This window comes from Acidisphaera sp. S103, assembly GCF_009765975.1.
Taxonomy (GTDB): domain Bacteria; phylum Pseudomonadota; class Alphaproteobacteria; order Acetobacterales; family Acetobacteraceae; genus Rhodopila.
The window spans coordinates 251,643-299,002 of record NZ_LMUJ01000060.1 but is presented as its reverse complement, the minus strand read 5'-3'; the positions used below and the strand labels follow the sequence as shown (position 1 = coordinate 299,002).

Here is a 47,360-nt window from a genome sequence, read left to right as displayed (position 1 = left end):
CCTGCCGGAGACGTTGCCGCCGGAGCGTCGCCCCCGCCTCAGCCTCGCCGGGCAAGCCTCCCGCTACGTCATGATCGTCCGGGAAAAGACGTTTCTCACCCACGCGATCATGGGCGGCTGCAGCACGTTCTGCATGTTCGCCTATCTGGCCGGCTGCTCGCCGGTGTTCGAGGACGGATTCGGCCTCAACCCGTCGGAGTTCGCGCTGATCTTCGGACTGTGTGCGATCAGCCTGGTGATAGGCTCACAGGTGAACGCACGGCTGCTGCCGCGCTTCGGCCTGTCGTTCATGCTGACGACGATCGCGCGGATTTCGTGCTGCGGCACCATCGTGCTGCTGGCCGTGGCATTCAGCGGGGTGCATGTGTTGTGGGCGGTCGTGGCACCGCTGGTCGTCGTGATCGGCTGCCAGGGGTTCAACAACGCCAACACCAACGCCGGGGCGCTGACCCGCCATGCCGGGCACGCCGGCAGCGCATCGGCATTGATGGGGACGTTCCAGTTCAGCCTCGGCGCCAGTTCCGGCGTGCTGGTCGGCCTGCTGACCGACGGCACGCCACGAGGCATGGCGGCGCTGATGTTTTGTGGCATGCTGGGCGCGGTCGTCGCCGACCGGTTCCGTGTCCGTCCCGAGAGTATCCGCCCATGATCGTTGGCGTCCCCGCCTGTGCGAAAACCCTGGCCGACATGCCGTTCCACCAGACCCCCGCGCGCTATGCCCAAGCCGTTCTGGGCGGCGCAGGCGCTCTGCCAGTCCTGATCCCCCCGCTGGGCGACCCGATGCTCGGGCTCCTCGACGACCTGAGCGGGCTGCTGATACCAGGCAGCCCTAGCAACGTGCATCCAAGCCTGTACGACGGCGGCGACAGCGAGACGCCGGATTTCCATGACCTGGAGCGCGACCACACCACCTTGCCGCTGATCCGAACCGCCATCGCCCGCGGCATTCCAGTGCTGGCGATTTGCCGAGGCATCCAGGAACTGAACGTCGCGCTGGGCGGCTCGTTGCATCAGCGCGTCCATACACTTTCCGACCGGCTGGACCATCGCGGCGGCCCCGGCCCGCATGAGACTCGCTACGGCCCGAAGCACCCGATCGAGGTGACCGGCAGCCTGGCCCGCATCGTCGGGGCGGACAGTATCACGGTGAACTCGTTACATGGCCAGGCGATCGATCGCCTCGGCAACGGTCTGGTCGCGGAGGCGCACGCGCCCGACGGCACCATAGAAGCCGTTGCGATGCCGTCCGCCCCCGGCTGGCTGCTGGGCGTGCAGTGGCATCCGGAATGGGGCTTTGCGACCAATCCCCACAGTGTTGCTATTTTCGCGGCTTTCGGCGATGCGTGCCGCGAGTGGAAGCGTACTCGCGCGTGGCCGACCCGGCGCAGCGCGTGAACGCCCCGAAGCAACAACGTCCCAATAGGAAGGCGGCATAACCATGGATCTGCAACTGACGGGCAAGACGGTCCTGATCACGGGCGGCTCGAAAGGCATCGGCAACGCGGCGGCCGAGGTGCTGGCCGAGGAAGGCTGCAACCTTATTCTGGTGGCGCGCGACGCGGCGCTGCTGAACGAAACTGCGGCCGAAATCCGCACCAAGCGGCAGGTGAACGTGCGGACCATCGCCGCCGACCTGTCCAACGACGCATCCGTGCGCAGGGTCGCGCTGGAAGCCGGAGAGATCGACATCCTGGTCAACAACGCCGGTGCGATCCCTCCCGGTGATGTGCTGTCGGTCGACGATGCCAAATGGCGTCAGGCGTGGGACCTGAAAGTGTTCGGCTACATTTCCTTCTGCCGCGTGATCTACGCCCAGATGAAGGCTCGGCGGGCCGGCGTGATCGTCAATGTCATCGGCGCGGCGGGGGAGAAATTCCCCACCGGCTATATCGCCGGTGCGGCCGGCAACGCGGCGCTGATGGCGTTCACCCGAGCGCTGGGCAAGGGCGCGCCGGCCGACGGCCTGCGAGTGGTGGCGATCAATCCCGGGCCGGTGGAAACCGATCGCCTGGTGATGCTGCGCAAGGCAGAAGCCAAGGAGAAATGGGGCGACGAGAACCGCTGGCGGGAACTTAGCGCCGGCATGGCGTTCGGACGTCCGGCCAGCCCGCGTGAGATCGGCAACGCCGTCGCCTTCCTCGCCAGTTCGGCGTCCGGCTATACGACAGGCACCGTGCTGACGATCGACGGCGGCGCCTGAGTCACGATTGGCTGTCGTTTGGTGCGTGGTCTCGATGGGCCCGCACCAACGGCATCACAACCCCGGCTTGACCGCGAGCCGAACCGACACGTCGATACGCGACAGAAAAAGCGGAATCTTGTTTTTTTCGATGTACTGGTCGGTCGCGATCTTCGCGCCCCGGAACGCGCCATAATCGTCGATTATCAGGATACCCCCCGTTGAGATCAGCGGGTAAAGATGAACCAGTTCGTGATACGTTGAACTATACAGGTCGGTATCCAGCCGCAGCAGGCTGATTCGCTCAGGCCGTACACCGGGTAATGTGTCCTCTACTCGTCCCTCGACGAACACGAACTTGTCCTCGGGATAACCCGACGAGCACACCACATCCCTGACGTGATCCTGTGCCCCGCCGAAGCACCAGCTTCGCCCATCTTGTTGAAAACGCTGCCAGGTCGGCAGCGCCGGCAGGCCGTCCCACCTCGCGTCGATCGCGTCCGGCCGGGGCATGCCCGCGAACGTGTCGTACAGGTAGATCCGCCGCGACGTATCGCCGAAATGCATCAACGCCAGCGCCGCCAGCAGCACCGATCCGCCGGACCAGACGCCGCATTCCACGATGTCACCCGGAATCCGATTACGCACGATATACTCGATCGAGCGGTACAGTGCCCATGGCGCCTCGGCACCGGCGCCGAACGTCAGCGTGTGCGGCCGCACTTTCTGGGCGATTTCGGTAAAGAACGGATCGGAGATGTCGGGATACGCCCGCTCGCCGTGTTCGGTCTCGACTACCAGCATGGCTCGCTCCTCGCGACGGCGGCTCATGCGATCATAGGATAACCAATGCTAATGAACCGTTAACGGATCATCCCGCCCATTTTCCGCTGTTGCCATTCCAGTTCGAACTGCAAGGTTTCCGTTGGTTCGATCGGCACTTCCAGCCCCAACGCAAGCGCCGCGATCGCCATGGAACTGGCCGTCAGCAGCGCGATATCGATGATCTGCCGTGGCGAGAAATGAACATGCACCTCCTCCGCCACGCGTTGCGGCACGCGGCGGCCGGCGGTGATCTCGAATGCATAATCGCAGAGCGCCCGCTCCGCCGCGGTCATGTCCTTGGGAACGCGGCCGTCTCGCAACAGCAATATCTGGGCGTCCGTCACGCCTACGGCCCGAGCCAGCGGCGCGTGATGGGTCCAGGCGTAATGGACGTCTCGCACCGCGACCAGGATCGCCAGTTGCCGCTGCAACTCGGTCAACCTGGATTCATAACGGGTGTAGCCATTCAGCGCCGCGAAGGTGGCAAGCCCCCGCGGTGCCAGCGCTAGGGTCTGCATCAGATTGGAAATATGCCCGTGGCTTTCTGCGATCGTCTGGATCGTTGCGTCAAGATCGGCCTCATCTTCGGCGGAAAGAAACGTGCTTTCGTTAATGGCTGGACGCTCCCGACAGGCGTCGATCAAAGCATGGTCATGGGGCGTGGTCCAGCACGTTTGGCTGTCAGACACGAAACAAGACAGGCAGGTGCATGACCTGCCCGCCCAGCCAATCCCCAGACGTCAGGCCGCGTCCCGCTGATGCGCCGGCACCGCCAGCCTGAAGAACCGCGCCGCATTGAGCCCCAGGATCTTGGCGCGCTGCGGTTCGGTGAGATTGGGCATCGTCCGCTCGATCGCCTCCGCCGAATGTGGCCACGTTCCCTCATGGTGCGGGTAATCGTTCGCCCAGGCGAAGTTATCGAGCAGGCCGAAAGGTTCCGCCAACGCGAGGCCCACCGGATCCTCCTGGAACGTCGCCAGGCCATGCGCCTTGAAGTAGTCGCTCGGCAGTCCCTGCAACTTCGGGCGGACCCACATGTGATGCTTGCGGTATGCCTCATCCATCGCCGTCAGCAGCCACGGCACCCAGCCGATACCGGCTTCGACCGTGGCGAAGCGCAGGCCCTTGAACCGCTCCAGCACGCCCGAGGCGCACAGATTCGCCACCGGTTCGATCGTCGGCGCCAATGAGTGCGTCACGTAGTTCACCACCGCCCCGCCATTGCCGCGCGCGGCCCGCGGGTCGCGGCCGGTGGAGACATGGAAGGTGATCGGCAGGTCGGCTTCCTCGATCAGCCGCCACATCGGATCGAAATGCGGCAGGTTGTAGTTGACATGGTCGACGTCATGCCCGCCCCAGATCGGCTTGCACGGCAACGACAGTGCCCTGAATCCGATTTTGGCGACCCGTTCGATCTCCTGCATCGCACCGTCCAGGTCGCCCGTGGCGATCGAGGCGACCGGCAGCATGGCGTCAGGGTGGGGGCCGAACTGCTCCCATGCCCAGTCGTTCCAGACGCGGCATTGCGCGTTGGCGAACACCGGGTCGGGCGTCGCCCACATCGCCAGACCCTTGTTCGGGAAGATGATCTCTACATCCACCCCATCGGCCCGGTTGTCGCGGATGCGGTCCTGCACGTCAGCGCCAGCGCGGGAGCGGACCCAGTCCTCGCCCTCGAAGCTCATCACCCGCACGCGGTCGGGGCGATAGCCCTCGCAATAGCGCCACTGCACGCCCTGGTCATCGGTGATGATACGCGGCACACGCTCCCGGTATTTCGGGTCGATCCGCTTTTCCCATAGGTCGGGCGGCTCGTTCGCATGGCTGTCGGTGGACACCATGAAATACTTCTTCGGATCGCCGGCCCGAGCCGTGCGGTCCCAGCCCGAGTGACCCGGCGTGTCCAACCGCCACAGGTTCGGGGCATTGGTCGGTATCTCGTTCATGGCCGCACTCCCACTGGTTGTTTTGTTTGGCATGGCAGCGGATCACGATGATCCGGGGAATGCAACCTCGGCTTGCCCCTGGTTCCCTGGTAAATGCTGGCGGCTGGATAGATGCGTGAGCCAGGCGCCGTCTTTTCTGGCCAGGCGGAAGTGGCGGGCGTGTTTCGCTGCCTGAAGCGGGCCGTTGCCACGGCGGGTGCAGAAGTGATCATGGCGCGGACCGCGTGCATAACGACGACCGAAATAATACGGCTGGACCACTTATGGTGCTTATGCCGGATAAAAGTACATTACGTCGAGAAATATAAATAAAGATACTCGTTAAGATAATTTTTGGTCTAAAGACAAGTTTTTGCCTTGCGATGGAGGCTAAATCTGATTACGATAATCAACAGATCATGAGGTCGGAGTCTTCCTTGACCATTGGCTGATATGAAGAGAGGACACCCACATGGCACAACACGTGTCCGGCTCACGGACCGCAGTGTCGAAGTATCGCGACCGTGTTTCCTCACGTGCATACGCCGCCCCAGCCACCACTTCCGATGCGGGGGTGCGGTCGGCACCGGCCTCGCAATTCGGTCCAACAAGATCATCGCCGACCTGTCGTAGCCGCGACTGATGTCGATGACCGTTGTGACCGCATGGTTGGGTGCGAAACGGCTGGCTTGTCGCCACGACGCCCTGCATTTGGTGACGGGCTTGCCAGCATTTGTCGTGTCCGTCATCGAATCAGTTGCCTCCTCTATGTCTCCCCCTGTGCCGCACGCATGCGGCCTGCTTGGGCGTGGCAGCGCGGGGTCAGTTCGAGTACCGGCGCGGCGTGAGGGCAAGCTGAACGCGAGAGGCCCGGGAGGCCCCAGTGACGGCCGAACGCGGTAGCCTGGCGCGGGCCGCGATGCCGCAGGAATCCGTCACATCACTCGACATTGGGCGCCGCGTCGTCGCGCTGGTGGATGACGACCTGACCGTCGCTGCCCTTCGCGTCGGCCTCGCGTCGCTCGGGGGCGATTTCGAGTTGGTGCGTGGCAATGTGCACGATGCGATCCGGATGTTCGAAAAGGAAATGCCGCCACAGGCCCTGATCGTCGATATCGCCGGCGTCGAGAACCCGCTGGCGGCACTGGACGACCTCGCGCGCGTGTGCCCACCTTATGTCCGGGTCTTCGTCATCGGAGAAACCGCGGACATCAGCTTCTATCGCCTTCTGGTGCGAGACATCGGTGTCAGCGAATACCTGGCCAAGCCGGTCACCCGCGACGCGGTATTCAGCGTGTTGCTGCCGCGCCTGGGGGGTGTGACGACGGAGCAGTCGGACCGGCGCGGCGGCCATCTTGTCGTCATCTGCGGTGCGCGTGGCGGCGTAGGAACCAGCAGCATCGCGCTGAATCTGGCCTATGAGATCATGACCTCGGTCAAGGGTCACGTCGCACTGCTGGACTTGCATGTGCAGGGGGGCGAAATCGCCCTGATGGCGGGCGCGCGACCGGGGCCGGGCCTGCGCACCGCACTGGAAGACGCGACCCGAGTGGACTCCTTGTTCCTGGAACGGGCCTCGATCGCGTTGGAACCGCGGCTGCGGCTCATCGCGTCGGAAGATGCGTTCGGCACCCGACCGACGATCACCGAAGCCGGCGTGACAGGTGTGATCGGCCTGTTGCAGGCCAAATTCAATTTCATCATCGCCGACATCCCCATGCCACCACCGCCGGCAATGATGCGGGCCGTGGCTCTGGCACGGCAGGTCGTCACCGTTCTGACCCCCGATGTCGCCAGCCTGCGCGACACGCAAAACATCCGTCAGGTGGTCGCCGACGTCGCCGGAGCCGACCGCATGATCAGTGTGCTCAATCGTGCCGACATGAAAGGCGGGATCGAGCGGACGCTGATCGACAAGGCCCTTGGCGGCGCGCCCGATGTCAGCATTCCAGAACTCGGCCGTGGCATGCTCGAGGCCATCAACCTGGGCATTCCCGCGATCAATCGGGTGCCGTCCCTGCGCCGGCATCTGGCCCCGCTGGTGCGGGAGATCGCGGGGATCAAACCACCCTCCGCTGATCCCTCCTGGTGGCGAAGGATGTTCGGCCGATGAAGGATTTCGGCCGGCGTGATGCGGACCGGGCAGAACAGGCGATCGTTTCCGCCATCGTGGCGGATACGTCGCCGCAATGGCAGATCTCACGGATGAATGTCGATCCGATGATCGACACCCTGCGCGCCCGCGTGCTGAGGCAGATCGATCCCGCTTCGGTGTCCGATCTGAAGCCGCCAGTACTGCATCGCCAGTTCGAACAGGTCATCCATGAGATCGCCGACGAGGAGCGATACGCGATCTCGGGTCGCGAGCAGAAGCGGCTGGCCGAGGAACTCACGCAGGACGTGACGGGCTACGGGCCGATCGAACCCCTGCTCCACGACGAAGACGTCACCGACATCTTGGTGAACGCGCCGGATGCAGTCTATGTCGAGCGACACGGCAAGCTCGAGCTGACCAGTATTCGGTTCCGCGACAACGATCACATCGCCGGCCTGGCCCAGAAGATCGCGTCGCGAGCCGGCCGGCACATCGATGAATCCAATCCGATGCTGGATACGCGGCTGCCCGACGGCAGCCGCGTGAATATTGTCTTCCCACCGCTGTCGCTGGACAGCCCATGCATCTCGGTCCGAAAGTTTACCCGCCGCCGGCTTGGCCTGGCGGACATGGTCGACAATGGCACCATGACCTCTGGCGTCGCGCGTTTGCTGGGCATCGCCGCGCGCGCCCGGCTGAACGTGCTGATCGCCGGCGGTACCGGGTCGGGCAAGACGATGCTGCTCAACGCCATGAGCAACATGATCGACAGCGGCGAACGTATCGTTTCGATCGAAGATGCCGCCGAACTGCGGTTGCAGCAGCGCCATGTGATCCGGCTGGAAACCCGTCCGCCCGACCTGAGCGGCAACGGCCAGGTGACACAGCGAGACCTGTTGCGCAACGCCCTGCGGATGCGCCCCGACCGCATCATCATCGGCGATGTGCGCGGGACTGAAGCCTTCGACATGCTGCAGGCGATGAACACGGGTCACAATGGGTCGATGTGTACGATCCATGCCAACAACGCGCGAGAAGCACTGGTCAGGGTCGAGAACATGGTGCAGATGGGTCAGTTTCAATTGCCCATGCGTGCCATCCGCCAGCAGATCCTTGGCGCGATCGACCTGATCGTGCATGTCGAACGGATGCATGACGGTGTGCGGCGGGTGACCCAGTTGACCGACGTCCGCGGCCTTGAAGGCGATACCATTGCCACCACGGATATCGCTGTATTCGACTTCGAGCGCGAGGACCCGCAAGGTCGTATCATCGGCCACTATCGTGCGCATCCTGCCCGTCCGAGCTTTCTGGCGCGACTGGATTATTACGATCTTGGGCGGGCCTGGGCGGCCGCGGAGCAGGCGGTCTGAGCATGAGCATGAGCATCGGTCTGCTGTTGCCGGTGCTTCTGCCGATCGGTGCCGTCATTGGCTGGGGACTGACGAGGATCCCAGCACGCCGTCGCGGTGTGTTGGAACGCAGGATCGATACGATGATGTCCAGCCGGCCGTTGTCGCCGGCGGCGAAACAGGACACCGGCGTTCGCATGTGGTGGCTGGAACGGCTCGCTCGCCTGCTCAAGATGCCTGTCGATTTGCCATTGGCGAACGTTGCCCCACCAATCCTGATATTCGGCGCCGGGACCGCGCTGGCCTGCGGCTCGAGCTGGTTCGGTCGCGGCATGACGCCCTGGCCGCTGAGTATCGCCGCGGGGCTGGTGGTCTGGGTCGTGCTGATCAGGGGTGTGTTTGCCTGGGAACGCGACCGCTATCAGACACGACTGAGGCACCAACTGCCGGACACGATCCGGCTGGCGGTCAGCACAATCCGCGCCGGATTGCCGGTAATCGAAGCATTCCGAGCGATCACGGAGGAAATGGCGTCGCCAACACGCGATGAATTCCTGCGGGTCGAGCGTGAAATGGCTTTGGGCAGTACCCCCGCCGACGCTCTGTTGGCGCTTAACGAGCGAACCAGCGTGTCGGAATACGCCATCTTCGCGGTATCGATCGGGGCGCAGGGGCGAAGCGGCGGCCATTTCACTGAAACGATGCAGACCCTGGCCGAAACGGTGCAGCAGCGCCTAGCCGTTGCCACGCGGGCGAAAGCGCTGGCGGTTCAGGTGAAACTGTCCGCGATCATCATGTGTGTCCTGGCGGTTGCCGCGGCTCTTGGATTGAGCACGATCCGTCCGCGATCCATTCACATTCCATTCCACGAGGCCGCCGAGGCTCGGGCATTCGTCTTCGCGATCCTCTTGTTGCTGCTCGGTGTCGCAATCATGCGGCAGATCATCAGGGCGGGGACCAGGGATTGATTGGCGACCAAGCCTTGCTGCTGGGTCTGCTGGCCGGCAGTGCCGTCGTGATCGCCGGGATTGCTCTGACGATGATGCTGCGCGGGCTTGAGGCACGCACCCTGGAGCAGCGGGTCGCGTCGCTCAGCAGATCATCCGACGGCCGTGGAGTGGTACGCGATGTCAGGGCCGCTGGCGCTGCCCGGCGCCTGTTGTCCTGGATCGGTAAAATGGTGCGCGAGCATGCGATGTTCTGCCCCGAACGGGATATCGCGGCGCTGGAAGACATGATCGCCAGCGCGGGCTTCCGGCCACGTCGCGTCCTGCCCGTCCTGTTAGGCATCAAGATCATGCTGGCGGTCGCCATTCCTGCCGCTGGGATACTGTATGCCGAGGCGATGGGCCTTCCGGCCAATGAGACGTACCTGGTGACAGTCATCGCGCTGCCACTCGGACTGCTGGGTCCAAACTGGATCATCACCCTGGTTCGATGGCCGTATGCGGCAGCGCTTCGCCGGGGCGTGCCCGATGCGCTGGATCTGCTGGCGGTGTGCAGCGAGGCCGGCATGGAGCTTGATAGCGCGCTGGAATATGTAGGCCTTGTAATCACACACGCCAATGCCGCGACGGCAGCGGCACTGCGGACGTTGCTGGACGACGTGCGCGTACTGCCAGACTGGCGTGACGCGTTTCGTAACTTCGCCGAACGCACCGAGGTCGAGAGTGCTCGCCGGATTTTCCTAATTGTAGCGATATCGGTTCGTTACGGCACGCCGTTGAGCCAGGGGTTGCGGGCACTCGCAATCGAAGTCAGGCAGGACCGGATGGCCGCCTTGGAGGCAAAGGCGGCGTGCGTGCCCGTACTGCTGATTCTTCCGTTGCTTCTGTTTATCGTGCCGGCGCTGGTCATCATCCTGACCGGTCCTGTCATGCCGCGACTTATGATGGCCCTGGAGTGCCGGGGGGCCGGTTGAACGCACGGCTTCAAACACAATGAAACAGGCCAGGTCCGTCGCGAACATGGCCTGTCTCGATCATCTCCTCAGGGGCGAACGCAGCCCTACGCCGTATGCCACCCGAATTGCTGTGGCTTGCGCCCGGCCTCCGGGTGCAGCCGCACATTCACCAGCGCCGGCCCTTTGAACGCCATAGCCTCATCCAGCGCACCGCGCAGATCCTTCGGATCCTCGATGAACCACCCCTTGCCGCCGAACGCCTCCATCATCTTGTCGTAACGCGCCCCGACGGTCAGCACCCGCGGCGGAGACTGACGCCGATCCGCCGGCAGTTCCGCGATCCCGCCGCCGATACCGCCATTGTTCAGTACCACGATCTTGACCGGCAACTGATAGCGGCACGCCGTCTCCATCTCCATGCCCGAGAACCCGATCGCCGAGTCCCCGGACACCGAAATGATCGGCCGATCCCGATGTACCACTGCCGCGGCGATGGCAAAACCCATCCCGATCCCCATCGTGCCATAGCTGCCTGCGTCCAGCCGCAACCGAGGCGAAACGTTCGGCAACTGCGTGCGACCGATATCCATCGTGTTGGCGCCCTCGCCAATGATCACCGCATTACTCGGCGTCCACGCGCTGATATCCTTCAGCGCTCGGTAATAGTTCGTCGGGGTCGAATTATCATCGATCATCGGCTTGATCTGCCTGGCATTCGCCGCAGACTTCTCCGCGATTGCCGCGTGCCAGGGCGTATCCTTCGGATAGAACCATTGACGGTTCTCCAACGCCTTGTTGAACTGCCCAACGATCGCTTTTCCGTCGCCGACCAGACCCACCTCGGCCGGGACGTTCTGCCCGATCGCTTCCGGCGAGATATCCAACTGCACGACCCGCACTTTCTTGTTGAACCGGGGCGGCAGCCCGAAATGCATGATCCAGTTCAAGCGGGCACCCAGCAGGAAGATCACGTCGGCTTCCTGCAGCGCGTGACTGCGCGCCGCGCCCACGGACAGCGGATGCGTGTCGTCCATCACACCCTTGCCCATCGGCGAGGCGAGGAACGGTACCCCCGTGCGTTCGACGAACGCCCGCACCTCGTCCTCGGCCCGCGACCAGGCCATGCCCTTGCCGACGATCACCAGCGGCCGTTCGGCGGATTCCAGGACATTCAGCGCCTTGTCGATATCCTGTTCCATTGCCTGCATGCGCGGCGGGTCACCCACTGTGCCGGCCTGATGCGCCTTCTCTTCCTCGACCTCACCCAGGATGATGTCGTCCGGCATATCCAGATAGGTCGCACCCGGCCGGCCATAGATCGAGTTCCGCACCGCCATTTCCACGTAGAACGGAATGCGATGCACATGTTCCACAGCATGCGCGAATTTGCAGAACGGGGAGGCGATTTGCACCTGCCGTTCCTCCTGGAACGCGCCCATGCCGTTCTGGTAGGTCGGCGACGCCCCGCCGATCAGGATCATCGGCCAGCAGTTCTGCTGCGCATTCGCCAGTCCGGCCAACCCATGCACCACGCCGGGGCCGGAGACGACCAGCGCCGCGCCCGGCCGCCCGGTCAGATAGCCGACGGCCTGGGCGGCGTAGGAGGCGGATTGTTCGTTCCGCATGCCGATATATTGGATTCCCACTTTCTGCGCGGCCACTGCGATGGGCCCCACCGGAAACCCGACGATCCCGAACATATACTCGACGCCTTGCTGCTTCAGGCTGCGTGCCATCAAGGTGGCACCGTCGACTTTGCTCATCTGTTATTTCCTCCCGTTCGATGCGACCGGGTCCCGGCAGTGTCCTTGTACCAGGGACCGCGACGCCCGATAGACTGAACGCTTATTCGGCGAGTGGGAAGAGCGCCGGGTTCGGCACCGAAAACGCGCCGCCCCTTAGGGCAATCCGGGGTCCGTTACGATCAGGCAGAAGGGCCTTGATTCACGCCGTCAGGCGGTACACGAAATCGTTCGTTACGCCTTAACCCAAACGAACGTTGGGTGGTTCGGTAACGCCCGTCGCACGCTGACGCCAGCCGGGCACTTCGGCGACCGGCGAATAAGACCGGGAAGGCACCATCGCCATAGCTCGCCAACCTGTAACGACCTGAGCGCCTGCGCGTTCAACACGCCACATATAGGCGTTGAGGCAAATACTCATCGAAATGAAATACCAGAACATCGGTTGAAAGGCGATGCCGACGAAGGCGCCGCTGGTCAGGAACACGGCCAGCCCGCTCTGCAAGGCATTGGACAGTTCGACCACCCATTTGAGTTCGGGATGTGGACGCGCCTTCTTGGCAAGCCGCCGCAGCATCAGGAACGTCGATCCCGCCAGCAGCAGGAACATGAACAGCCCAGGGTAGCCGTGCTCCCCGAGCACCTCGAAATAGATACTGTGAAACGCACGTCCGAATTCCGTGGCGCCTGGACCAGCACTTGATGCGGGCAGTTCGATATGATCAACGATATAGCTTGAGAATCCGCCCCCAAACGGGTGATTCGCGACAAATCCCAGTGTCCATTTCCAGACAAGAAGCCGCACATAGGCGGAGTTTTCATGCTCAAAATCAACAATCGTGTCCACGCGGGCGTTCCAGGCATGGGATGTCGCGAACATCACGATACAAGCCGTGATGATCACAACAACGCCGAAGCCGATCTTGTGTTTCGTCCGCGTCCACATGTAAAGGCCAAGCACAACTAGCCCGACCAGCGCACTGCGTTCATACGTGCCGAGTGCCGTCGCCAAGGCCAGTCCGGCGATCCCCCAATAGGCCAGCGGCAACAGCTTGAACTTCGGCAAAAGCTGGCTGTTCGAGGCCAAGAAAACCGCCAAGGGAATCGCCATGAGGCAAGATGTGGAGAGCAAGCCGCCCTCGCTGAGACCCGAATTACCCCCTTCAAGACCCAGATTCTGGCCATACCCGCCACCGGAAATGAGCACTTTCAGGCCAAACGGCACGAAATTCGCCGCGAGTGAGAAAACGTAGGTCTGCGCGAACGCTTCGATCTGCACGCGTGAGCGGATGACGAGTGGCATGAACGCCGCGAACGCGACCGTCTTGAACGCCCAATCCCATTTCTCCCACGCTGCGTCAGGTGCCTGCGCCCACACCAGCGTCGCTGTAACCCAGATCGCCATCATCACCTGAAGCACTGACTGCAACGTCAGCGGTGGTGGGGAACGGCGGTCGAGCAGTACGTATCCGCCGACCGCCGCAGCACCCATGATCATCGCGACAGGAAGCTGATTCAACAGGATGTACGACACCGCCTGCGGCTGGAATGTGTCCACCCAGACGTAACCAAGCGTCGCGACAAATGGCGCGCTGGCGCTCAGCCCCAGGAAGGAGACATAGGCGAACAGCAACCAGAGGCTTCGCAGCACGCTATAGTGTCCGTGTTACAGTGAGGTCTGCCGCTGCCAGACTTGCTTTTCAGAGGATACCGGCGCTTCTTTGCGGTTCACCTTCTGAAACCACGGCTGTGCCCGGTCCAGTTGAACCGCTCGGATGATCACCATCAGCATCATCACCGAACTGAACATAATCCCGAACAGGTCAAGCATGCATCACTCCCGGCCCTGGTGACCGCAACATGAAGATTCCACGCCCCGCTATACAGGTTCGCCCATCCGGGAGTCACGACTTCATGCGCCGCAGCCGACGGCGAGCAGAACTTTCGTGCCCATGCCGCGTCTTTATGCCGGCGTAGCAGAGGACTAAGGGATGATTAAATGGCGGACCGCGCTTGTTGCGTGGTGGCTGTCCGGTGCCGTCTGTGCGGCCTTCGCGGGGCCGCTTCCGGCTCAAGCGCCTCATGCGAACCAGGAAGCGGAGAAGCTCGACAGGCTGCCGCCGCTTCCGGCTGGACGGCCGGGGCATATCGACCAATCCGGTCGTAAGGAAAAGGGACGGGCATCGTACTACGCCAATTGCTTCGACGATCGGAAAATGGCGGATGGCCGCCGGTTGAACCCGGACATGAACATGGCGGCAAGCAAAACCCTGCCCTTGGGCAGCGTGGTGAAGGTCACGAATCTGGAAAACGGCCGAACCGCGATGGTGCAGATCGAGGATCGGGGGCCTTACGTGCGTGGAAGAGTGGTTGATCTGGCCCGGAGGGCAGCCAATCAGCTCGACATCGGGCGCCAGGGCGTCGTCCCGGTCGTGATAAGGCCCATCACGCTGCCGCGGCCGGACGGAAGCGTGGTCCTGGGTGCCGGCGCCGCCGAGGTGAGCCCACAAGAAGTGCGCCGGGCGGTCGAGGTTACCAAGGAACTGACGGCGCAAAAGGCCGCCTGATGGAATAAAGCCGCTTGCCAACGATGCGGTAAGCCGAAAAGCCGCTACAGCACCCGTCCGGCGACTGCGTCCAGCTTGCTGATCAGCGTCTTGTTACGCCGGTCCGGCGCCGTGATCACCGCATTGTCCAGCGCGCGATCGCAGCCACACGGACACAGCGCCCGTTCCCGCCCGACCTCCGGCACGATGGCGCGGACAAGGTCTCGCGCCTTCTCGGCATTGCCCAGCAGGATGCGAACGACCGCCTCGACGGTCACGTGATCATGGTCGGGATGCCAGCAGTCGAAATCCGTGACCATCGCCATCGTCGCATAGCAAAGTTCGGCCTCCCGGGCGAGCTTCGCCTCCGGCATGTTGGTCATGCCGATGACGCTGCAGCCCCAGGACCGATAAAGCTCGCTCTCCGCCTTGGTGGAGAACTGCGGCCCTTCCATCACCAGATAGGTGCCGCCATTTGTCACCGGCAGGGACAGCGAGGTAGCCGCCCCGTGCAAAGCGGCACCGAGGCGGGCACAGACCGGGTGCGCCATGGAGACATGGGCGACGACGCCATCGCCGAAGAAGCTCTTCTCCCGAGCGAAGCTGCGATCGATGAACTGGTCGACCACGACGAAGTGCCCTGGCGGCAACTCTTCCTTCAGGCTGCCCACCGCCGACAGCGACAGCACATCGGTCACGCCGGAGCGCTTCAGGGCATCGATATTGGCCCGATAATTCAGATGTGTCGGCGATGTCGGATGGCCCCGGCCATGCCGAGGCAGGAACACGCACTGAATACCTGCCAACCGCCCGAACAACAGTTGATCCGACGGGTCGCCCCAAGGGGTTTCGACCCGTCGCCAGGCTTTATCCTCCAGCCCGTCGATATCGTACAGGCCGGAGCCGCCGATAATGCCGATGACGGGCTGGATCATGATGTCAGTGGTGAACGTCGGACCACAGCTTGCGCTTCACGGCATAGGTGATGCCGGTCATGAACACCAGGAACAGGATCACGCGGACACCGATCTGCTTCCGCTCCACCATCTCCGGGTTCGCCGCCCAGGACAGGAACGTGACCACGTCGTGCGCTTCCTGATCCAGGTCGCTGTTGGTGCCGTCGGTGTAGGTCACCGTGCCGTCCTGCAACGGCTGCGGCATGTGGATCTGATGCCCCGGGAACATCTTGTTGTAGAAGAGCCCTTCCCCGACCTTGAACCCTGCGGGGGCCTGAGCGAAGCCGGTCAGGATACCGTAGACATAGTTCGGCCCACCCTCCCGAGCATTGACGATCAACGACAGGTCAGGGGGGGCGGCACCGTTGTTGGCGGCACGCGCCGCCGCTTCATTCGCGAACGGCGATTTGAACTGGCTGGCCGGCGTGGCCGGACCATCCTTCGGATTGCCCTGATCGTCCAGCCCGGACGGCACCGTGATGCTGGCGGCAACGCCCTTGATCTGGTCCTCGGTCAAGCCAATGCCGGTCAGGTCGCGATAGTGCAGGTACTGCATCGAGTGGCAGTTGGAGCACACGTTCAGGTACACCTGAAACCCGCGTTGCAGGGCAGCCTGGTCGAAGGTGCCGAACAGGCTTTCGAAGCTCCAGTACTCGTGCGGCAGCGGGCCTTCGTCCTGCGCCATGGCCGGCGAGGCGAGAAAGGTCATGGCGAGAAGGGCAGGGGCAATCGCCCCGGCGAGCAGGGAACGCAGCGGGCGCATCACGCTTTCTCCATCGGCTTGGCCGCGGCGCCGCCGGGCAGTGGTCCGCCGCCTCGTCCGGCCAGGACGGGCTGACTGATGCTCTCCGGCAGCGGCAACGGCCGCTCCAGCTTGCCGAGGATCGGCAGGATCACCAGGAAATGCAGGTAATAGTAGACGGTGCACAGCCGGCTCAGGATGACCCAGATGCCTTCCGGCTTATGCGCTCCGCAAATGCCCAGGCAGACCACGGCGGCGACCCAGACCCAGATCAGGATCCGGAACACCGGACGGAACCGCGCGCTGCGCACCCGGGAGGTGTCCAGCCAGGGCAGCACGAACAGCATCAACAGGGAGCCGAACATCATGCACACGCCCAGCAGCTTGTCCGGCACCGATCGCAGGATGGCGTAGTACGGTAGGAAGTACCACTCCGGCACGATGTCGGCGGGTGTTTGCAGCGGGTTGGCGGGGATGAAGTTGTTCGGATCGCCCAGCAGGTTCGGGAAGAAGAACACGAATGCCGCGAACACTGCCAGGAACGCGCAGACGCCGACGCTGTCCTTCACCGTATAGTACGGATGGAACGGCAGGGTGTCCTGCGGCGACTTCACGTCGATGCCCAGCGGGTTGTTCGATCCGGTGATGTGCAGCGCGGCGACGTGCAGGAAGATCACCCCGACCAGCACGAACGGCAGCAGGTAGTGCAGCGCGAAGAACCGGTTCAGCGTGGGATTGTCGACGCTGAAGCCGCCCCACAGCAGGGTGACGATATGCGGTCCGACCACCGGGAAGGCCGAGAACAGGTTGGTGATCACCGTCGCGCCCCAGTAGGACATCTGGCCCCACGGCAGCACATAGCCCATGAACGCGGTCGCCATCATCAGCAGCAGGATGACCACGCCCAGCATCCACAGCAGCTCACGAGGGGCCTTGTAGGACCCGTAGTACAAGCCGCGGAAGATGTGGATGTAGGTGACAATGAAGAACATCGACGCGCCGTTCTGGTGAACGTAGCGGATCAGCCAGCCGTAGTTCACGTCGCGCATGATGTGCTGGACCGAACCGAACGCGAGTTCCGTGTTCGGCTGATAGTTCATCGCCAGGAAGATCCCGGTGACGATCATGATCAGCAGGTTGACCACCGCCAACGCGCCGAAATTCCACAGGTAGTTGAAATTCTTCGGTGTCGGGAACACCCCGTACTCTTTCTGCATCATCGTGAAGATGGGCAGACGCGTGTCGATCCAGTTGATCACCGGATTGGCGAAATCGCTCTTATTCAGGCCGGCCATGGTTGATTCCCACTCGGGTTCAGGGGGGCTCGGGTCAAAGACTGAACGGATCAGCCGACCTTGATCTTGGTATCGGATTCGAAGGCATAGGGGGGCACCCACAGGTTCAGCGGCGCCGGCCCGTGGCGCACGCGCCCGGACGTGTCGTACTGGCTGCCGTGGCAGGGGCAGAACCAGCCGCCCCACTCACCACGCGGATCGGACGGCTTGTTGCCCAGCGGGATGCATCCCAGATGAGTGCAGATGCCGATCAGGACCAGCCATTGGTCGTGCCCAGCCTTTACCCGGGCCGCGTCGGTCTGCGGCTCGATCAGGTCGGTGAGCTTGACGTCCTGCGCTTCCTTGATCTCGGCGCCGGTACGGTGACGGACGAAAATCGGCTTGCCCTGCCAGGACACCACGATGCCCTGGCCTTCCACGATTGGCGCCAGATCGACATCGATCGCCGAAAGCGCCAGCACGTCCTTGGAGGGGTTCATCGAGTCGACCAGCGGCCAGGCTATCGCACCAGCTCCGACCGCAGCGCCGGCGACGGCGAGGAGTTGCAGGAAATCGCGCTTGGTCACGTCGCCGGAAGGAGCGTGATGGGTAGCGGCAGCGGAGTCAGCCATACTTTCCCTCGAGTTACCGTTTCAGCCAACCACCCCTGCCTCTACCCGGCAGACGCGTCTGACCGCGAGCCAACCCTGCGACCGGCTCGGAATTCCCTCTTGTCACCCGCCGGGTTGCCCCGGAAGTGGCGTTCGGCGCAGTCTAGGGACCGGCCTCGCCTGCTGCAACAAGCTGGCAGCAGGGGTTATCCCGACTGTCGCGCAGGAACAAGCCCCCGATGACCGAAAATCCATCAACCGTGGCGCACGAACCACTCAAACCCGCCGCCAAGGCGTGGTTTGAGCAATTGCGCGATCGCGTCTGCGCGGCATTCGAAGCGATCGAGGACGCCCACGACGGCCCTCTGGGCGACCACCCGGCCGGACGATTCGAGCGCACTGCCTGGCGCCGTCCCACTGAGGACGGCCAGGACGGTGGCGGCGGGGTCATCAGCCTCATGAAGGGCCGTGTGTTCGAAAAAGTGGGGGTGAACGTCTCCACTGTCTGGGGCGAATTCAGTCCGGATTTCCGAGCGCAGATCCCCGGGGCGGCCGAGGATCCGCGTTTCTGGGCCAGCGGCATCAGCCTGGTCGCGCACTTGCAAAGCCCGCTGGTGCCCGCCGTCCACTTCAACACCCGCATGCTGGTGACGACGAAAGGCTGGTTCGGCGGCGGCGGCGACCTGACCCCGATGCGGCTGGATACCGAACCGGCGCAACAGGACGCGGCTGACTTCCACGCCGCGTTCAAGGCGGCCTGCGACCGCCACGATCCGGGGTATTACGAAACCTTCAAGGCATGGTGCGACCGCTATTTCTACCTGCCGCACCGGCAGGAACCCCGCGGTGCCGGCGGCATCTTCTTCGACCACCACGCCACCGGAGACGTGGCGGCGGATTTCGCCTTCGCCCGCGACGTGGGGGAGGCTTTCCTGGACATCTACCCGCGGATCGTCCGCCGCCGGATGGGACAATCCTGGACCCCGGCCGACCGGGACCACCAACTGATCCGCCGCGGCCGCTATGTCGAGTTCAACCTGATCCACGATCGGGGCACGTTGTTCGGCCTGAAGACCGGCGGCAATGTGGAGGCAATCCTAATGAGTCTGCCGCCGGAGGTGCGGTGGCCATAATACCCACTTCATAAGACAAAGGCCCCGGATAGGGGCCTTGGCTTCAGCCTTTCTTATGGCCCCGGCTTACCGGAGGCTTCCTGTCGATCACGATCATATCTCACCCTCCGTTCGTATTGCGAGCCGCCCATTGGATGGCAACGCCCTGGTGCGGTAGCATCGCACTTTTCGGAATCCAATGGAAGGTGTTTCCATTCATCCCATGGCGTCCCCCTTGGGACCAACCGCCCTCCGCCATGATATAGGGACGCACGTCCAATTTGCATCCCATGACCACCACCTCCACCTCAAGGTTCTTCGTCGGCATCACCATCTCGAAGGAATCGCTGTCGGTCATCGTCTTGTACGCGGTGGAATAGCTCTCGACCTTCAGCGCCGAACCGTGCGGGATCTTCAGGTCCTTCTTGAAGATGGAATAGCCGCCGGTGCGCTCACCAACAAACGGCGCCGATGGCGTGCCCGCGTAGGTGGTGTCGCCGATGGTGACCTTGGTGATGCCCGATTTCGCCTCCATGAATGGAAGATCGTCGGTCGATTGGCTGATTTCAAACTCGTATTCCGTGATCGGCGATTGCAGCCCCCGTATCGCATATTCCTCATACCAATCGCAGCGCAGCACCGGCACCTCGACATCGCCGTGCTTGTGATGCTCCAGCGTCATGGTGATCCGCATCCGCATCGGGTCCCGGTAGACCGGACATTCGACGATGGTCTGCCTGAACAGCGAGAATATATCACGCTCGATGCCGACGCCGATGGCACCGAAAAAAACGTCTCGTTTCAATTCCGTGATGCTGGCATTGATGATCGTGGTGTGGCGGACGTGTTGATCCTGCACCTGCCGTTCGACCGCCTGTCCATGCCGGTCCACCGATTTCATCAGGATCTTATCGAGGAAATAGCCAACCACGACGCCAATGATCGCGGCCTCACCCAGTTTGGCAGCCCAATCGTACAGATATGACCACTCGAAGTGCCACTCCAGAAGGGCCTTTACCCACTGCGGCGAGGTAAAGAACACCACCCCAACGCACAAGATGACAATGTAATGCGACCGGAAGAAAGACACGTCTTCACGTTGCCCGCCGCCGCTCATGATTGCCTCGTTCCGAATTTACGGAACAATAACATAAACGGATGCACAATCAACGATCCCTGGGCATCGCCGTCTGCCCAAGCACCCAGCCTTCCCAGCGCCGGATCCACGGATCGTCCGGCGCGCTATCCGGTCGGTTGCCGGCCAGCACGTTCAACACGCATAGCACACCCAGAACACTGTCGAATCGGTCCTCGCCAGCCGCATCCGAACCGAAACCATCCCGCACCGCTCGGTGCATCGCATCGTCGGGTATCGCCGCCTGCTGCTCCATCGCGGTCACCAAAGCCGCGGCAGTGGCGCATCGGTCCGCATACCGCCGCTTGCTGCCGCGCAGCCGGATTCCCAGGTGACGCAGCGCCTCGGCCGGATACGTCTCCGCCAGCGCGATCGAACCAGGCGCCAGCAACGACCGGTACGCCCCCTCGAACGGCCACAGCCGCAGCGTCACCGAACCCATCAACGCCGGCAAGATCAGCCCCTGCCACGCCGCGATCGCCGCCTTGCCCGATTGGTTCGCCCCCAACGTCCAGAACAGCGGCGCCCCCGCCGGCCGCTCCGCCGTCGCCCGGTCGCACGCACGCGACAGACCCGTGGCATCGACCAGCCCAAGCGCGAGCGCATGCGACAGGCGCGTCATCCCGGCAATCCCCCGAGCGGGATAAAACGGCCGCTCGACACGAATGTCGTCCAGGCCGATACAAACCGAGAAGAAATCCGGCATCAGGTGAACGCCGCGCAGGAACGCGGGAAAATCCGCCTCGGTCCGGGTGGCGGCATAGGCCCGCGGCAACCCGATCGGCAGGTCGGCGCCCAGCGCCACCGCGCCGCCGCTGGCTTCCTCGATCAGCCGCGCCAGCAGCGTCGAGACATCGCCCACCAGCCGCGGCGCCGCCAGCGCCCAACCAGCCGAGGTTCGGCGGGCGACAGTAATCCACCGTTTGCGCGGATCGACACTCCAGTCCGCGTGTGCGGCGAGGTCAGCTTCCAAGCGGCCGATGGGCACGTTCCAACAGGCGGCCAAAGAAGCCCGGCGGCTTCGGTGGCTTCGCGGCCTCGGCGGCTTTCAGCTTCGCCTTCGCCTCGGCTTCCTGCTGCCGTTGCTTGCTGGTGAGCCACTTGTCGAGGCTCATGCCCGCCTTGGCGGCACGCTTGGCTTCGTAGGCCCGCTGGCCCTCGGTCAATGTCTTGCCGGCTTGCGTCTTGCCGGCGGATGGTTTGGGCGGCTGCACGTCGGTTCCCCAGGATTTTCCGCCGCCTTTTCGCAGGCAGCGGGGCGGGGATCAAGCACGAACAGCACCGGGCGGCACCAACCGATGCCGCCCGCCCCGGCCTACCGAACCGTCGATTTCGCCGTCGGCACGATCCGGGTCACCACGATGGCGGACCGGTCCAGATACTCCGGCACGCGCGGGGCGATCTGCGTCTTCCAGTAGTCGGATTCGTAAACCGCGGCATACTGCGCCACCCGCTGTTCCTCGCTCTCGAACCGGCGCATCCAGATATAAACGGAAGGATCGGTTTCACCGTGGAAACTGCCGTTGATCACCATGCCCTTGGAGACCTGGAACGGAATGATCTCCTCTTCCATGATCTTCACCCAGCCTTCCAGCTTGCCGGGCAGCACTTTGTATTGGCGCAGTTCGTAGAATGCCATTGGTCCCCTCCTGTGGTTGAACGGCGTCATCGCCGGATCGAGGCCAGCAAGCCATGTCCGAACCGGCGATGCAACTCAGTGGCGCACCATCCGGCTTTCCGACGCCCGATCCCGCCAGAACCGGCGTAGGCCCAGCACGCACACTGGCAGCACCTGCTCCACGTCCTGCATCAGCCCTTCCAGCGCCTCGTCCGTCATCGCCTGGCCGCCGCGCTCATCCTCCGGCAGCGTCATCCCCGCCAGGCTGGCGATCGGGATCAGCAGCATGGACGCATCCTCATCCGCCAGCGCCGGCTGCCAGGCCTTCGCGCGCAACGTCACGCCCTGCATGAACCCCGCCGCCCAATCTTCCGCCACGGTGGTGCCGGCCTCGTCCTGCCACAGGATCGCGGTATACCCGAGTGGCGTGGCATCGAGGCCGGCTTCGATGGCTTCGTAACGGTCGAACAGCGCCTGCTCGATCGCCTCCTGCTCCGCTGCGTCGGCGTAATCGGGCTCTTCGTTGTCCCAGACCTCGGCCAGCCATTCGTCGCGCGGGACCATCTCCGGCCCGGCGACCAGCGCGGCCAGGAACCCGTCCAGTTCGGACAGGTCCATGCACCCCTGCGGCGCGCTGTCGGAGTTCAGGAAATGCGCGAGATCGTCGAGAGACACCGGGGCACCATCCGCTGCTGTATCATCCGCTTATAGAACCTTGATTCGCCCGGGTGGAACGGTCCATTGCGTGACATGGCGAACGGTCCTTTCCCGGGCGGCATCCGGCGGCGCCACAGTTGCGTAGCCGTCCCGCGGAGACAACCATGCCCGCCATTCGAACGGTTTGCGAGGGCGACCGCGTCGCCTGGATCCAGGGCGACCCGGAACTCGCCGTCGGATTCGCCTGCGGCAAGGTCAATCGCGACGTGGGAGCATCTGGCTACCCCGCTGCGCCGTCCCGGGCCCAAGGGCAGCGGCCGATCCACCACGATCACCTGGGACGAAGCATTGGACGAAACGTCACCCGCTGGAAAGCCATCATTGCTGAATCCGGCCCGTTCGCGTCGGCGGTGTGCCGATCCGGAATCAATCATCGAATCCGACCTGATTATCGGCTGGGGCACTGACCTGCATGCCACCAACGTGCATCTGTGAGCGAAGATCGCGTGTGATGTTCCCCTGATCGTGATTGCCCGCGGCGCACTCGTTCGGCATAGGCCGCCGATACGGATCGGCACTGACTCTGCCCTGGCGCTGGGGGGGGGCGACGTCGAGCGGCTGGCCGCGCTGCACGGTGCCGCGCACGCACCGTTCATCCGTGTCGGCTGCGGCATGACCCCGCCGCGGCTTCTGCGGGAATTGTTCCGCGACACCGGTACCGCACGGGTCCGGCCCACCTTGCTGGACGGCACGCCCGTTTCCATCGTAACGAAAGCCGGCAGACGCTTCTTCACCCCGTCGGGCGAAAACGATACGCTTCGGCACGACATCCAACGTCGAGTGATCCTACTACCCGGTGAGCCAAAGCTGATTGGCACGTTCAATCAAAAGGCTCATGGTCAGGCCCAGGAAAATAACCCGGTATGGTCACAACCATGCTGAAGCCCGGATCCAGCGACAATGAGTTCAAGCGAACGACCCACTTGTAGCGCCCACCACAGAATGGGATGTGCCGGCGAGGGCCGAATCCGAGTGGATGGGTTCTTCTCCCGAGGCGCAGTCGTGGCTCCTTGTTATCGGTGGCCCCGAGGTCTGACCTTTGGGGAGGCGCTGTACTGCCGAATCGCTTGACAAACCCATAGCGTAACCAATTTCGAGCCGAAGTAGAGCAGTTTCCCGACGCAGCAATCCGCATAAGGACCGGCCAGATGATTTCCGATGAAAAAAAGTGCAAACGCTCACTCTGTCGAAAAATTACCCTGTTTTCTATTGCCCTCGCAGTGGCGGTTGCAGCCACTGCTTGCGCGCCGATTCCATGTCAGAGTGGATACGCCGATCCCAATTGGTGTCATGACGAATATATCCCCCTGGGTGGCTAGCTGGGGTCCCGTGTCCTGTGGTGCGGATTAATTTCACAACCCTCGATTACTCGAACGGGCCGAACGACGACGATACCGAGTTTCCGGCCCGAAAAATCGATGTATCCGACGAACACCCCGGGTGCCATGGGCACGATCTCTCCCTCGGGACGCATCGGATTCTCCGCCGAGGCCTCACGCGGCCAGGCGAGGCACGCGGGGTATGCGAACAGCAATATCTCGCCGGGATCGTGCGCCTTCGCCATCAGGCAACACTGCCTCGGCCTCGAGGATTCGCCCTTGCTGTTCGCGTGCGCCGACGATTTCGATGTAAACTCACCATGGCGGGTTTATGAACGCCAGCGCGGCCGTCAATGCATCTCGGCCGGCGGGCCAATTGCCCTGGCGCGGGGCCAGAACGCTTGGGGAGCGGTCCGTGGTCCGGTTGAACAAACCGTCGGGACAGGCGTAGCCTGAATTCTGGAGGAAATAAATGTCCCAAAAGATGACGCGCCGGCATGCCGCGGCCGGGCTGGCGGCCCTTGTCGTGACTCCGAAACCTGGCGAGGCGGCGGCCGATAACACAGCGTTGGAGGCGATGGCTCGGGGCGACGGCACGGTGACCTGGTATATCGCCCAGGTGGACGCGCAGACGGCGGAAAACCTGGGCCGTTCGTTCAGCCAGAGATATCCGGGGGTCAATGTCGGGGTGATCCGGACCACCGGGCAGGTGGCGTATCAGCGGCTGCTGATGGACATCAAGAACCACGTGCCACAGTGTGACGTGTTCAGCACCACCGATATCTCCCACATGCCGATCCTGAAGGAACGGCATGAGCTGGCCGAATACACCGTGGCCAACGCCGACGCCCTGCTGCCGGCGTTCAAGGCGCTGTCGGACCCCGGATATTCCTACATCACCAACGCGGCGCGCTATTTCCTGATCTACAACAAGGACAGGGTGAAGCCCGAGGACGTGCCGCGTGCGTGGACCGATTTGCTGGACCCGAAATGGAAAGGCCGTGTGGCGACCGGGCATCCGGCGTTCTCCGGCTGCACCGGTACCTGGGCGCTGGGCGTGAAGAAAGTTCATGGCTGGGACTTCTTCGAGAAACTGGCAAAGAACAATCCGCGGATCGGACGATCCGCGGTCGATCCGATGACCTTGATCACCGCCGGGGAATGCCTGGTCGGCGTTGGGTCCGCGAACAATGCCTATGCCTCGATCGACAAGGGCAATCCGATCGGCGTCGTGCACCCGTCGGATGGCCTGGTGCTGTGCGTGACACCATCGGCGATCCCGGCGAACGCACCGCATCCGCACGCCGGCCGCCTGTTCATGGAGTGGCTGCTGAGTCCGGAGTACGCGCGCCTGATCGCAGCCGATGGCAGCGAGCCGATTTTGGTCGGTGTTCCGCCACGGTCCGGCATGCCGCCACTGGCTGACCAGAAGATCATTTCGCTGACGGTGGACGAAATCCGTACCGGCGTGCCCCGGGTGATCGAGCAGTGGCGGGATACATTTGGAAGTTGAGCTTCGGTACGCGGTTATGGCGGTTCGTCGGCCGGATGGCCCCCTGGTCAGCGGTCACCTGGCCGTCTAACGTCGGGACAGAGGAAGCCATGACACAAAAATCGTCACCCATGCCTGACGCTCGGCCGTCCCCTTGAGCGCAAGCCTGCCCAAGATCCGCCGTCGTGCCCTTCCCTTTGATCCGCTGATCATCCTGTGGATCGCGCTGGCCGCCGCATTGGTCCTGTTGGTGGTCAACCCGTTGTTCCGCCTGGTGCAGACCAGTCTGCAGGACACCGACACCGGTGCGTTCACCTGGATGAACTACGTCACGGCGTACTCCCGGCCGCGCTATCTGACCGCGATGCTGAATTCGTTGCGGCTGGGTGCGGGCGTCACGGTGCTGTGTCTGCTGTTTGCGGTGCCGATGGCCTGGGCGGTGTCGCGCACCGACATGCCGGGCAAGGGGTTTGTCCGATTCCTGGTCCTGGGAGCCTTCGTCACCCCGCCCTACCTTGGCGCCATCGCGTGGATTCTGCTCGCCGGGCCGAATTCCGGCTGGCTCAACCGGGTTTGGATGGCGGTGACCGGCGCGCATGACGGCCCGTTCAACATCTATACGTTCAATGGCCTGACGTTCAACATTGCGATCTACTCATTCCCCTACCTGTTTATTTTCACCACTGCCGCATTGGACCTGGTTTCGTCCGAGATGGAGGATGCCGCCAACATCCTGGGCGCCGGCATCCTGCGCACCACGCTGCGGATCACACTGCCGATGGTATTGCCCGCGATCCTGGGCGGCGCGATCGTAACGTTCCTGGAGGCGATCGCGTTGTTCGGCTCCCCGGCGCTGATCGCCATTCCGGCGCGGTTTACCGTCGTGACCACGCAGTTGCTGGAGTTTTTCGGCGAGCCGGTGCGGGCCGAGGTCGCCGCCGCCTATGCGGTGCCCCTGTTGCTGATCACCGTCGTGCTGTTCGGGCTACAACGACGGCTGATCAGCCGGCGCGGCTTCGTCGCGCTGACAGGAAAAGGCGGCGAACGGCGGGTCATGCAGATCGGGCCCTGGCGTTGGGTCATGCTGGGGTATTCGCTGTTCATTCTGTCTCTGTCAGTGCTGCTTCCTTATATAGTGTTGGGACAGGCGGCGCTGTCGAAGGCCTGGGGCCGCGGGTTCAGCCTGGACAACCTGACCCTGCACAATTTCACCTATCTGCTGTTCGAGCACGAGACCGCCGGCCGATCCGTCATGAACAGCTTCACCTATGCCGCCGCCGCGGCCTGCATCGCCATCACGCTGGGCCTGTCCATCGCCTATATCGCCAGCCGCCGGTTGCTGCCGTTCTCCGGCGTGCTGAGTTTTCTGTGCATGGCGCCGTTCGTCGTGCCGGGGATCGTGCTGGCCATCGCATTCTATGCCGCGTATGCCCCGCCGCCGTTCGCGTTGTACGGCACGGCCACCATCCTGATCCTGGCGTTCGCGACGCGCTTCCTGCCGATCGGTTTCGCCAATGCCGATGCGGCGATCCGAACGATCAATCCGGAAATGGAGGAGGCGGTTAGGATCCTGGGGGGCGGGCGGCTGACCGCGATCCGGCACGTGCTGGCACCGCTGATGAAGCGCAATCTGATCGGTGCTTGGCTGCTGGTGTTCATCCCGGCGACACGGGAACTGTCTAGCGCCATGTTCCTGTACGGCCCGAAGACCCGCACCATGTCGGTGATGCTGATGGACATGAGCGAGGAGGGTAATTTCGAGAGCCTCGCGGCTTTGGGCTTCATGTTGTTGATTTCCACCCTGGTTATCGTCGGCATCGCCACGGCGCTGTTGGGCCGGGATTTCATGCTGCGCCGGGAGAGGCAATGACCGACAGCAAGCTGGCTCTGATTGGCCTGGGCAAGAGCTTCGGCTCGACGCCGGCCGTGGTCGATGTTTCGTTGAGTTTACGGCCGGGCGAGTTCGTGTCTCTGCTGGGTCCTTCCGGATGCGGCAAGACGACGACGCTGCGGATGATCGCCGGGTTCATGAAGCCGACCGCCGGGCGGATCGAGGTGAACGGGCAGACGGTATCCACGCCCGGCAGCGTGGTCGCGCCGGAGCGGCGGGGCATGTCGATGATCTTCCAGAGCTACGCGATCTGGCCGAATATGACGGTGGGGCAGAATGTCGCATTCGGGCTGAAGCTGCGGAAGATCTCGGGCGCCGAGGTGACGGAACGGGTCAATCGCATTCTGGACACGGTCCAGCTTCGCCATCTGAAGGATCGTTATCCGGCGGAGCTGTCAGGCGGCCAGCAGCAGCGGGTCGCATTGGCACGCGCCATTGTGATTGAGCCGGAAGTGCTGCTGCTGGACGAGCCGCTGTCCAATTTGGATGCCAATTTGCGGGAAGAAATGCGCAGTGAAATCCGCCGCCTACACGACGCCTTCCAGATCACGACCGTCTATGTAACACATGACCAATCGGAGGCGATGGTCACCAGCGACCGCATTGTGGTGATGAATCGGGGAAGAATCGAGCAAGTCGACGACCCGGTGTCGCTGTACCAGCGCCCGAAGACCCGTTTTGTGGCCGGATTCATCGGCCGGACCAACCTTTTGGACGGCAGGCACGATGGAAATCGGATTGTATTTCCTGGGTTCGATGTACCCGCAGGTTGTATAACCCGCGGGGAGGCAAGTTTTTCAGTCCGCCCGCAGACCATTGCCTTGCACGATTCGGTTCCGGCTGATCGGGGGGCCTCTTGGTGGGTCGCCGGGACGATCGTCGAACGGGCTTATTTGGGCGAGTACTGGGAATATGTTGTTCGCCCCACCAATTCGGACCTGCGGCTGCGGGTCAGCACGCCGCCGACCGACGTGCATGCGGTCGACCGAGCGGTGTGGATGGAGATCGATCCTGGGCGCATCGCGCCAATCCCGCCGCCGGTCCCCGAGGTAGATAGAAACGTATCATGAACATTCCGCTTCCTACCGAGAACATGCTGGCCGCAATCGATGGCCCGATCGGCTGGATGACGTTTAACAAGCCGGCCCGCCGCAACGCGGTGTCGCTGGACATGTGGGACGCGATCCCGGTGATCCTGGACTATTTCGAGCAGGATCCGGCGGTTCGGGTGATCGTGCTGAAGGGCGCCGGCGAGCAGGCTTTCGTCTCCGGCGCCGATATTTCGCAGTTCGAGGCGATGCGGTCGTCCCGGGAGAGCAACGCAGCGTATGACCGGGCCAGCGAGGAGGCCAGCCGGCGGTTGGCCGGTTGTTCCAAGCCAACGATCGCCATGATCCGCGGGTTCTGCATCGGCGGAGGGGTGGCGATCGCCATCGGCTGCGACATCCGCATCGCCGGTGAAGGTGCCCGCTTCGGCATCCCGGCGGCTCGGTTGGGGCTGGGGTACGGCGCGCCGGGCGTGAAAAAGCTGATGGAATTGGTCGGGCCGTCGTTCACAAAGGAGATTTTCTTCACCGCGCGGCACTTTTCGGCCGTGGAAGCCCGGGAGATGGGCTTGGTCAACCGTGTTGTGGCGGATGATGCCTTGGAGGACTACACACGCCAGTATTGCGCGACGATCGGCGACAACGCACCGATGACGCTCCACGCGCTGAAACACACGGTGGGCGAGCTGCTGCGCGGCGAAAAGGCCGATCTGGCGGCGTCCGAGGCCCTGGTGCAGGCTTGTTTCGACAGCCAGGACTATATCGAGGGGCGAAGGGCCTTCATGGAGAAGCGACGGCCGGTGTTCGGCGGGCACTGACGGCCTGTTGTCCTCGATTGCGCATACTATAGTATTTTAATTTTCTAAAAGTCAAATATTACAGCAATAATATCGGTAAGTCAGTGTTGATTCTTTTGACCGGAATGTCGGCGGTGATCACTGGGGGGAGAACAGAGGATCCGCGGATATGATTACTGTGCGTTGATGGCTCGGATAGGGTCACTCGTCTTATAGGTTGCGGACTGAAACGTTTTGCAAGTCGGATTGTCTGTTGGACCATCTGAAATGGGGCCGTTCACAGCCCGAGCCGAGGGCGAGGGATGCCGATTTTGGCTATTATTCTGGGTTTTTATTGATCGTCACCGGCAACAACATTCAATCGCGGTTTATTGATTGGGCATGCCGCCGATAAGGGTTGATCAACCCAAAGTTGTTGAATGTGAGATGTTAGCAACCAGTCGCTCACGACAGTCATGCAATTATCATCTAACATGCAATGGTATCTGCGAAATGTCAATTGTATCTGCGTGATAGCTGGTTCGGCTGTCTTTCCCGCGAAAGGCGTTGGTTGGAATATTTCGGCCCGGTTCCATGCATTTTTGGCTTGCCAGACGCGTTGGAGCGTATATGCTGCATATGCTCACCGCGCTGAGTTCACTAGATATTGAACCTTAGGGGCCGATGAGAAAAGGATTGCGTCAGACGATTGGTTGACTGTAGACCACATCATCGATCCGGGAGCCATCGGCCCTTGATCAAATAATTAGACGGAGAATAAAATGTCGGGTTCGTCAAGCGTAACAGTTCCGGGAAGTTCGGGCTCGACAGTGACGGTGGCGCCAGGAACCGGCGACGTCCTACTTCTCGCGAGGCAAATTGGTGCCTTGCTCAACGCGAGTTCCACGGCTGGTGGACTTAACATCGTCACGGACAGCGTTCCCGGCGCGATACCGGCTCCGACTCTGACGGGGTCACAGTCTGTCAGCGAACTTATCCTCTCAGGTGCCGGGCCGTTCAATACCTCGATCCCTGGTGGTTACCAGTATGTCGTCAATACGGCCACGTCACCGTCGACGTTGACTGGGTCCAACGTCGACATCGTCGGTGGGACGATCGGCTCGTCTTACAATGTCAGCGGCAACAGCACGGTCGCCGCGACAGGTGGCAACAATACGGTCTCGGCTTCTGGGACTTATCTGCTGTCCTTTGGCACTGGCAACAACGTCGTCCTCGCCAACGGATCGGGAACGGTCGCGACCGACGCCGGATCAAGCACGGTCATCGCGTCCAACTTCAGCGGACCGGGCAACTTGATCGAGTCCAACGGTAGCGACTACATTGTTGCCACCCTTGGCAGCAACACGGTCGTCGCGACTGGAAACGGCACCGATGTCGTGGGTGGCGCTGGCCCGCTGACGGTGACGATGAGTGGCTCAGGTGGGACTGTCCAGGGTGGCAGCGGAACCTCCAGCATCAATGCGTCAGGCTCCAACAACGAAATCATCCTCGGGTCGAACTCTTCCAACGTGTCTGTCTCGGGCGTGGGGAACACGGTTTCGGCTGGCAGCGGACCGGAGACCATTACCGCGTCGTCGAACCCCATCGTATTCGGTGGTCCAAGTCTCCTCACATTCGTTGGTGGCGCCGGAACGCCCACGATCGTCGGTGGTACCGGTGGAACTGATAACATCACAGCCGGAGCGGGCGGCGTTGTGTTCTCGGTTGGGGACATGAATAACGGAACAGTGACGGGCGGCACGGGTCATTCCACGCTGTTTGGTGGTGCCAATAGCGACCTGACGTTTAACTCCAGCCTTGGCGGCGCGGTGTTGGTTGGGAGCGGCGGTAGTGAGACGCTGAACGCTGCCGGTTCATCCGCGGGTAACTTCTTCTCTGGTGGAGAAATCCCGGGCAGCGGAGTCGATATGATCGGCGGCTCTGGCAATGACTCAATGGTGAGCGGTATCGGAAATGATACGCTGACTGGCAACGGTGGTGATAATAGCTTTGTATTCTTCTCGGATGTTACCGGGGGTGGCAAAGATTTTATTACTGACTTCAACTCCAATGACTCGCTGTTCCTTATAGGGTATGACTCCACCAAGTCGGTTTTCTCGAATGCATCTAACGGTGCGTTGACGTTGACACTTTCCGACTCGACGCAAATTACCTTCTCAAACCTCACGTCGACTTCGTCTTTGAACGGCCATATGCTTTACGCCTCGAACACCCCCACCTAAAAATTGGGTCCAGGTTGGATAGATGCTTGATGAAGGAGGCACCGAGAGGTGCCTCCTTTGGTTATTTGAGCTGGTTGTTGACTGTTCATAGCGTGGGACGATGGCCGTTCCCTATGCGTAAAATACGGCACGACAGGCTTGGTCGTGTTTCTCGGCCTAGGAATGCCCTAGAACTTGCGAAGGCGGCGGATCACCTGATCGCGCGAGATTTTAATGCAATGTCTTGAGCGTCCGCATAACGACCCGCGACTCGCCGACAAGCTGATCGATATTGGTGGGCGTTACGTCAATCCATCAGAGCGCGCCGATCGGCGAAAAGAGCCAAATTCAGGCACTCGACCGGATCCAACTGGGCCTGCCCATGACCGAAGGCCGTTGCGGAACCATGGCGCACGACTACAAGCGGAACAGCACTGCCGCGTTGTTCGCGGCCGTGAATGCGCTGGATGACACGGTGATCGGACGCCGCACGCAGCGTCACCGACCTCAAGAGTTCGTCCGCTTCGCATGCGGGGCTTTCATCGGCTTTGGGGTGCAGGAAAAGCGACACGCTCACGTTAGGATTGCTGCGGGCCGATCCGGCGTTCCGTTGACACGGCCAAAAGCTACTCACTTCGCTTGGGGGCGTCGTGAACAAACGGAAGATCCAAAGATGATTGGGCCGTCAAAGCGACCGGTAGTCACTTTGCGCTATTCGTAACCAGCGGCACGAATTCAACGCCACTTTTACCGAAGAAGTTCATCAGTCCCGTCATCCACCATTCGGTCCCGGACGCACCAAGGACAAAATGCCCGGAAGGCCAAGGGATGAGTCCGTTTAACACGCGACCTTGGGGCGGAACAACATAGCGTAGCGTCGCCGTTGTCGGGTCCAGTCCATTTAACCAGGTTTGTGCTCGTGCTTCCCGAATCTTAGGCACCAGCCGATAATCGGCGATCAGCGCGGGCCCCCGCGTAATCATGCCCATACAGATCGCGCCGATCAGGGCGACCGGACCAACCACGCGCAGCAACCGCCATTGGCAAAATGGTGCGACAAGTCGCGCCACCGCAAGCAACGCAAGCACAATCAAGCACTGCCGAACGGTCTCCTGCGCTTCATGCACTTTGGCCCCGTATTCATAGTAGGACGCGAAGGTGACGATGGTGAAGCAGCCAACCAGACCAGAAAAAAGGGCAACCGTGTGGGGCCAGGGCGATCGCGCACCGAGGCCGGAGCGGCAAGCCCAGAGGAATCCCAGGAATAGTAGCGCCGCCACCAAGAATGAGGGGCCGCGAAATCCTGCGTTCGACCCGTCGCCGAGGGACAAAGCTGATTTCATATCCAGCAAGGTGGCAGTCAGGCTGGGCCAGAAGTGGTGGAAATACGGACTATCCTGGCCCATCCCCCGACCCGACACGGTCATGATGATGTACCCCACCAAACCGGCTACGGCGAGTGATATCGCCAATGGTACAAGGTACCATGTGCTGCTTGACAGGCCGCGAAACTGGCGCCGAGCCAACCCCGATAATTCCAACATCAACATCGCAATCGTGAAGGAGAGAGCGAAAAACAGACCAGTCTCCCAGGCGGTTGCAGCGACTGTAAGGCCCAGCCCGCAAACCAGCCGGGCACCAAGCCGCGAAGTGTTACCCACAATCACCTGAAACGACACGAGGGTAATGCCGATCACAGTGAGCAGGTAAGGCGCGGCACCCATGGGCCAGTAAAATACGTCGTTGATGTGGTGCCCCAGCAAGAACATTGTCAGGATCGTGAGAGCCAGGGTGAGGCGCGGCAGAAAGCCCGGTGTCCCGCGATGCCACGCGATGGCGACTGTGCCGCCAACCAGCATGACCCACAGCACCGTCAGGAACGGAGCGATCAGCGGCATCCGCCAATATCCGACAGCAAGCGAATACAAGTAGAGCATGACCTCTGATGATGGCCGCGGGCTCCAGTGCAGAAGGCGGGCGATAAACGAACTTAAGCCGTCATGTTGGAATCGCGCAAAATTGGAAAATTCATCGCCACCCCAGCCGCCGCCCAGCACAAGAACGAAGTGGGCCAGGATTACCACAGTGGAGAGAAGGATGGCCGCCCACGCAAGTCGTGTTTCCCACCGCCCGGGTAGGGCAAGATCGCCTGCTGGAGTGACCATCCTATTCGTCGCGGATGTCTTGCCGGACAATGTGGAGGTCTCGTCGAGATCGTGCATCAGCCTGAGGACCCTGTACCAAGCGGTTTCGCTATGCGCGGACACCAATATTTCATTCTGATAATATAACGCTAGCGCGCGGACCATAGAAGAACCCCCCACAACCGACAAGGTCGGGTTTGCCGACACAGCGGTTCATGATGCTACTTCCAGTGCACGGTACCGCCCGCGACGAATGTCAGCAGACCCGGCAATCATGGCGGTTCATATTACCTGCCTAAAATCCGGCGGTAGATCGAAGACAGAGCCGCTGTATGGCCCATGATGAACCGCGCCAGCGGCGGGATCCGTAGGGCTGGCAGGCCGACCACCTGAAGCGGGATCCGTTGTGTCGCCCGCAGATGGCGCGCGATGGACCGAAGGTCCGCCAGGGTCGATCGTTGCTGTTCCCGAGTCCCGTTTCGGGTCGCTCTTCGCAGTTCGATCGCGATGAGGCGGAAGAACCGCGGTGCGATCAAGTCGCGGATCAGATATCTTTCCATATTGGTATCGTCAGGAAACCGTTGCATCAGTTTCTGTGCGTAAACCAGCCGGCTGACGGCCATGCGGGGCGAATAGGAACAGCTGGTCCCCGAAATACGCCATTTTGATAACGAATCGGGCAGGAAGACGTTTTCGAATCCGGCCAGGAACAGACGCAGAAAAAGGTCATCGTCCTCGTAGCCCAAGAGCCGCTCGTCGAAACCGCCGATTTGCAGGAAGGCTCGGCGGGAGATCAGCGAAGCCGACGGCAAGATGAACATGTCGTGTCGCAGGCAACCAATCAGACTGCGCTTCGGATGCTCCGCTTGAGTTTCGACGGCGATGGCGCGGGCGATCAACTCGCCACCGTCATTAATTTCATCAAGGTCGCTGTAGGTCCAGCCGACTTCCACCATGCGCCGCTCAAGGAATGGCTTTACAAGTTCGGCAAGATGGTTCGGATACCAGGCGTCGTCCTGATCCAGAAAGGCGATCAGGTCGCCATGCGCGTGCTCGACACCCAAATTCCGCGCTGAGGACTGCCCGCCATTGGGTTTGTGAATCAGTTGAATCGGGTAGTGTAAGCTCATCTCCCGCACGATATCGGGTCCATCGTCGGTGGAATCGTCATCGACCACGATGACTTCATCAGGCAACAAGGTCTGATCGAAGATGCTGCTGATAGCCTCCCGAATGAAACGCCCGCCATTATAGAGCGGAATCACGGCGGTAATAAAAAGTTCATCCCGCAGCGGGTAAGGCTTCGGCACCGCGGAAATGTGGGACTCCAGAAAACTGATATCACGAAGACAGGCTTCGGCCTCCACGGCATTGCGTTGCTTAAGCGCAGTGCGCGTTTGACTTACGACATGGCGCAAAAAGCGCGGGGCGATAATATCCCGAGCGTAGAAGCGCGACAGGCCAGGGTCGTCGGGGAACAGGGCAAGCAATTTCCGCGCAAACTGCATGTGGCTTGGGGCCAGAGACGGTTCATGAGGCGAGTTGCCCGCATGCATCCGCCACTGGGTCAACGGCTGGTCGATAAAGACGTTGTGGTATCTTGCGAGAAACAGCCGGAGGAACAGATCGTCAACCTCATAACCGCACAGGTGCTCGTCGAACCCGCCGACCGCATCGAACGCCGATCGTGCGATCATCGATGCCGACGGCACGATCATCAGGTCGTCCGACAGGCATTTCTCCAATTGCCGTTTCGGATGTTCGCCTGGACGTCCCGACAACCCCGATCGGATACGCAGACTTCCATCGGCGGCGATTTCGTCCACATTGCTATAGGTCCAACCGACGATCGCTCCATCGGGCCCGGCGAACGGCAGGGACAGTTCACGAAGATGGTTCGGATGCCAGATATCATGCTGGTCCAGGAACGCTATCAGTTGACCGCTGGACTGGCTGACCCCGAAGTTACGGGCCGCGGCGCGGCCCGCATTGGAATTGCGCAGCAGAACAAGCGGTTTATTCTGGGCATATTGCGCAACGAAGGCCGGACCGTCGTCGGTGGAACCGTCATCGACGACGACGACCTCAAACGGGGCGACACTTTGCCCGAACACACTGTCCAGCGCCTGCGTGATATGCGCGGCACCGTTCGACAGCGGAATTATCACCGAAATTGTCAGGTCGGGCAGGCTCATGTTGCGCTGGTAACACAGACCAACCGTCCGCCCAACCGGCGATTTCGTAAACTGTTGGTGCCACGGGATCAAACAGTGAGTATTTTGGCGTCGGCTCTGCCGCGTCTCGGATGACTGAGGCGCTGATGGTTTGCCGGTCGTCCGCTGGGGGGGCATAATCGATCCGAACGGCAGGATGATTTTGCCTTCCGCTAAATAGTCGCTGGCCGATTCGGTGCAAGACAAGCGGTTCCTCAGGGCATCTGCCACCCGGACAACATTAAAATCGATCCATTAATCCATGGGTTTCGGAGGGCGTGACTCCATGCGGGCGGGATCGACCGTGCTCCGGTGGATTCCAAATGGTGCGCTGGGCGATGGGCTCAGGGCGATCAAGCGATCGTGACAAGACATTTCTTCCCGAATATGCAATCTTAGGTTGTATATGTGACATAGAATTTCGCGAGCGACGTTACATTTGTCCTTCCCGGCGACCGTGCATTGTGAAAGTACAAGTAACATTTCCGTAAGTGCGGCTTTTTTTTGCCCTCGACGCTGTCACCCAACTCGCATACGTTGGCCGAACAAATTGCGGTGTTCGAAACCGCATACAAAGAGTGTTACTGGGAGTCATACATGCCGTCCATCCAAAGTCCCAATTGGGGTCGCCGCACGCTATTGAAATCTGGCTTGGCCATCACGGCCCTCGGTGCCCCTCCGATCATCGCCGCCCGCGGCGAGGCCTCGGTGAAGATAGGGATGGTCGATCCGCTGACCGGTATTCTGTCCGCTCTTGCTGCCAGTGAGGTCGAGGGCGCCAAATACGCGGTGGCGGTCATCAACAAAAACAACGGCATTCTCGGCCGTCAGGTCGAGCTTCTGGTTGAAGATTCCGCCAATGACGTCGGCACCGGCGTGCAGAAGACGCGCAAGCTGATCGAGCGCGATAAGGTCGACGTCATTTTCGGCGACGTCAACTCCGGCATCGCCTATGCGATGTCGCAGGTGACCGGCGAACTGAAGGTCTTCCATATCGTGCCGGGTGGGCACACCGACCCGATTACCGGCAAGGACTGCAAGTGGAACGTGTTCCGCATCTGCAACACGACGTCGATGGATGCGGCTGCGGTGACCGGCGATCTGGTCAAGCGGTTCGGCAAGAAGTTCTTCTTCATCACGCCGGACTACGCTTATGGCCACACTCTGCAGGAAAGCTTCATCAAGGATCTACAGGCGCTGGGCGGCGAGTACCAGGCGGAAATGCTCCCGATCAATACGTCGGAGTTCTCGGCGACGCTGATCAAAGCGAAGGCATACAAGCCCAACGTATTACTGAACAACATGGGCGGGCTGGCGCAGATCAACTGCATGAAGCAGTTCACCCAGTTCGGCATGCAGAAGGAAATGCATCTGGGCGGCGCGCTGTTCGAGCTCGAGTCGGTCAGAGCAGTTCCTGCGGACGCGCAGGCCGGATCGTGGGACATGGAATGGTGGTGGAACCAGCCGGACGTCCCCGAGGTGGTGAAGTTCGTCGCCGATTTCCGCAAGGCCACAGGCAAGACACCCACCGCCCGGCATTGGTTCGGCTGGGTGGCGGTCCAATCGGTGAAGCTGGGTGCCGAGAAGGCGAAGTCGCTGGAAGGTCCCAAGCTGTCCCTGGCGATGGAAGGGTTGGTGCTGCCGCCGGATGTCGCGCTGCAGCCGGGGCAGATCTCCTATCGCGCGGGCGATCATCAGTTGATGTCGAATATCTTCGTCGGCGACGTGCATCCGCCGAAGGGGGGCAATCCGGACGACGTGTTCACCGTCAGCAGTATCGTGCCTGGGGAGAAGGCGGCTGGTCCGGTTTCGGAGACTGGCTGCAAGATGGTTCATCCCGCCTGACGCCTGCGTCCTGAACTCCGACCACCGAAAGGCGGCCGATGCTGCAACTGGTACTGTTCAACGTCACGAACGGTCTGATCATTGGTGCGTTCTACGTGCTGATGGCGTTGGGCCTGTCGTTGATCCTCAATCTGTCCAACGTCATCAACTTCGCCCATGGCAACTTCCTCGCCCTGGGCGGCTATATCGCCTACGTGCTGACGCCGTATATCGGGTTCTGGGGGGCGCTGGTGGTGTCCCCCATCCTGACGGCGATATTCGGCTTCGTCATCGAGCGGCTGATGATCCGCCGGTTGTATTCGCGTGATCCGGTTTACAGCCTGCTGCTGACGTTCGGGCTGGCGTTCATCATGCAGGACGCCTGTCGCTACATCTGGGGGCCGAACGGCCTGTCGACGACGATACCGGACGCCATGGCCGCGCCACTGTCGGCCGATCTGTTCTTCATCACCTGGTACCGGATTTTCATGGTGGCAATCGTGATTGCCGCGGTGGTGGGGCTGTTCGCCTTCCTGCGCTATACGCGTGTGGGCATCCGTATACGCGCAGGCACGCTGGACCTGGATACCGTCGCCGCGCTGGGGGTGAACGTCGGCATGCTGCGGACCTTCAACTTCGCGGCCGGATCGTTGTTGGCCGGTTTGGCGGGCGTGTTGGCCGCGGGTCAGCTTGGGCTGAACCCGAACATGGGCGACGACCTGCTGATGCCCAGCTTCATCGCCATCATTGTCGGCGGTGTCGGCAGCCTGACCGGCACGCTGGTGGGGGGTCTGCTGATCGGCGTGGCCGCCGCGGTGACTACGGTGTTCTGGCCGGCGGCCAGTGAGGCGGTGATCTATGTCATCATGTTGGTTGTCCTGATCGTTCGTCCGCGTGGACTGATGGGTGAAGAGGGGACGCTGATATGAGTGCCACGACATCCGCGGTGGCCGTCCCGGTCGAACCCGGCCGCCGCTGGCTGACGGCCATCATCGTGTGGGCGCTGCTGCTGACGGTTCCGATCTGGTTGCCGATGATGGGGGGCTACACTGCTCTGGCCGGCCGCGTCCTGGTGCTGGGGCTGGCCGCCATGTCGTTCAACCTGCTGTTGGGCTTCACCGGCTTCATGAGTTTCGGACACGCGGCGTATTTCGGCCTGGGTGCCTATGGGGCCGGGTTGGTGCTGAAATACGTGGTCGCCAGTACACCGTTGGCGATCCTGGCTGGGGTGCTGCTGGGTGGTCTGGCGGGCACATTGTTCGGGCTGCTGATCGTCAGGCGCCGGGGCGTCTATTTCGCCATGGTCACCGTCGCGTTCGGCCAGATCGCTTTCTATGTCGCGTATAGCTGGAACGACCTGACCGGCGGGTACGACGGCTTGCGTGGCTTTACCCGAGCGCCGTTGAACCTCGGGTTTACGACGATCGACATCGTCAACAGCGACAAGGCGTTCTACTACTTCCTGCTCGCGGTGTTTGGGATCGCGGTCGGGTTGCAAGGGCTGCTGCTGGCGTCTCCGTTCGGGCGAACCTTGCTGGCCATTCGGGAAAACGAACGGCGCGCGCGCTTCCTGGGTATCCCGATCGAGCGGCATGTGTGGATGTCGTTCTCGATTTCCTGCGCGTTCACCGCGCTGGCCGGGGCGTTGTACGCGCTGCTGAACAACTTTGCCGATCCGATGGGCCTGCATTATTCGTTGTCGGGGGAGATCGTGATCATGGCGGTCATGGGGGGCATGCGTGCCTTCTGGGGGCCGTTGGTCGGCGCCGCGGTGTTCGTGCTGCTGCAGGACTATATTTCCTCGATGACGGTCAACTGGATGTCGTTCGTCGGGTTGATCTTCGTGCTGGTCGTGCTGTTCTTCCCCCGAGGGATCCTCGGCATGCTGCAAAGGAGCAGCGCGAAATGACCATGCTGGACGTACGTGGCGTTACGAAGCAGTTCGGCAGCCTGGTCGCGGTCGACGACGTGTCGATGCAGGTGGCGCCAGGGGAACTGCGGGCGATCATTGGACCCAACGGGGCGGGGAAGACGACGTTCTTCAATATGATCTCCGGGTTTTTTGCTCCCACGGCAGGGGACATCGTGTTCGACGGCACGACCGTGACCAAGAAGGCGGTCGCCGCTCGTGTCGCGATGGGGATGGCGCGGACGTTTCAGATCACCGAGATATTTCCCGAACTGACGGTGCGGGAAAACATCCGGATCGGCGTGGAGAGCGCGCTGGGGCTGCGGCTGCGGTTCTGGCTGGGCGGTCAGCATGCGGCTGATGTCAGGCGCGGGATCGATGAGGCATTGGTGCAGACTGGCCTGACGGCTCAGGCGGATCGGCTGGTGGGAGAATTGTCGCATGGCGATCAGCGGGCGGCGGAAATCGCCACGGCGCTGACGTTGAAGCCGAGGCTGCTGCTGCTGGATGAGCCGACCGCGGGCATGGGGGAACACGAGACGTTCGCGGTGGCCAACCTGATCCGGCGGTTGCATAGGAACAGCGCCTATACGATCGTGCTGATCGAGCACGACATGCGCGTGGTGTTCAACCTGGCCGACAAGATCACCGTGCTGGGTGAGGGCAAGATGCTGGCCGAAGGCACGCCGGCGGAGATCGCGGAAAATCCGATCGTGCAGGAAGCCTATTTGGGAAAAGCCGAATGAGCGCGCTGGAAGCCGAGGGGCTCAACACCTATTACGGCAAAAGCCACATCCTGCATGATGTGGGGTTGAGCGTCGCCGAGGGGCAGATCACGACGTTGTTGGGCCGTAATGGCGCCGGCAAGACGACAACGCTGCGCAGCCTCGTCGGGTTGACGCCACCTCGGTCCGGCCGGGTTTCGCTGTTCGGCAAGGATATCACCGGACAGCCGTCGTATCGTATCGCGGCGGGGGGTGTCGGCTATGTTCCGGAAGGCCGGCGGGTGTTCGCCAACCTAACGGTGGACGAGAACCTGCGGGTGCCGATGGAACGGCCCGGACCGTTCGATATCGGCCGGGTCTACAAGCTGTTTCCTCGGTTGGGCGAGCGCAAGCAGAACCTGGGCCGACAATTGTCGGGCGGCGAGCAGGAGATGCTGTCGATCGGTCGTGCGCTGCTGCTGAATCCTCGGTTGTTGATTTTGGACGAGCCCAGCCAGGGGCTGGCACCGTTGATCGTCAAGGAAGTGTTCCGTATCGTCGTGCAGATGCGGGAGGAAGGGATCTCCATCCTGCTGGTGGAGCAGAATGTGCGGATGAGCCTGGAAATCTCCGACCACGCCTATGTGCTGGAGAACGGCCAGATGGTGTATTCCGGGCCGGCAGCGGAACTGCGGGCGGACGAGGCGCGCATCCAGGCGCTGGCCGGTGCGTCGGCCGAGGAATGGAAGCTGGAGGATTTGCTGCCAGTATGACGCTGCCTCGGCTTCCCTCCATGCGGCTTGATGGCCGGCGGGCGCTGGTGACGGGCGCGGGGCGGGGCATCGGGCTGGCGGCCGCGGCGGCGCTGGCCGAGGTTGGCGCGCATGTGACCCTGATTGCGCGGACCGCGGCCGAGATCACGGACGCCGCGCAAGAGATACGCGCGGCGGGTGGATCGGCGGAGACGCTGGTGCTGGATGTGACCGACACGGCGGCGGTGCGGTCGGCGATCGAGGCGGCGGATGCGTTCGATGTGCTGGTCAACAACGCCGGGACCAATCGGCCGCGCACGTTCCTGGATGTGACCGAGGACGATTATGACGCCATCACCGGGTTGAATCAGCGGGCGGCGTATTTCGTTGCCCAGGCAGTGGTTCGGAAGATGGCGGCGGCGGGCAAGGGTGGGTCGATCATCCATATCTCGTCACAGATGGGCCATGTCGGCGGGCAGAACCGCACGGTCTATTGCATGACCAAGCATGGGATCGAGGGGCTGACCAAGGCGATGGCGATCGACCTGGCGCCGTTGGGTATCCGGGTGAATTCCATTGGTCCCACCTTCATCGATACGCCGCTGACAAAACCGTTCTTCGAGAACGTTGCGTTCCGCGACGACGTGCTGCGGCGGATCAAGCTGGGGCGGCTGGGGACGGTCGAGGATCTGATGGGCGCGGTGGTGTTCCTGGCGAGCGACGCGGCCGCGCTGGTGACGGGGACGGCGCTGGTGGTCGACGGGGGCTGGACGGCGGAGTAACGAGTCGTCCGTTGGTGTTGGAGCCGGCGTGGATGGCGGGCCTGCGCCCGCCACGACGTCGTATCAGGCCGCGGCCTGCCCCGCATCTTCCCGGTCATCGGGATAGCGTGTCGCACCGCCCAGATGCAGCATCACCTCGGCGCCTTTGTCGAAACGAGCGAAGGCCTCGATCGGGAGTTCGGCGTGGCCGTCGGTCCAACGTAGATTGTCGGTTGGTTCGTAGCCGTGGAAGCCGGTGGTCAGCCGTTCGTCGTCGGCATCGAACAGCATGAACTTGGAGCCCTGCCGTATGGCCACGCGGCGCAGCGCCACGCCCAGGGCCCTGGGATCGCGGGTGATGCCGAGTTCGGACGGTACGCCGGTGCGGGAGGCGACCGCCACGCTGGCCGGGGCGGCAGGCAGGCGGAAGATGTAGACGGAGCCTGTCCGTTCTTGAGCGTCCACACGCTTGCCGTCGACGACCAGGTGCAGGTCGGGATCGTCCGTCAGTGGGCCGGTGTCGCGTGGGCCCGCTCGGTCCAGCAGGCGTTGCCACACGGCATCGACGATCGGACCGCCGGTCAGCACCGGGGCGTAGGGTTCCTGCGGCGGCAGGTGCCAGCCTTCGTTGGCGTTCTGGAACAGCCAGCGATTGCCGTCGTCGCGGTAGCTTTCGGCCGGCACGCCGTTGGCGATCAGGATGTCGTGGCTTTCCAGCTCGACATGGTAGATCTCGACTTCCTGGGCTCGGTCGTCCCACAGGATGGTGCGGTGGTTGACGAGGAATTCGACCGGGATCAGCACGTCGTCGAGGTAGAGCGAGTGGGCTTTGGTCACGTGCAGATCGCGGTTCGGCACGTTGTCCCCCAGGGCGCCCTTACGGACGATCACTGGGGTGGCGACGCCGCGCTTGCCGCGGGTGGCGAGCACCTTGCCGGTGCCGACCCAGGTGACCTTGCGCGGGCCGTTATGGGCGGTCAGCACCATGTCGCCGGCTTTCAGGGTCTGGACGGGGACCTCACCGCTTGGAGTGCCGATCTGCGTGTCGCGGCAGAAGCAGATGGTGGTGATCTCGGTGCCGTCGATACCGGGGCCGGAGGCGATGGTGACGTTGCCGGCGGGTGCCCCTAGATTCACTACGAGATGTGTGCCGCCACTATTGGTCAGAGTCACTGTCGTGACACCGCCGACATCCCCGACATTCGTGGCGGTGAACCCGGTTACGTCGATCGTGTCACCTTGAGCAAAGCCGCTGATGTGCGTGGAGGCGATCGCTGTATTGGTTTCCAACAGCCAGGACGCGTTGGGATCGAAGGCGATGCTTCCGAAATTGGTGAATTGCGAGCCGAAGCCGCTGAGCGTGCCGGTGCTGGAGCCGGAGGCCAGTTCCAGTGTGGCGTCGGCGGCGGTGCCGCCGTTGACGGTGCCGAGGAAAACCGCGCCTGGGTCGGCGATGACGCGGTTCTGATAATTAGCCCCAAGTAGTATCGCGTTGCCGCCGGCACCGGCGTTACCGTCGATCGTTCCGGCATTGGTGACCGTGCCGGGGCCCGATTTGATGAAGATGCCGTACGCCGGTGCCCCCCCGTACGAGGAGGTGGCACCGTTTGCCGAAATCCGGCCGCCGGCCAGGTTGGTGATGGTGCCGCCGAACGCCATATAGACGGCGCCGTAGTTGGCATTGCCGAGGATAACGCCCGAGTTGACGACGGTCCCGACCGCATCCGGGAAGGCCTGGTTCCCGACAAGAGCGCCGCCGCCCAACACGGTTCCGAAGTTGGTGAGGAGACCGCCGTCTCTCAACTCGACGCCGTTACCGCTCTCGCCATTCTTGATGGGGGGGCCACTGATTGTGCCGTAATTGATTATGGTGCCACGGGTACTCTCGAAAGTGACGCCGCCTTGGCCGGGGTAGAAGTCGCCGGCTATGAGTTTTCCAGCCTCATTGATGACGGTGTCGCCGGTGCCGCCTTTGATGTAGACACCGATACGCTCGCCAAGAATGGTGCCGCGGTTGACGAGCGTGTCGTTGTTGCCCCCACTCTTGGTGTCGCCTCCAATTTCGACACCCCAATTCTGGTCGCTCAAGCCCGGCGCGCCTTGGACGCCCGCGTTGGTCAGCGTCACGCCGTTTCCGTAGTAGTAGTACGAACCCGTCGTGTTAGAAATGGTTTTGGTCGTCATCGGTTCAGGCCCCCCGTCCGATTATTGATTCGATCATAGTGCCGGCCATGGGTTGCGCGATGCCGGATATACTGCAGCCACGCTCACGCGCCTGCGTGCAATCCGTCCTGTCGTTGAAGGTCGCTTGTGACCGATTGCCGCCCATTCCGGTTGCCATGTATCTCGTCTACCCCCATTTTTATGCCGGCTACGGGTTCAAGCAATCCCGCCAGCATTGGTCCTTCATCCCGACAATCTTAACATTTTCCGATATTTATTGTGAGGAGCACGGCTGTTATAAAACTGCACTCATTTCGTGTTTGATATATAACAAACCGACCAAGTCCCCCAACGTCCTCTCGCACAGAATAATTCCATTGCAAGGGAGAGATCAAGTAACTTATTGCCAACCCTGGTAAGGCGCCTACACCCTGGCGAGCCGGACGATGATAGCGCCAGCAGTCCATCCGGTCGGGGCGTTCGGGATGGATGGTGCAGAGCGTGCATGTGTTGATCCTGGTCGTTCGTTGTCTCCTGTCCGGCACATCACCTCTACGGTCTACGGGAGCAATGGGCGCCATTCAGGTGCAACTGCCTTTCTGCCCGCGGCGGATTAACCCGGTTGGTCAGGAGCCGTCATCGTGAACTGCTAATATAACAAATTTAGAACGACTTTATCACGCGCAACCCTATTCCACAGATGGCACAGTTCCATTACAAAGAGAGGATCAAGTGTCTTTTGACGGCCGCTCGGTGATCTCACGGTCCGCATGCATCTTCCGGTTGTGGGCCGGACACGATGAAGATAAAACGAGGTCAAAGATCGGCGCGCGATGTCATGTCGCCCGGATGGGCCGGGCTGGGGGAGGCTAAAAATGGACCAATTTCTCGGACAGGTCATTGCTGTCGGCTTCAGTTTCGCGCCCGTGGACTGGGTCCCCTGCGATGGCCGGCTTTTGTCGATTGCTCAGTATAATGCGCTCTTTGCGCTGCTGGGCACGACGTACGGCGGCGACGGTATACAGACCTTCGGGGTGCCGAACTTGCAAGGCCGGTCGCCAATGGGTCAAGGCACGGGCCTCGGTTTGCCGCAGGCGGTGCTGGGGCAGATCGGCGGTACGGAAAACGTGACACTGACCAGTCAGCAGATCCCCGGCCATAACCATCCGCTGTTGGCGTCGTCGGCATCGGGTACCGTGTCGAAGCCGGCCGCGACGGCGGCGCTGTCCCAGGCGACCGCCTCCATTGCCATATCCATCTACGGTACAACCGGCGCGACCGTCACGCTCGCGCCGGCGGCGATCGGATCGGCCGGGGGCAATCAGCCTCATGAAAACCGGCAGCCCTTCAACACGGTGAACTACATCATCTCCACCGTGGGGGTGTTTCCCACCCAAAGCTAAATCGCACGTACGCTGGAAACCTATGAGTCCGTTTGAAACGGACCACGCCAGGAGAAGAAGATGTCGACACCCTTTCTTGGACAGATCACGGTCTTTCCTTATAACTTCGCGCCGTACGGTTGGATGGATTGCGCAGGTCAGATATTGCCGATCTCGCAATATGCCGCGCTGTTTTCCTTGCTGGGAACTCAATACGGCGGGAATGGCACGAGTAATTTCGCGCTGCCGGACCTGCAGGGGCGCATCCCGGTTGGACAAGGCCAATTGCTCGGTGGGGGCATTTACGACATGGGCGAGGAGGCCGGTTCGGAAAATGTGACCCTGCTGACAACGACCATGTCGGCGCACACCCATTCATTGACTGCCGCGACAAACCAGGCGGCCAGCAACAACCCGAGCGGCCAGTTATTGTCCAAGCCCGAGGCCGGTGGCGGGCATGGCGGTGCCAGCGCAGGCAATATCTATAATCCAGGGAACGTAGATACGCCCCTTGCCCCGACTTCGATTGGAACCGCCGGAGGGTCGCAGCCGCACAACAACATCCAGCCGACGCTGGTGCTGCGTTATTGCATCGCCATGCAAGGGGTCTTTCCGGCGCGGTCATAACCGTGGCCGGGGACTCGGCGCAACGGATGGACGGTCCGTGCGCCTGGTGTCCGCTCCGGGTTTTCCGCCGAACTGCAATCCTGCTGGCGACCAGTAATAAGACCATACGCGTCACAGATGAATAATCGGGGAGTTTAGCAAGATGTCTCAACCCTATCTTGGTCAAATCGAGGCTTTTCCGTACAATTTTGCCCCCAAAGGCTGGGCGTTCTGTGCGGGACAACTGCTGTCGATCCAGCAGAACACGGCATTGTTCTCACTGTTGGGCACGACCTATGGCGGGAACGGCGTCCAGACGTTCGGATTGCCTGACCTGCGGGGGCGCATCGCGATGGGTCAAGGTAGCGGCACTGGGCTGACCCCGCGTGTGATCGGGGAATTGTTCGGTGAACAAAACCATACGGTCCTGTACAATGAGATGCCGATGCATACCCATCCGCTGAACACCGCGGCGAACTCCGCGACCGCGAACAACGTGAATACCCCGAGCAGCTCGGTGGTGCTCGGAAATGCTACCGGCAAGGATGGTTCCAACACGTTCACGATCAGTCCTTATGCCGCGACGCCGCCCGCCCCGACCGTGGTCATGGCGCCGAACGCGATTACCATGAGCACGGGCAACCAGCCGCATCCCAACACGATGCCGTATCTCGTCATGCAATTCTGTATCGCGCTGCAAGGCGTCTTTCCGTCGCGCGGTTGATGTCGCGCGACGGCGCGTGTCAGTTGAATACCGCCTGGTAATCCTGGTGGTCGCGTGCGGGCGTATGGATTGGCGATATATACAATTCGAATACCGGGCCGTCTGGGACGACGGCCCGGTATTGGTCCGGCGGCAGGATATCGCCAGCCGGCCCTTCGAATGTCAGCGTGAACGGCACACGCGGTGCGTTCGGCGCGGCAAATCGCGGCTGGAGTTCGGCTAAGCGTAGCAGCAGCGTCAGGTGATGTCCCTCGAAGCTGAAGCGTTTGCCGACATGTGGGGAAAAATGTTCGTGGGTCAGCGGTTCGTCCATGGCGCGGCCTCTCTTCTCCGAGTAAATGGGTGCGGATACAGGTCGCTATTAATCGCAACGACTTGTCCGGTAAAGGCAAGCCGGACATGAGCGGTGTGGTGATGCTGGAGACCGCAAAGGGGCCGTTCACGCTGCGCCCGCGGCAGCCGGATGATGCCGATTTCCTGTATGCGCTGTTTCGCAGCCATATGCTGGCCAGTGTCGCGGCGATGCCGGTCGATGATGCCATGAAGGAATCGTTGCTGGATATGCAGTTCAGGGCGCAAACTATGGGGTACCGTGCCCAGTACGCCGATGCCAGGTTCGATATCGTGGAGCGTAACGGCGTCCCGGTCGGTCAGGTGGTGTTGCATGAAGCCGATGATGTCGCGACGGTTGTCGATTTTG

45 protein-coding genes and 1 pseudogene are annotated in these 47,360 nt (G+C 62.0%); 26 read left to right on the top strand and 20 right to left on the bottom strand.

All coding sequences use genetic code 11. From position 1 onward, the window contains the following. From GSQ89_RS20310 to GSQ89_RS20300, 3 genes are all read left to right on the top strand, one after another. Positions 1 to 649, top strand: a 649-nt coding sequence (locus GSQ89_RS20310) for an MFS transporter (protein WP_371734279.1), incomplete at its 5' end; no start/stop codon positions are given. Next, a complete protein-coding gene (locus GSQ89_RS20305; RefSeq protein ID WP_158928545.1) occupies positions 646 to 1,395 on the top strand; it encodes a gamma-glutamyl-gamma-aminobutyrate hydrolase family protein in 750 nt (249 codons plus the stop codon). The genes GSQ89_RS20310 and GSQ89_RS20305, both read left to right, overlap by 4 nt. Positions 1,396 to 1,438: 43 nt before the next feature. Continuing rightward, positions 1,439 to 2,200 carry a short-chain dehydrogenase/reductase gene (locus tag GSQ89_RS20300; RefSeq protein ID WP_158928543.1) on the top strand — a complete coding sequence of 254 codons (762 nt, stop codon included), beginning with the start codon at positions 1,439 to 1,441 and terminating at the stop codon, positions 2,198 to 2,200. Positions 2,201 to 2,254: 54 nt separating this feature from the next. Here the strand turns inward: GSQ89_RS20300 and GSQ89_RS20295 are convergent, their stop codons facing one another. The 3 genes from GSQ89_RS20295 to GSQ89_RS20285 form a co-directional block, all read right to left on the bottom strand. Next, complete coding sequence (locus tag GSQ89_RS20295; RefSeq protein WP_158928541.1) at positions 2,255 to 2,983, bottom strand: TylF/MycF/NovP-related O-methyltransferase; 729 nt, start codon at positions 2,981 to 2,983, stop codon at positions 2,255 to 2,257. A gap of 59 nt (positions 2,984 to 3,042) precedes the next feature. Further along, positions 3,043 to 3,648, bottom strand: a complete 606-nt coding sequence (locus GSQ89_RS20290; protein WP_158928539.1) for a carboxymuconolactone decarboxylase family protein — start codon at positions 3,646 to 3,648, stop codon at positions 3,043 to 3,045. A gap of 96 nt (positions 3,649 to 3,744) precedes the next feature. Further along, positions 3,745 to 4,950 carry an amidohydrolase family protein gene (locus GSQ89_RS20285; RefSeq protein WP_158928537.1) on the bottom strand — a complete coding sequence of 402 codons (1,206 nt, stop codon included), beginning with the start codon at positions 4,948 to 4,950 and terminating at the stop codon, positions 3,745 to 3,747. Between the two features lie 862 nt (positions 4,951 to 5,812). Between GSQ89_RS20285 and GSQ89_RS20280 the strand changes: the two genes are divergently transcribed. Genes GSQ89_RS20280 through GSQ89_RS20265 form a run of 4 tightly spaced genes read left to right on the top strand, consistent with a single transcriptional unit; the run spans position 5,813 to position 10,297 of the window. Then, positions 5,813 to 7,042: a CpaE family protein gene (locus GSQ89_RS20280; RefSeq protein WP_158928536.1), complete on the top strand. Its 1,230-nt coding sequence runs from the start codon at positions 5,813 to 5,815 to the stop codon at positions 7,040 to 7,042. Continuing rightward, positions 7,039 to 8,397 carry a CpaF family protein gene (locus GSQ89_RS20275; protein WP_216856294.1) on the top strand — a complete coding sequence of 453 codons (1,359 nt, stop codon included), beginning with the start codon at positions 7,039 to 7,041 and terminating at the stop codon, positions 8,395 to 8,397. The genes GSQ89_RS20280 and GSQ89_RS20275 overlap by 4 nt, the downstream gene beginning before the upstream one ends. 2 nt (positions 8,398 to 8,399) lie before the next feature. Beyond that, the gene (locus GSQ89_RS20270; protein ID WP_158928534.1) at positions 8,400 to 9,344 is read left to right on the top strand and encodes a type II secretion system F family protein; all 945 of its coding nucleotides are present in this window, start codon (positions 8,400 to 8,402) and stop codon (positions 9,342 to 9,344) included. Next, the gene (locus GSQ89_RS20265; protein WP_158928532.1) at positions 9,341 to 10,297 is read left to right on the top strand and encodes a type II secretion system F family protein; all 957 of its coding nucleotides are present in this window, start codon (positions 9,341 to 9,343) and stop codon (positions 10,295 to 10,297) included. The genes GSQ89_RS20270 and GSQ89_RS20265 overlap by 4 nt, the downstream gene beginning before the upstream one ends. Before the next feature lie 86 nt (positions 10,298 to 10,383). Here the strand turns inward: GSQ89_RS20265 and oxc are convergent, their stop codons facing one another. The 3 genes from oxc to GSQ89_RS20250 all read right to left on the bottom strand — a co-directional run bounded on the left by oxc (position 10,384) and on the right by GSQ89_RS20250 (position 13,852). Further along, positions 10,384 to 12,042 carry an oxalyl-CoA decarboxylase gene (gene oxc / locus GSQ89_RS20260; protein ID WP_158928530.1) on the bottom strand — a complete coding sequence of 553 codons (1,659 nt, stop codon included), beginning with the start codon at positions 12,040 to 12,042 and terminating at the stop codon, positions 10,384 to 10,386. 220 nt (positions 12,043 to 12,262) lie between these two features. Then, positions 12,263 to 13,654, bottom strand: coding sequence for a putative O-glycosylation ligase, exosortase A system-associated (locus GSQ89_RS20255; protein WP_158928528.1), 1,392 nt, complete (start codon positions 13,652 to 13,654; stop codon positions 12,263 to 12,265). 33 nt (positions 13,655 to 13,687) lie between these two features. After that, the gene (locus GSQ89_RS20250) at positions 13,688 to 13,852 is read right to left on the bottom strand and encodes a hypothetical protein (protein ID WP_158928526.1); all 165 of its coding nucleotides are present in this window, start codon (positions 13,850 to 13,852) and stop codon (positions 13,688 to 13,690) included. Between the two features lie 160 nt (positions 13,853 to 14,012). Here GSQ89_RS20250 and GSQ89_RS39800 point away from each other — a divergent pair, with 160 nt between their 5' ends. Then, a complete protein-coding gene (locus GSQ89_RS39800) occupies positions 14,013 to 14,588 on the top strand; it encodes a septal ring lytic transglycosylase RlpA family protein (RefSeq protein ID WP_158928524.1) in 576 nt (191 codons plus the stop codon). Between the two features lie 44 nt (positions 14,589 to 14,632). On the opposite strand, the gene GSQ89_RS20240 is transcribed toward GSQ89_RS39800, so the two are convergent. Genes GSQ89_RS20240 through petA form a run of 4 tightly spaced genes read right to left on the bottom strand, consistent with a single transcriptional unit; the run spans position 14,633 to position 18,171 of the window. Beyond that, a complete protein-coding gene (locus GSQ89_RS20240; protein ID WP_158928522.1) occupies positions 14,633 to 15,502 on the bottom strand; it encodes an S-methyl-5'-thioadenosine phosphorylase in 870 nt (289 codons plus the stop codon). A gap of 4 nt (positions 15,503 to 15,506) precedes the next feature. Beyond that, on the bottom strand, positions 15,507 to 16,286 hold the full coding sequence (locus GSQ89_RS20235; RefSeq protein WP_158928520.1) for a cytochrome c1: 780 nt from the start codon (positions 16,284 to 16,286) through the stop codon (positions 15,507 to 15,509). Beyond that, positions 16,286 to 17,560, bottom strand: coding sequence for a cytochrome b/b6 (locus GSQ89_RS20230; RefSeq protein WP_158928518.1), 1,275 nt, complete (start codon positions 17,558 to 17,560; stop codon positions 16,286 to 16,288). Before GSQ89_RS20230 ends, GSQ89_RS20235 begins: the two co-directional genes overlap by 1 nt. A gap of 50 nt (positions 17,561 to 17,610) precedes the next feature. Continuing rightward, a complete protein-coding gene (gene petA, locus GSQ89_RS20225; RefSeq protein ID WP_158928516.1) occupies positions 17,611 to 18,171 on the bottom strand; it encodes a ubiquinol-cytochrome c reductase iron-sulfur subunit in 561 nt (186 codons plus the stop codon). A gap of 218 nt (positions 18,172 to 18,389) precedes the next feature. Here petA and hemF point away from each other — a divergent pair, with 218 nt between their 5' ends. Then, positions 18,390 to 19,283, top strand: coding sequence for an oxygen-dependent coproporphyrinogen oxidase (gene hemF / locus GSQ89_RS20220; protein WP_158928514.1), 894 nt, complete (start codon positions 18,390 to 18,392; stop codon positions 19,281 to 19,283). Between the two features lie 100 nt (positions 19,284 to 19,383). On the opposite strand, the gene GSQ89_RS20215 is transcribed toward hemF, so the two are convergent. The 5 genes from GSQ89_RS20215 to GSQ89_RS20195 form a co-directional block, all read right to left on the bottom strand. Beyond that, positions 19,384 to 20,379, bottom strand: a complete 996-nt coding sequence (locus GSQ89_RS20215) for a hypothetical protein (RefSeq protein ID WP_158928512.1) — start codon at positions 20,377 to 20,379, stop codon at positions 19,384 to 19,386. A 49-nt stretch (positions 20,380 to 20,428) separates the two neighbouring features. Then, a complete protein-coding gene (locus GSQ89_RS20210) occupies positions 20,429 to 21,385 on the bottom strand; it encodes a DUF429 domain-containing protein (RefSeq protein ID WP_254073288.1) in 957 nt (318 codons plus the stop codon). Further along, positions 21,360 to 21,611: a hypothetical protein gene (locus tag GSQ89_RS20205; RefSeq protein ID WP_254073287.1), complete on the bottom strand. Its 252-nt coding sequence runs from the start codon at positions 21,609 to 21,611 to the stop codon at positions 21,360 to 21,362. Before GSQ89_RS20205 ends, GSQ89_RS20210 begins: the two co-directional genes overlap by 26 nt. Before the next feature lie 101 nt (positions 21,612 to 21,712). After that, on the bottom strand, positions 21,713 to 22,036 hold the full coding sequence (locus tag GSQ89_RS20200) for an NIPSNAP family protein (RefSeq protein WP_158928508.1): 324 nt from the start codon (positions 22,034 to 22,036) through the stop codon (positions 21,713 to 21,715). Between the two features lie 75 nt (positions 22,037 to 22,111). After that, positions 22,112 to 22,690, bottom strand: coding sequence for a YecA family protein (locus tag GSQ89_RS20195; RefSeq protein WP_158928507.1), 579 nt, complete (start codon positions 22,688 to 22,690; stop codon positions 22,112 to 22,114). A 507-nt stretch (positions 22,691 to 23,197) separates the two neighbouring features. On the opposite strand from GSQ89_RS20195, the gene GSQ89_RS20190 reads away from it, so the two are divergent. Then, on the top strand, positions 23,198 to 23,614 hold the full coding sequence (locus GSQ89_RS20190) for a hypothetical protein (protein ID WP_158928505.1): 417 nt from the start codon (positions 23,198 to 23,200) through the stop codon (positions 23,612 to 23,614). A gap of 433 nt (positions 23,615 to 24,047) precedes the next feature. Here the strand turns inward: GSQ89_RS20190 and GSQ89_RS20185 are convergent, their stop codons facing one another. Continuing rightward, the gene (locus tag GSQ89_RS20185; protein WP_158928503.1) at positions 24,048 to 24,296 is read right to left on the bottom strand and encodes a hypothetical protein; all 249 of its coding nucleotides are present in this window, start codon (positions 24,294 to 24,296) and stop codon (positions 24,048 to 24,050) included. Between the two features lie 227 nt (positions 24,297 to 24,523). Here GSQ89_RS20185 and GSQ89_RS20180 point away from each other — a divergent pair, with 227 nt between their 5' ends. The 6 genes and pseudogenes from GSQ89_RS20180 to GSQ89_RS39315 all read left to right on the top strand — a co-directional run. Next, positions 24,524 to 25,564, top strand: coding sequence for an ABC transporter substrate-binding protein (locus GSQ89_RS20180; RefSeq protein WP_158928501.1), 1,041 nt, complete (start codon positions 24,524 to 24,526; stop codon positions 25,562 to 25,564). 133 nt (positions 25,565 to 25,697) lie between these two features. Continuing rightward, positions 25,698 to 27,413, top strand: coding sequence for an iron ABC transporter permease (locus tag GSQ89_RS20175; RefSeq protein WP_158928499.1), 1,716 nt, complete (start codon positions 25,698 to 25,700; stop codon positions 27,411 to 27,413). Then, the gene (locus GSQ89_RS20170; protein ID WP_158928497.1) at positions 27,410 to 28,504 is read left to right on the top strand and encodes an ABC transporter ATP-binding protein; all 1,095 of its coding nucleotides are present in this window, start codon (positions 27,410 to 27,412) and stop codon (positions 28,502 to 28,504) included. Before GSQ89_RS20175 ends, GSQ89_RS20170 begins: the two co-directional genes overlap by 4 nt. Further along, positions 28,501 to 29,298 (top strand): enoyl-CoA hydratase, encoded by a 798-nt coding sequence (locus GSQ89_RS20165; protein WP_158928495.1) that lies wholly within the window; start codon positions 28,501 to 28,503, stop codon positions 29,296 to 29,298. The genes GSQ89_RS20170 and GSQ89_RS20165 overlap by 4 nt, the downstream gene beginning before the upstream one ends. Positions 29,299 to 30,143: 845 nt before the next feature. Then, positions 30,144 to 31,499, top strand: coding sequence for a hypothetical protein (locus tag GSQ89_RS20160; RefSeq protein ID WP_158928493.1), 1,356 nt, complete (start codon positions 30,144 to 30,146; stop codon positions 31,497 to 31,499). Positions 31,500 to 31,736: 237 nt separating this feature from the next. Next, positions 31,737 to 32,004, top strand: a pseudogene (locus tag GSQ89_RS39315) (IS630 family transposase); the annotation flags it as partial. Positions 32,005 to 32,179: 175 nt separating this feature from the next. Here the strand turns inward: GSQ89_RS39315 and GSQ89_RS20150 are convergent. Continuing rightward, positions 32,180 to 33,700 carry a hypothetical protein gene (locus GSQ89_RS20150; protein WP_158928489.1) on the bottom strand — a complete coding sequence of 507 codons (1,521 nt, stop codon included), beginning with the start codon at positions 33,698 to 33,700 and terminating at the stop codon, positions 32,180 to 32,182. A 209-nt stretch (positions 33,701 to 33,909) separates the two neighbouring features. Continuing rightward, on the bottom strand, positions 33,910 to 36,066 hold the full coding sequence (locus tag GSQ89_RS20145; protein ID WP_216856293.1) for a glycosyltransferase family A protein: 2,157 nt from the start codon (positions 36,064 to 36,066) through the stop codon (positions 33,910 to 33,912). 420 nt (positions 36,067 to 36,486) lie between these two features. Between GSQ89_RS20145 and GSQ89_RS20140 the strand changes: the two genes are divergently transcribed. From GSQ89_RS20140 to GSQ89_RS20115, 6 genes are read left to right on the top strand one after another with little or no spacing between them, the layout of a single operon-like run. Continuing rightward, entirely contained in the window at positions 36,487 to 37,680 is a 1,194-nt protein-coding gene (locus GSQ89_RS20140) for an ABC transporter substrate-binding protein (RefSeq protein WP_216856292.1), read from the top strand. 38 nt (positions 37,681 to 37,718) lie between these two features. Then, positions 37,719 to 38,588 carry a branched-chain amino acid ABC transporter permease gene (locus GSQ89_RS20135; protein WP_158928483.1) on the top strand — a complete coding sequence of 290 codons (870 nt, stop codon included), beginning with the start codon at positions 37,719 to 37,721 and terminating at the stop codon, positions 38,586 to 38,588. Then, a complete protein-coding gene (locus GSQ89_RS20130) occupies positions 38,585 to 39,568 on the top strand; it encodes a branched-chain amino acid ABC transporter permease (protein ID WP_158928481.1) in 984 nt (327 codons plus the stop codon). The genes GSQ89_RS20135 and GSQ89_RS20130 overlap by 4 nt, the downstream gene beginning before the upstream one ends. Further along, positions 39,565 to 40,314, top strand: coding sequence for an ABC transporter ATP-binding protein (locus tag GSQ89_RS20125; RefSeq protein ID WP_158928479.1), 750 nt, complete (start codon positions 39,565 to 39,567; stop codon positions 40,312 to 40,314). The genes GSQ89_RS20130 and GSQ89_RS20125 overlap by 4 nt, the downstream gene beginning before the upstream one ends. Further along, positions 40,311 to 41,045, top strand: coding sequence for an ABC transporter ATP-binding protein (locus tag GSQ89_RS20120; protein WP_158928476.1), 735 nt, complete (start codon positions 40,311 to 40,313; stop codon positions 41,043 to 41,045). The genes GSQ89_RS20125 and GSQ89_RS20120 overlap by 4 nt, the downstream gene beginning before the upstream one ends. Next, the gene (locus tag GSQ89_RS20115) at positions 41,042 to 41,806 is read left to right on the top strand and encodes an SDR family NAD(P)-dependent oxidoreductase (protein ID WP_158928474.1); all 765 of its coding nucleotides are present in this window, start codon (positions 41,042 to 41,044) and stop codon (positions 41,804 to 41,806) included. Before GSQ89_RS20120 ends, GSQ89_RS20115 begins: the two co-directional genes overlap by 4 nt. Before the next feature lie 63 nt (positions 41,807 to 41,869). On the opposite strand, the gene GSQ89_RS20110 is transcribed toward GSQ89_RS20115, so the two are convergent. Next, positions 41,870 to 43,969, bottom strand: a complete 2,100-nt coding sequence (locus tag GSQ89_RS20110) for a Hint domain-containing protein (protein WP_158928472.1) — start codon at positions 43,967 to 43,969, stop codon at positions 41,870 to 41,872. A gap of 854 nt (positions 43,970 to 44,823) precedes the next feature. Here GSQ89_RS20110 and GSQ89_RS20105 point away from each other — a divergent pair. The 3 genes from GSQ89_RS20105 (at position 44,824) to GSQ89_RS20095 (ending at position 46,660) form a co-directional block, all read left to right on the top strand. Beyond that, on the top strand, positions 44,824 to 45,351 hold the full coding sequence (locus tag GSQ89_RS20105; protein WP_158928470.1) for a phage tail protein: 528 nt from the start codon (positions 44,824 to 44,826) through the stop codon (positions 45,349 to 45,351). A gap of 60 nt (positions 45,352 to 45,411) precedes the next feature. Further along, the gene (locus GSQ89_RS20100) at positions 45,412 to 45,957 is read left to right on the top strand and encodes a phage tail protein (RefSeq protein WP_158928468.1); all 546 of its coding nucleotides are present in this window, start codon (positions 45,412 to 45,414) and stop codon (positions 45,955 to 45,957) included. 142 nt (positions 45,958 to 46,099) lie between these two features. After that, positions 46,100 to 46,660: a phage tail protein gene (locus tag GSQ89_RS20095; RefSeq protein ID WP_158928466.1), complete on the top strand. Its 561-nt coding sequence runs from the start codon at positions 46,100 to 46,102 to the stop codon at positions 46,658 to 46,660. A gap of 19 nt (positions 46,661 to 46,679) precedes the next feature. Here GSQ89_RS20095 and GSQ89_RS20090 read toward each other — a convergent pair whose 3' ends face one another. After that, positions 46,680 to 46,973: a DUF6916 family protein gene (locus tag GSQ89_RS20090; protein ID WP_158928464.1), complete on the bottom strand. Its 294-nt coding sequence runs from the start codon at positions 46,971 to 46,973 to the stop codon at positions 46,680 to 46,682. An 86-nt stretch (positions 46,974 to 47,059) separates the two neighbouring features. Here GSQ89_RS20090 and GSQ89_RS20085 point away from each other — a divergent pair. Then, positions 47,060 to 47,360, top strand: a 301-nt coding sequence (locus GSQ89_RS20085) for a hypothetical protein (RefSeq protein WP_216856290.1), incomplete at its 3' end; no start/stop codon positions are given.

What these genes read in the sequence shown, in the direction of transcription:
- GSQ89_RS20305 (WP_158928545.1), top strand. Translation starts at nt 646, where the DNA reads ATGATCGTTGGCGTCCCCGCCTGTGCGAAAACCCTGGCCGACATGCCG.
- GSQ89_RS20300 (WP_158928543.1), top strand. Translation starts at nt 1,439, where the DNA reads ATGGATCTGCAACTGACGGGCAAGACGGTCCTGATCACGGGCGGCTCG.
- GSQ89_RS20295 (WP_158928541.1), bottom strand. Translation starts at nt 2,983, where the DNA reads ATGCTGGTAGTCGAGACCGAACACGGCGAGCGGGCGTATCCCGACATC.
- GSQ89_RS20285 (WP_158928537.1), bottom strand. Translation starts at nt 4,950, where the DNA reads ATGAACGAGATACCGACCAATGCCCCGAACCTGTGGCGGTTGGACACG.
- GSQ89_RS20275 (WP_216856294.1), top strand. Translation starts at nt 7,039, where the DNA reads ATGAAGGATTTCGGCCGGCGTGATGCGGACCGGGCAGAACAGGCGATC.
- GSQ89_RS20270 (WP_158928534.1), top strand. Translation starts at nt 8,400, where the DNA reads ATGAGCATGAGCATCGGTCTGCTGTTGCCGGTGCTTCTGCCGATCGGT.
- oxc (WP_158928530.1), bottom strand. Translation starts at nt 12,042, where the DNA reads ATGAGCAAAGTCGACGGTGCCACCTTGATGGCACGCAGCCTGAAGCAG.
- GSQ89_RS20250 (WP_158928526.1), bottom strand. Translation starts at nt 13,852, where the DNA reads ATGCTTGACCTGTTCGGGATTATGTTCAGTTCGGTGATGATGCTGATG.
- GSQ89_RS39800 (WP_158928524.1), top strand. Translation starts at nt 14,013, where the DNA reads ATGATTAAATGGCGGACCGCGCTTGTTGCGTGGTGGCTGTCCGGTGCC.
- GSQ89_RS20240 (WP_158928522.1), bottom strand. Translation starts at nt 15,502, where the DNA reads ATGATCCAGCCCGTCATCGGCATTATCGGCGGCTCCGGCCTGTACGAT.
- GSQ89_RS20235 (WP_158928520.1), bottom strand. Translation starts at nt 16,286, where the DNA reads ATGCGCCCGCTGCGTTCCCTGCTCGCCGGGGCGATTGCCCCTGCCCTT.
- GSQ89_RS20230 (WP_158928518.1), bottom strand. Translation starts at nt 17,560, where the DNA reads ATGGCCGGCCTGAATAAGAGCGATTTCGCCAATCCGGTGATCAACTGG.
- petA (WP_158928516.1), bottom strand. Translation starts at nt 18,171, where the DNA reads ATGGCTGACTCCGCTGCCGCTACCCATCACGCTCCTTCCGGCGACGTG.
- hemF (WP_158928514.1), top strand. Translation starts at nt 18,390, where the DNA reads ATGACCGAAAATCCATCAACCGTGGCGCACGAACCACTCAAACCCGCC.
- GSQ89_RS20215 (WP_158928512.1), bottom strand. Translation starts at nt 20,379, where the DNA reads ATGAGCGGCGGCGGGCAACGTGAAGACGTGTCTTTCTTCCGGTCGCAT.
- GSQ89_RS20200 (WP_158928508.1), bottom strand. Translation starts at nt 22,036, where the DNA reads ATGGCATTCTACGAACTGCGCCAATACAAAGTGCTGCCCGGCAAGCTG.
- GSQ89_RS20185 (WP_158928503.1), bottom strand. Translation starts at nt 24,296, where the DNA reads ATGGCGAAGGCGCACGATCCCGGCGAGATATTGCTGTTCGCATACCCC.
- GSQ89_RS20180 (WP_158928501.1), top strand. Translation starts at nt 24,524, where the DNA reads ATGTCCCAAAAGATGACGCGCCGGCATGCCGCGGCCGGGCTGGCGGCC.
- GSQ89_RS20170 (WP_158928497.1), top strand. Translation starts at nt 27,410, where the DNA reads ATGACCGACAGCAAGCTGGCTCTGATTGGCCTGGGCAAGAGCTTCGGC.
- GSQ89_RS20165 (WP_158928495.1), top strand. Translation starts at nt 28,501, where the DNA reads ATGAACATTCCGCTTCCTACCGAGAACATGCTGGCCGCAATCGATGGC.
- GSQ89_RS20150 (WP_158928489.1), bottom strand. Translation starts at nt 33,700, where the DNA reads ATGCACGATCTCGACGAGACCTCCACATTGTCCGGCAAGACATCCGCG.
- GSQ89_RS20135 (WP_158928483.1), top strand. Translation starts at nt 37,719, where the DNA reads ATGCTGCAACTGGTACTGTTCAACGTCACGAACGGTCTGATCATTGGT.
- GSQ89_RS20130 (WP_158928481.1), top strand. Translation starts at nt 38,585, where the DNA reads ATGAGTGCCACGACATCCGCGGTGGCCGTCCCGGTCGAACCCGGCCGC.
- GSQ89_RS20125 (WP_158928479.1), top strand. Translation starts at nt 39,565, where the DNA reads ATGACCATGCTGGACGTACGTGGCGTTACGAAGCAGTTCGGCAGCCTG.
- GSQ89_RS20120 (WP_158928476.1), top strand. Translation starts at nt 40,311, where the DNA reads ATGAGCGCGCTGGAAGCCGAGGGGCTCAACACCTATTACGGCAAAAGC.
- GSQ89_RS20115 (WP_158928474.1), top strand. Translation starts at nt 41,042, where the DNA reads ATGACGCTGCCTCGGCTTCCCTCCATGCGGCTTGATGGCCGGCGGGCG.
- GSQ89_RS20110 (WP_158928472.1), bottom strand. Translation starts at nt 43,969, where the DNA reads ATGACGACCAAAACCATTTCTAACACGACGGGTTCGTACTACTACTAC.
- GSQ89_RS20105 (WP_158928470.1), top strand. Translation starts at nt 44,824, where the DNA reads ATGGACCAATTTCTCGGACAGGTCATTGCTGTCGGCTTCAGTTTCGCG.
- GSQ89_RS20100 (WP_158928468.1), top strand. Translation starts at nt 45,412, where the DNA reads ATGTCGACACCCTTTCTTGGACAGATCACGGTCTTTCCTTATAACTTC.
- GSQ89_RS20095 (WP_158928466.1), top strand. Translation starts at nt 46,100, where the DNA reads ATGTCTCAACCCTATCTTGGTCAAATCGAGGCTTTTCCGTACAATTTT.
- GSQ89_RS20090 (WP_158928464.1), bottom strand. Translation starts at nt 46,973, where the DNA reads ATGGACGAACCGCTGACCCACGAACATTTTTCCCCACATGTCGGCAAA.